The sequence below is a fragment of the Arthrobacter sp. MMS24-T111 genome (assembly GCF_054888995.1).
In genome coordinates this window covers 3,071,118-3,128,788 of record NZ_JBTZRO010000001.1, presented here as the reverse complement: position 1 = coordinate 3,128,788, position 57,671 = coordinate 3,071,118, and the positions used below count along the sequence as shown (strand labels likewise).

The 57,671-nt window shown below is 66.7% G+C and carries 48 protein-coding genes and 4 pseudogenes (2 of these 52 cut by a window edge); 12 read left to right on the top strand and 40 right to left on the bottom strand.

Annotated elements, in window-relative coordinates; translation table 11 throughout:
- A protein-coding gene (locus ACX5I6_RS14695; protein WP_461841727.1) for a GerMN domain-containing protein crosses the window boundary here: on the top strand, positions 1 to 85 show its 3' portion. 800 nt of this gene lie to the left of the window's left edge; the window shows 85 of its 885 coding nt (coding positions 801–885); the start codon falls outside the window, past its left edge; its stop codon occupies positions 83 to 85.
- Here the strand turns inward: ACX5I6_RS14695 and ACX5I6_RS14690 are convergent.
- From ACX5I6_RS14690 to hrcA, 3 genes and pseudogenes are all read right to left on the bottom strand, one after another.
- On the bottom strand, positions 72 to 848 hold the full coding sequence (locus tag ACX5I6_RS14690) for a 16S rRNA (uracil(1498)-N(3))-methyltransferase (protein WP_461840950.1): 777 nt from the start codon (positions 846 to 848) through the stop codon (positions 72 to 74). The genes ACX5I6_RS14695 and ACX5I6_RS14690 overlap by 14 nt on opposite strands.
- A gap of 2 nt (positions 849 to 850) precedes the next feature.
- A pseudogene (gene dnaJ, locus ACX5I6_RS14685) lies at positions 851 to 1,978 on the bottom strand (molecular chaperone DnaJ).
- Positions 1,979 to 2,062: 84 nt separating this feature from the next.
- On the bottom strand, positions 2,063 to 3,076 hold the full coding sequence (gene hrcA / locus ACX5I6_RS14680) for a heat-inducible transcriptional repressor HrcA (protein WP_461840949.1): 1,014 nt from the start codon (positions 3,074 to 3,076) through the stop codon (positions 2,063 to 2,065).
- A 173-nt stretch (positions 3,077 to 3,249) separates the two neighbouring features.
- On the opposite strand from hrcA, the gene ACX5I6_RS14675 reads away from it, so the two are divergent.
- Together ACX5I6_RS14675 and ACX5I6_RS14670 are read left to right on the top strand one after the other, a co-directional pair.
- A complete protein-coding gene (locus ACX5I6_RS14675) occupies positions 3,250 to 4,101 on the top strand; it encodes a DUF3097 domain-containing protein (protein WP_461840948.1) in 852 nt (283 codons plus the stop codon).
- A gap of 119 nt (positions 4,102 to 4,220) precedes the next feature.
- Positions 4,221 to 4,631: a DUF4870 domain-containing protein gene (locus tag ACX5I6_RS14670; RefSeq protein ID WP_018761396.1), complete on the top strand. Its 411-nt coding sequence runs from the start codon at positions 4,221 to 4,223 to the stop codon at positions 4,629 to 4,631.
- A gap of 164 nt (positions 4,632 to 4,795) precedes the next feature.
- Here the strand turns inward: ACX5I6_RS14670 and hemW are convergent, their stop codons facing one another.
- The gene (hemW, locus tag ACX5I6_RS14665; RefSeq protein ID WP_461840947.1) at positions 4,796 to 6,025 is read right to left on the bottom strand and encodes a radical SAM family heme chaperone HemW; all 1,230 of its coding nucleotides are present in this window, start codon (positions 6,023 to 6,025) and stop codon (positions 4,796 to 4,798) included.
- 25 nt (positions 6,026 to 6,050) lie between these two features.
- Positions 6,051 to 7,907, bottom strand: coding sequence for a translation elongation factor 4 (gene lepA, locus ACX5I6_RS14660; RefSeq protein ID WP_109044560.1), 1,857 nt, complete (start codon positions 7,905 to 7,907; stop codon positions 6,051 to 6,053).
- A 178-nt stretch (positions 7,908 to 8,085) separates the two neighbouring features.
- Between lepA and ACX5I6_RS14655 the strand changes: the two genes are divergently transcribed.
- The gene (locus tag ACX5I6_RS14655; protein WP_461840946.1) at positions 8,086 to 8,577 is read left to right on the top strand and encodes a type II toxin-antitoxin system PemK/MazF family toxin; all 492 of its coding nucleotides are present in this window, start codon (positions 8,086 to 8,088) and stop codon (positions 8,575 to 8,577) included.
- A gap of 169 nt (positions 8,578 to 8,746) precedes the next feature.
- Entirely contained in the window at positions 8,747 to 9,007 is a 261-nt protein-coding gene (gene rpsT, locus ACX5I6_RS14650; protein ID WP_018761400.1) for a 30S ribosomal protein S20, read from the top strand.
- A 165-nt stretch (positions 9,008 to 9,172) separates the two neighbouring features.
- Here rpsT and holA read toward each other — a convergent pair whose 3' ends face one another.
- From holA to ACX5I6_RS14630, 4 genes are all read right to left on the bottom strand, one after another.
- Positions 9,173 to 10,189 (bottom strand): DNA polymerase III subunit delta, encoded by a 1,017-nt coding sequence (gene holA / locus ACX5I6_RS14645; protein ID WP_461840945.1) that lies wholly within the window; start codon positions 10,187 to 10,189, stop codon positions 9,173 to 9,175.
- A 184-nt stretch (positions 10,190 to 10,373) separates the two neighbouring features.
- A complete protein-coding gene (locus tag ACX5I6_RS14640; protein WP_461840944.1) occupies positions 10,374 to 12,620 on the bottom strand; it encodes a hypothetical protein in 2,247 nt (748 codons plus the stop codon).
- A gap of 281 nt (positions 12,621 to 12,901) precedes the next feature.
- The gene (locus ACX5I6_RS14635) at positions 12,902 to 15,052 is read right to left on the bottom strand and encodes a ComEC/Rec2 family competence protein (RefSeq protein ID WP_461840943.1); all 2,151 of its coding nucleotides are present in this window, start codon (positions 15,050 to 15,052) and stop codon (positions 12,902 to 12,904) included.
- A 1-nt stretch (position 15,053) separates the two neighbouring features.
- Positions 15,054 to 15,713, bottom strand: a complete 660-nt coding sequence (locus ACX5I6_RS14630) for a ComEA family DNA-binding protein (protein ID WP_461840942.1) — start codon at positions 15,711 to 15,713, stop codon at positions 15,054 to 15,056.
- Between the two features lie 90 nt (positions 15,714 to 15,803).
- On the opposite strand from ACX5I6_RS14630, the gene ACX5I6_RS14625 reads away from it, so the two are divergent.
- Positions 15,804 to 15,995 (top strand): hypothetical protein, encoded by a 192-nt coding sequence (locus ACX5I6_RS14625; protein WP_461840941.1) that lies wholly within the window; start codon positions 15,804 to 15,806, stop codon positions 15,993 to 15,995.
- A gap of 51 nt (positions 15,996 to 16,046) precedes the next feature.
- Here ACX5I6_RS14625 and ACX5I6_RS14620 read toward each other — a convergent pair whose 3' ends face one another.
- Both ACX5I6_RS14620 and leuS read right to left on the bottom strand, forming a co-directional pair.
- Positions 16,047 to 17,036: a DegV family protein gene (locus ACX5I6_RS14620; protein ID WP_461840940.1), complete on the bottom strand. Its 990-nt coding sequence runs from the start codon at positions 17,034 to 17,036 to the stop codon at positions 16,047 to 16,049.
- A gap of 86 nt (positions 17,037 to 17,122) precedes the next feature.
- Positions 17,123 to 19,645 (bottom strand): leucine--tRNA ligase, encoded by a 2,523-nt coding sequence (gene leuS / locus ACX5I6_RS14615; RefSeq protein WP_461840939.1) that lies wholly within the window; start codon positions 19,643 to 19,645, stop codon positions 17,123 to 17,125.
- 287 nt (positions 19,646 to 19,932) lie between these two features.
- Between leuS and ACX5I6_RS14610 the strand changes: the two genes are divergently transcribed.
- Entirely contained in the window at positions 19,933 to 21,459 is a 1,527-nt protein-coding gene (locus tag ACX5I6_RS14610; RefSeq protein WP_461840938.1) for an FAD-dependent oxidoreductase, read from the top strand.
- Positions 21,460 to 21,552: 93 nt separating this feature from the next.
- Here the strand turns inward: ACX5I6_RS14610 and glpK are convergent, their stop codons facing one another.
- From glpK to ACX5I6_RS14595, 3 genes are all read right to left on the bottom strand, one after another.
- A complete protein-coding gene (gene glpK / locus ACX5I6_RS14605; protein ID WP_285246148.1) occupies positions 21,553 to 23,067 on the bottom strand; it encodes a glycerol kinase GlpK in 1,515 nt (504 codons plus the stop codon).
- A 40-nt stretch (positions 23,068 to 23,107) separates the two neighbouring features.
- Positions 23,108 to 23,857, bottom strand: a complete 750-nt coding sequence (locus ACX5I6_RS14600) for an MIP/aquaporin family protein (protein WP_285246149.1) — start codon at positions 23,855 to 23,857, stop codon at positions 23,108 to 23,110.
- Between the two features lie 89 nt (positions 23,858 to 23,946).
- Positions 23,947 to 25,734: a glycerol-3-phosphate dehydrogenase/oxidase gene (locus tag ACX5I6_RS14595; RefSeq protein ID WP_461840937.1), complete on the bottom strand. Its 1,788-nt coding sequence runs from the start codon at positions 25,732 to 25,734 to the stop codon at positions 23,947 to 23,949.
- Between the two features lie 165 nt (positions 25,735 to 25,899).
- On the opposite strand from ACX5I6_RS14595, the gene ACX5I6_RS14590 reads away from it, so the two are divergent.
- From ACX5I6_RS14590 to ACX5I6_RS14575, 4 genes and pseudogenes are all read left to right on the top strand, one after another.
- The gene (locus tag ACX5I6_RS14590) at positions 25,900 to 26,865 is read left to right on the top strand and encodes a sugar-binding transcriptional regulator (protein ID WP_026264485.1); all 966 of its coding nucleotides are present in this window, start codon (positions 25,900 to 25,902) and stop codon (positions 26,863 to 26,865) included.
- A 19-nt stretch (positions 26,866 to 26,884) separates the two neighbouring features.
- Positions 26,885 to 27,754 (top strand): aldo/keto reductase, encoded by an 870-nt coding sequence (locus tag ACX5I6_RS14585; RefSeq protein WP_461840936.1) that lies wholly within the window; start codon positions 26,885 to 26,887, stop codon positions 27,752 to 27,754.
- Positions 27,755 to 27,762: 8 nt separating this feature from the next.
- Complete coding sequence (locus ACX5I6_RS14580) at positions 27,763 to 28,692, top strand: alpha/beta fold hydrolase (RefSeq protein ID WP_461840935.1); 930 nt, start codon at positions 27,763 to 27,765, stop codon at positions 28,690 to 28,692.
- Positions 28,689 to 29,764 (top strand): annotated as a pseudogene (locus ACX5I6_RS14575) (glycosyltransferase family 4 protein). The gene ACX5I6_RS14580 and the pseudogene ACX5I6_RS14575 overlap by 4 nt, the downstream one beginning before the upstream one ends.
- A gap of 56 nt (positions 29,765 to 29,820) precedes the next feature.
- Here ACX5I6_RS14575 and ACX5I6_RS14570 read toward each other — a convergent pair.
- The 13 genes and pseudogenes from ACX5I6_RS14570 to pyrR all read right to left on the bottom strand — a co-directional run bounded on the left by ACX5I6_RS14570 (position 29,821) and on the right by pyrR (position 44,786).
- Positions 29,821 to 31,890: a primosomal protein N' gene (locus ACX5I6_RS14570; protein ID WP_461840934.1), complete on the bottom strand. Its 2,070-nt coding sequence runs from the start codon at positions 31,888 to 31,890 to the stop codon at positions 29,821 to 29,823.
- 90 nt (positions 31,891 to 31,980) lie between these two features.
- Positions 31,981 to 33,216 carry a methionine adenosyltransferase gene (metK, locus tag ACX5I6_RS14565; protein ID WP_018761414.1) on the bottom strand — a complete coding sequence of 412 codons (1,236 nt, stop codon included), beginning with the start codon at positions 33,214 to 33,216 and terminating at the stop codon, positions 31,981 to 31,983.
- Between the two features lie 76 nt (positions 33,217 to 33,292).
- Positions 33,293 to 34,531: a bifunctional phosphopantothenoylcysteine decarboxylase/phosphopantothenate--cysteine ligase CoaBC gene (coaBC, locus tag ACX5I6_RS14560; RefSeq protein WP_461840933.1), complete on the bottom strand. Its 1,239-nt coding sequence runs from the start codon at positions 34,529 to 34,531 to the stop codon at positions 33,293 to 33,295.
- 38 nt (positions 34,532 to 34,569) lie between these two features.
- Positions 34,570 to 34,830 carry a DNA-directed RNA polymerase subunit omega gene (gene rpoZ, locus ACX5I6_RS14555; RefSeq protein ID WP_026264487.1) on the bottom strand — a complete coding sequence of 87 codons (261 nt, stop codon included), beginning with the start codon at positions 34,828 to 34,830 and terminating at the stop codon, positions 34,570 to 34,572.
- Positions 34,831 to 34,846: 16 nt separating this feature from the next.
- A pseudogene (gene gmk, locus ACX5I6_RS14550) lies at positions 34,847 to 35,439 on the bottom strand (guanylate kinase).
- 46 nt (positions 35,440 to 35,485) lie between these two features.
- Positions 35,486 to 35,803, bottom strand: coding sequence for an integration host factor, actinobacterial type (mihF, locus tag ACX5I6_RS14545; protein ID WP_461840932.1), 318 nt, complete (start codon positions 35,801 to 35,803; stop codon positions 35,486 to 35,488).
- Positions 35,804 to 35,914: 111 nt separating this feature from the next.
- Positions 35,915 to 36,775 carry an orotidine-5'-phosphate decarboxylase gene (gene pyrF, locus ACX5I6_RS14540; protein ID WP_461840931.1) on the bottom strand — a complete coding sequence of 287 codons (861 nt, stop codon included), beginning with the start codon at positions 36,773 to 36,775 and terminating at the stop codon, positions 35,915 to 35,917.
- Positions 36,768 to 40,085: a carbamoyl-phosphate synthase large subunit gene (gene carB / locus ACX5I6_RS14535; protein ID WP_461840930.1), complete on the bottom strand. Its 3,318-nt coding sequence runs from the start codon at positions 40,083 to 40,085 to the stop codon at positions 36,768 to 36,770. Before carB ends, pyrF begins: the two co-directional genes overlap by 8 nt.
- Entirely contained in the window at positions 40,085 to 41,338 is a 1,254-nt protein-coding gene (gene carA / locus ACX5I6_RS14530) for a glutamine-hydrolyzing carbamoyl-phosphate synthase small subunit (RefSeq protein ID WP_461840929.1), read from the bottom strand. Before carA ends, carB begins: the two co-directional genes overlap by 1 nt.
- Positions 41,319 to 41,837, bottom strand: a complete 519-nt coding sequence (locus tag ACX5I6_RS14525) for a PH-like domain-containing protein (protein WP_285246161.1) — start codon at positions 41,835 to 41,837, stop codon at positions 41,319 to 41,321. Before ACX5I6_RS14525 ends, carA begins: the two co-directional genes overlap by 20 nt.
- Positions 41,837 to 43,177: a dihydroorotase gene (locus ACX5I6_RS14520; RefSeq protein WP_285246162.1), complete on the bottom strand. Its 1,341-nt coding sequence runs from the start codon at positions 43,175 to 43,177 to the stop codon at positions 41,837 to 41,839. The genes ACX5I6_RS14525 and ACX5I6_RS14520 overlap by 1 nt, the downstream gene beginning before the upstream one ends.
- Positions 43,177 to 44,202 carry an aspartate carbamoyltransferase catalytic subunit gene (locus tag ACX5I6_RS14515; protein WP_285246163.1) on the bottom strand — a complete coding sequence of 342 codons (1,026 nt, stop codon included), beginning with the start codon at positions 44,200 to 44,202 and terminating at the stop codon, positions 43,177 to 43,179. Before ACX5I6_RS14515 ends, ACX5I6_RS14520 begins: the two co-directional genes overlap by 1 nt.
- A complete protein-coding gene (gene pyrR / locus ACX5I6_RS14510) occupies positions 44,199 to 44,786 on the bottom strand; it encodes a bifunctional pyr operon transcriptional regulator/uracil phosphoribosyltransferase PyrR (RefSeq protein WP_461840928.1) in 588 nt (195 codons plus the stop codon). The genes ACX5I6_RS14515 and pyrR overlap by 4 nt, the downstream gene beginning before the upstream one ends.
- Positions 44,787 to 44,962: 176 nt before the next feature.
- Here pyrR and ACX5I6_RS14505 point away from each other — a divergent pair, with 176 nt between their 5' ends.
- Positions 44,963 to 46,237 carry a PrsW family intramembrane metalloprotease gene (locus tag ACX5I6_RS14505; RefSeq protein ID WP_461840927.1) on the top strand — a complete coding sequence of 425 codons (1,275 nt, stop codon included), beginning with the start codon at positions 44,963 to 44,965 and terminating at the stop codon, positions 46,235 to 46,237.
- A gap of 76 nt (positions 46,238 to 46,313) precedes the next feature.
- On the opposite strand, the gene nusB is transcribed toward ACX5I6_RS14505, so the two are convergent.
- The 13 genes and pseudogenes from nusB to rpsD form a co-directional block, all read right to left on the bottom strand.
- The gene (gene nusB / locus ACX5I6_RS14500; RefSeq protein WP_018761427.1) at positions 46,314 to 46,724 is read right to left on the bottom strand and encodes a transcription antitermination factor NusB; all 411 of its coding nucleotides are present in this window, start codon (positions 46,722 to 46,724) and stop codon (positions 46,314 to 46,316) included.
- Positions 46,724 to 47,287 (bottom strand): elongation factor P, encoded by a 564-nt coding sequence (efp, locus tag ACX5I6_RS14495; RefSeq protein WP_018761428.1) that lies wholly within the window; start codon positions 47,285 to 47,287, stop codon positions 46,724 to 46,726. The genes nusB and efp overlap by 1 nt, the downstream gene beginning before the upstream one ends.
- 174 nt (positions 47,288 to 47,461) lie before the next feature.
- Entirely contained in the window at positions 47,462 to 47,980 is a 519-nt protein-coding gene (locus tag ACX5I6_RS14490; RefSeq protein ID WP_461840926.1) for a tetratricopeptide repeat protein, read from the bottom strand.
- Entirely contained in the window at positions 47,980 to 49,071 is a 1,092-nt protein-coding gene (aroB, locus tag ACX5I6_RS14485; protein WP_285246167.1) for a 3-dehydroquinate synthase, read from the bottom strand. The genes ACX5I6_RS14490 and aroB overlap by 1 nt, the downstream gene beginning before the upstream one ends.
- Positions 49,068 to 49,576: pseudogene (locus tag ACX5I6_RS14480) on the bottom strand (shikimate kinase). Before ACX5I6_RS14480 ends, aroB begins: the two are co-directional and overlap by 4 nt.
- Positions 49,577 to 49,635: 59 nt before the next feature.
- Complete coding sequence (aroC, locus tag ACX5I6_RS14475) at positions 49,636 to 50,835, bottom strand: chorismate synthase (RefSeq protein ID WP_461841726.1); 1,200 nt, start codon at positions 50,833 to 50,835, stop codon at positions 49,636 to 49,638.
- Between the two features lie 23 nt (positions 50,836 to 50,858).
- Positions 50,859 to 51,719, bottom strand: a complete 861-nt coding sequence (locus tag ACX5I6_RS14470) for a shikimate dehydrogenase (protein ID WP_461841725.1) — start codon at positions 51,717 to 51,719, stop codon at positions 50,859 to 50,861.
- Positions 51,716 to 53,482 carry an endolytic transglycosylase MltG gene (gene mltG / locus ACX5I6_RS14465; protein WP_461840925.1) on the bottom strand — a complete coding sequence of 589 codons (1,767 nt, stop codon included), beginning with the start codon at positions 53,480 to 53,482 and terminating at the stop codon, positions 51,716 to 51,718. Before mltG ends, ACX5I6_RS14470 begins: the two co-directional genes overlap by 4 nt.
- Positions 53,479 to 54,078, bottom strand: coding sequence for a Holliday junction resolvase RuvX (gene ruvX / locus ACX5I6_RS14460; RefSeq protein WP_461840924.1), 600 nt, complete (start codon positions 54,076 to 54,078; stop codon positions 53,479 to 53,481). The genes mltG and ruvX overlap by 4 nt, the downstream gene beginning before the upstream one ends.
- Positions 54,079 to 54,085: 7 nt before the next feature.
- Positions 54,086 to 56,764: an alanine--tRNA ligase gene (gene alaS / locus ACX5I6_RS14455; protein WP_461840923.1), complete on the bottom strand. Its 2,679-nt coding sequence runs from the start codon at positions 56,762 to 56,764 to the stop codon at positions 54,086 to 54,088.
- A gap of 122 nt (positions 56,765 to 56,886) precedes the next feature.
- Positions 56,887 to 57,117 carry a DUF6167 family protein gene (locus tag ACX5I6_RS14450; protein ID WP_243835433.1) on the bottom strand — a complete coding sequence of 77 codons (231 nt, stop codon included), beginning with the start codon at positions 57,115 to 57,117 and terminating at the stop codon, positions 56,887 to 56,889.
- 17 nt (positions 57,118 to 57,134) lie between these two features.
- Positions 57,135 to 57,509 carry a DUF948 domain-containing protein gene (locus ACX5I6_RS14445; RefSeq protein WP_018761438.1) on the bottom strand — a complete coding sequence of 125 codons (375 nt, stop codon included), beginning with the start codon at positions 57,507 to 57,509 and terminating at the stop codon, positions 57,135 to 57,137.
- A 145-nt stretch (positions 57,510 to 57,654) separates the two neighbouring features.
- Positions 57,655 to 57,671, bottom strand: the final stretch of a protein-coding gene (gene rpsD / locus ACX5I6_RS14440; RefSeq protein ID WP_009357431.1) for a 30S ribosomal protein S4. 610 nt of this gene lie beyond the right edge of the window; the window shows 17 of its 627 coding nt (coding positions 611–627); the start codon falls outside the window, past its right edge; it ends in the stop codon at positions 57,655 to 57,657.

The window sequence follows — 57,671 nt, the reverse complement described above, 5'->3', positions numbered from 1 at the left end:
TGATTATGAACTCCACGTGGCGCAGGCCGGATCCGGTGGAGAGCCGGACCGGAACGAGGACACCCGGTCCTTTAAGGTGCGGTAGCCCAGCGTCCCAGGATGTCGCTGGCCAGCACGACGGCGGCCGGGCCCGCAGTGGAGGACCGCAGGACATGGTGCCCCAGCAGGGCCGTCACCGCGCCGTTGTCACAGAGCTTGGTCACCTCGCGGGGACTGATGCCGCCTTCGGGGCCAACAATCAGCAGAATCTCGCGGGGCCCGGTGCCCGCGCTCCCCCGCCATCCTTCAAGGACGGTTCGCAGGGGCCTGACGGCGTCTTCGTGCAGGATAACGGCCAGGTCCGCGGCCGCCACGGCGTTGCAGAGCCCGGACGTTTCGACGGCGTCCCGGACCTCCGGAATCCAGGCGCGGCGGGCCTGCTTGGCGGCAGCGGCAACGGCCGACTGCCACTTGGCGTGGGCCTTGGCGGCCCGGTCCCCCTTCCAGCGGACGATGGACCGTTCCGACTGCCAGGGTATGACGGCGTCGATGCCCAGTTCCGTGGCCGTCTCAATGGCCAGTTCGTCCCTGTCGCCCTTGGCCAGTGCTTGCGCCAGCACCAGCCGGACCTCGGGCCTGTGTTCGGCCACCACGGTCCCGCACTCCACTTCCAGTGCGGTGGACGATGCCGACGCCACCTTGCCGGTCATGCGGGCGCCGGCGCCGTCCACTATGTCCACGGCCTCCCCGGGCGACAAGCGCTTTACGGTGACTGCATGCCGGGCTTCGGGGCCCTCCAGGACAAAGACCTGGCCGGGCGCCAGGCCGTCCAGCGAGCCGGGGCTGGCGAAGAATACGGGGTTGCTCACCGCTACAGGTTACCGAGCCGGTCCCGGAGCTTGGCGAACATTCCGCCGCTGGCGGCGAGCTTACCCTCAGTAATCTGTTCCCCGCGGAGCTTGGCGAGCTGGCGCAGCAGGTCCTCTTGCGCGGCGTCGAGTTTGGCGGGAGTGTCCACCTGGAGGTGGACCTTCAGGTCTCCGCGCCCGTAGCCCCTCAGGTGGGTGACGCCCAGCCCGCGAAGGGTAATGACCTCGCCGGACTGCGTGCCGGGCTTGACGTCGATCTCCTGGCTGCCGTCGAAGGTTTCCAGGCTGACGTCCGTGCCGAGGGCAGCCGCTGTCATGGGGATGTGCAAGGTGGCGTGAAGGTCATCGCCTTCGCGGACATAGGTGGCGTCGTTGTTGACCCGGATCTCCACGTAGAGGTCGCCGGCGGGGCCACCGGCGGGGCCGGCTTCGCCCTGCCCGGAGAAGCTGGATGCGGGTTCCGGTGGCAACGCCGGCAGGGACCTTGATGGTCAGTGAGCGGCGGCTGCGGATGCGGCCCTGGCCGCTGCATTCGTTGCAGGGATCCTTGATGACCGTGCCGAAGCCTTCGCAGGTGCCGCAGGGGGCCGCCGTCATGACCTGGCCAAGGATGGAGCGGACTGCCCGCTGGACCTGGCCGCTGCCGCCGCAGATATCGCAGCGCTCGGGGTGCGTGCCGGGGCGGCAGCACGATCCGTCGCAGGTGGGGCAGACGACGGCGGTGTCCACTTCGAGCTTCTTGTTGACGCCAAAGACGGCGTCGCGGAGGTCGATCCGGACGCTGATGAGCGCGTCCTGGCCCCTGCGCACCCGGGAAGCCGGTCCGGACGTGCCGCCGGCACCGAAGAAGGTGTCGAAGATGTCCTGGAATGCGAATCCCTGGCCCGCGTACCCCGCGCCGCCGAAGCCGTTGTCTGTTCCGTTCTCGTTGCCGGTGGTGTCATAGATGCGGCGCTTCTGGGGGTCGGAGAGGACCTCGTAGGCGTGAGTGACTGCCTTGAAGCGTTCCGACGCGTCGTCCCCGGGGTTTACGTCGGGGTGAAGGGTACGGGCCAGTTTGCGGTAGGCCTTTTTGATCTCTTCGCCCGTAGCTTCGGGGAGACTCCAAGGACGTCATAGTGGCTGCTCAAAGTTCGTATCTCTTCCTTGTTGTACTGCGTGCAGTTGGGTCCGGTGTCCGGTCCTGATGCCGGACGTGGTCCGGTAACGAAGGATCAGGGCCCCAAAATCCTGGAAAGGTAGCGGGCCACGGCCCTGACGGTGGCCATGGTGGTGGGATAGTCCATCCGTGTGGGGCCGAGGATCCCTACCTTCGCGGCGCTGTCAGGGCCATAGCCTGTGGCCACCACGGACGCCTCTGCGAGGCCGTCGTAAGGGTTCTCGCGTCCGATACTGACGGCCACGCCGCGGTGGTCCTGCGCCATTTCGCTCAGCAGCCTCAGCATCACCACCTGCTCCTCGAGTGCTTCGAGCACCGGGCCGATGCTGAGTGGAAAGTCTACGTTGGACCGGGCCAGGTTGGCCGTTCCGGCCATGACCATCCGGTCTTCCCGGCTGCTCTGGGCCAGGACCTCCAGCCCAAGTGCCAGTGCGTGCGCGGCCTGGCGCTGAGGGTGCGGTGCGGCGGCGACGACGGCGGGCAAGGCCTGGGCGAGGCGGCTCAGCGACGTGCCGCCCAAGGCCCCGAGGAACCGGGTCCGCAACTCCGCCAGCGCCTCGTCGCCGAGGTCCTGGCCGACGTCGATCACACGCTGCTCAACTTTGCCGCTGTTGGCAATCAGCACCACCAGTACTTTGCGCGGCGCCAGCAGCACGAATTCAATGTGGCGGACCAGGGCCCTGCTCAAGTGCGGGTACTGGACCACTGCCACCTGGTTGGTCAGCTGGGACAGGAGGCGGACCGTGCGGTCCAGGACGTCGTCGAGGTCGTCCGCGCCTTCGAGGAGTGATTGGATGGCCCGCCGCTCTGCCGCCGACAAGGGCTTGACCGCCGAGATTTGGTCCACGAAAAGGCGGTAGCCCTTGTCCGTGGGTATCCGTCCTGCGCTGGTGTGCGGCGCGGTGATCAGGCCCTCGTCCTCCAGCGCCGCCATGTCATTGCGGATCGTGGCGCTGGAAACACCGAGATGATGACGCTCCACCAGAGCCTTTGAGCCGACGGGCTCGCGGGAGTGGACGTAATCCTCCACGATCGCCCGCAGCACTTCCAGTTTGCGTGGCTCGCTCACTCTCCACCTCCATCCACGGTCCGGGGCGCGTGCCCCGTCCGGTGCCGCCCAGGGGTTAGCACTCGACATGCCTCAGTGCTAACAGTCTATTATGCCTCGGCCCGTTGTTAGCATTGGTACCGCTCCGGGCGAAACTCCGGGGGTGAGGACCTAGCGCGAGGCGGATCGAATCCATGGACTACCAGAACTGGGGCCCCCGCGGGATTTCCGCCCCTAGCCGGACCGAACTGCCGGAAGTTCCCGTGGAGCGCGGCATGGTGCTCGAGGAAGTCCAGTCGGGCTGGGTTGGAGCTGTCACCCGGGTGGAGAAGTCGGGCGGAATGCACGTGGTGGCCCTCGAGGACCGGCGCGGAAAGTCGCGGTCTTTCCGGCTGGGGTTCGGGTTCCTCCTGGAGGGGCAGCCGATCCGCCTGATGCCGCCGGCGCCCGCCCGCGCGGCCGCCGGTCCCGCCGCAGGGCGGACGGCGTCCGGGTCGGTCCGGGTTGCCGGACAGCGGGCCCAGGTGGCAAAGGCCAGCCGGATCTGGGTGGAAGGCAAACACGACGCCGAACTGGTGGAGAAGGTGTGGGGAGACGACCTGCGGGTGGAAGGCATCGTCGTCGAGCCCCTGCACGGAATCGACGACCTCACGGCCGCCGTGGCGGACTTCAGGCCGGGACCTGGGCGCCGGCTTGGGGTCCTCGTGGACCACCTGGTGCCCGATTCCAAGGAGTCGCGCATCGCCGACGCCGTGATGGCCTCCCCTGGCGCCGCCGGAAATGTCCTGATCGTCGGCCACCCCTACGTGGACGTATGGCAGGCCATCCGCCCCGCCGTCCTGGGCATCCAGCAATGGCCGGCAATTCCCCGCGGGCAGGACTGGAAGACCGGCATCCTGAAGGCCTTTGGCTGGCCGCACTCCACCAAGGAAGATATTGGCCTGGGATGGCAAAAACTCATCGGCGCCGTCCGCACGTACGCCGACCTGGAACCATCGCTGCTGGGACGGGTTGAGGAAGTGATCGATTTCCTCACCGTGCCCTGAAAGCCGGTTCCGCCCCGCGACCCAGTATTCTGGATACTGCGACGCCTTGATTTTGGCAGCGTTGCACCGAGTCCTTAGTAGTCGTCAGCACCACTTGCACCCCCGAAGGAAAACAGACTGTGGCAGAAAACGCACGTGATCACAGGGATGGCCAAGGCCGTTCCGAGTACCATGGCGTCCCCGCCAACGCGCTGCCGCTCACGGCCAGCGAAGACCGCCAGTGGGCCACACTGGCCCACTTCGGCGGGATCCTGGGGTGCATTCCGTCCCTGCTGATCTACCTGATCTTCCGGGACCGCGGACCGTTCACAGCACAGGAGTCGAAGGAAGCGCTGAACTTCAGCCTGCCGCCCACCATCGCCGCGGTCCTGGCCAACATCCTGGTGTTCATTCCCTACGTAGGCAACATCTTCGCCGTCATCGCCACGCTGATCTGGGTTGCGCTGACCTGCTTCTCGGTGGCCGCAGGGATCCACGTCAACCGGGGCCAGCCGCACCGCTACCCGTACAACCTGCGCTGGATCAAATAGTCCCCAGCGTAATCCAGCCCTCGCAAGCTCAAGCCGGGGCCCTCGCCGCTGTCGGCCCACCCAGCGTAATCCAGCCTTCGCAAGCTCAAGCCGGGGCCCTCGCCGCTGTGGGCCCACCCAGCGTATTCCAGCCATCGCAAGCTCAAGCCGGGGCCGTGTTGCGGTTAGTCGGGCAGGATCCTGCGGACCACGGCGTCCGCCAGGAGCCGGCCCTTCAGGGTGAGGACCAGCCGTCCGTGGAACGCCGCGGCCGGTTCCACCAGTTCGTCCGCGATCAAGCCCGCCACCTCATGGCGGCCCAAAGTGCTGAGCGTCGAGACCTCGAGCCCTGACTGCAGCCGCGCCTCCAGCATCACCCGCTCCAGTCTCCTGGTGTCCGAATCGAGGGTTTCCCGGCCCGCAGCCGGCGACAGGCCCTGCGAGAGCCGGTTGGCGTAGGCCACAGGGTGCTTGACGTTCCACCACCGCACGCCGCCCACGTGTGAGTGGGCGCCGGGCCCTATCCCCCACCAGTCGTCGCCCCGCCAGTAGGCCAGGTTGTGCCGGCAGGCCTGCTCCGGGGTCCGGGCCCAGTTACTGACCTCGTACCAGCCCAGCCCGGCTTCGGTGAACAGCTGGTCGGCGAGCTCGTACTTGTCGGCGTGGTCGTCGTCGTCGATTCCCGGGACCTCGCCGCGCCGCATCTGTGCGGCGAGCTTGGTGCCCTCCTCGACGATCAGCGCATAGGCGCTGATGTGGTCGGGCTCGTACGACAAGGCCGTTTCAAGGGAATACCGCCAGTCGGCCAGGGATTCACCGGGCGTGCCGTAAATCAGGTCCAGGCTGACGGCAAGTCCCGCCTCCCGGGCCCACCGGACCACCTGCGGAACCCGGCTCGGGGTGTGGGTGCGGTCCAGGACCTTCAATACGTGCGGGACGGCGGATTGCATGCCGAACGACACCCGGGTGAAACCGGCTCCCTTGAGGATCGCGAGGGATTCGGGCGTGACCGAGTCGGGATTGGCCTCGGTGGTGACTTCCGCGCCCTCCTCCATTCCCCACTGGTCGATGGCGGAACGAAGGATCATGGCGAGGTCATCGGCCGGCAGGAGCGTAGGCGTGCCGCCGCCGAAGAAAACGGTGCTGAGCTTGCGTGCCGGGACGCCGGAACGCTGCAGTACCTCCGCGGCCAGCCCCACTTCCGAGACGGCCGTGCCCGCGTAAGCATCCTGGGAAGCGCCGCCGCCGAGTTCCGTTGCCGTATACGTGTTGAAGTCGCAGTACCCGCAGCGCACGGCACAGAAAGGGATGTGGACGTACAAGCCGAAGGCCCGGGCCGCCGCACCCTCTGCTGCCTGCGCAGGCAGCAGACCGTCCGACGGCGCCGGGTCGCCAAGGGGAAGAACGCTGGGCATCAGCGGGTCCCCCGGTGCGCGGTGGTCACTTCTTCTTGGCCTTGTCCTTTGAATCGTCCGTGGTGAGGGCCGCGATGAACGCTTCCTGCGGAACTTCCACCGTGCCCACCATCTTCATGCGCTTCTTGCCTTCTTTTTGCTTCTCCAGCAGCTTCCGCTTACGGGAGATGTCGCCGCCGTAGCACTTGGCCAGGACGTCCTTGCGGATGGCGCGGATGCTTTCACGGGCGATGATCCTGGAGCCGATGGCCGCCTGGATGGGCACCTCGAACTGCTGCCGCGGGATGAGTTCGCGCAGCTTGCCGGTCATCATCACGCCGTAGGCGTAGGCCTTGTCCTTGTGCGTGATGGCACTGAACGCGTCCACCTGTTCGCCCTGCAGCATGATGTCGACCTTGACCAGGTCGGCTGCCTGGTCGCCGTCGGCCTTCCAGTCCAAGGACCCGTAGCCGCGGGTCTTGGACTTCAGAATGTCAAAGAAGTCGAACACGATCTCGGCCAGCGGGAGGCGGTACCTGATCTCCACCCGGTCCTCGGACAGGTAGTCCATCCCGCCCAGGACGCCGCGGCGGGCCTGGCAGAGTTCCATGATGGCGCCGACGAATTCGTTGGGCGCCAGGATGGTGGCGGACACCATGGGTTCGCGCACCTCCGCGACCTTGCCTGTGGGGTACTCGCTGGGGTTGGTCACCTGGACCACCTTCTTGTCCTCCAGGGTGACCTCGTACTCAACGTTCGGTGCGGTGGAGATGAGTGCCAGGTTGTATTCGCGTTCCAGGCGTTCACGGGTGATCTCAAGGTGGAGCAGGCCCAGGAAACCGACACGGAAACCGAAGCCAAGGGCTGCGGAGGTTTCCGGCTCGTACACCAGGGCGGCGTCGTTGAGCATGAGTTTTTCGAGGGCGTCGCGGAGGACCGGATAGTCGGCGCCGTCAAGCGGATACAGGCCGGAGAACACCATGGGCTTGGCGTCCGCGTAGCCGGGCAGTGACGTGGCCGCCGGCTTCGCCAGGTTGGTGACAGTGTCGCCCACCTTGGACTGGCGCACGTCCTTAACGCCGGTGATGAGGTAACCCACTTCCCCGACGCCCAAGCCCTTTGACGGCGTGGGTTCCGGCGAGCTGACACCGATTTCCAGCAGCTCGTGCGATGCCCTCGTGGACATCATCTGGATGCGCTCACGGGGGTGCAGCATGCCGTCCACGACGCGGACGTAGGTGACCACGCCACGATAGGTGTCATAGACAGAGTCGAAGATCATGGCACGGGCGGGTGCATCCGGGTCGCCCGTCGGGGCGGGGAGGTCGCGGACAATCTTGTCCAGGAGTGCCTCGACACCGACGCCGGTCTTGCCGGACACGCGCAGGACGTCCTCCGGATCGCCGCCGATGAGGTTGGCCAGTTCGGCTGCGTATTTCTCCGGCTGCGCTGCCGGAAGGTCGATCTTGTTCAGCACCGGGATGATGGTGAGGTTGTTCTCCATGGCAAGGTACAGGTTTGCCAGTGTCTGCGCCTCGATACCCTGCGCTGCGTCCACCAGGAGGATCGCACCCTCACAGGCGGCCAGCGACCTGGAAACTTCGTAGGTGAAGTCGACGTGGCCGGGCGTGTCGATCATGTTCAGCGCGTAGCTGACGCCGTCCACTTCCCATGGCATCCGCACGGCCTGGGACTTGATGGTGATGCCGCGCTCACGCTCGATGTCCATGCGGTCCAGGTACTGGGCCTTCATGTCGCGCGCCTGGACAACCCCGGTGGACTGCAGCATCCGGTCAGCCAGCGTGGACTTGCCGTGGTCAATGTGCGCGATGATGCAAAAGTTCCGAATAATGGCCGGATCTGTCGCGGCGGGCACCGGTGCGGTGCGGGCCATGGGAGACACGCAGGGTCCTTACTGTTGGCATTGTTCGCAGCCAACCGGCAGGCAACCCCGAAGGTGCCGGGCGGTGTGGCCGCACATCTTGAACTCCCAGTGTCCCACGTCCCGGGCCGCGGCACCGCATCCTGCCGCGCCACGGCGGGGGCACTCCGCCGGCCGCCCATGGCGATAGGGTTTCAGCATGGCTATCGACCTCCGCTCCGTGGCTGACGCCGTCCGCCGCGGCCTGCGCATGCTGCGGCTGGGACGCCCCGCCGGGGGTGCGCCCACGTCCGTTTATCCGGGTGACTTCACCGGGCGGGCCGCCGTGCGGTACGCACCCAGTGCCGACGGCGATCCGGACCCCGGTGAGGTGGTGTGGACCTGGGTCCCATACGAGGAGGACCACAGCAGGGGTAAGGACCGGCCCGTGCTGCTGGTGGGACGGCACGGGCCATATCTCCTGGGCCTGATGATGACCAGCAGGGACAGGGTGGCGCCGGGTACGGCTTCCGACCTCTACGTGGACCTTGGCTCCGGCGCCTGGGACAAGCAGGGCAGGGCCAGCGAGGTCCGGCTGGACCGGGTCCTGCAGATCAGGCCGGACAGCGTTCGGCGGGAGGGCGCCGTCCTGGACAAGGCGCGTTTCGAGAAAGTCGCCTCCGGGCTGCGCCGGCGGCACGGTTGGACATAGGCGCCGGAAATGGCCAGCCCCGGCCCTGACCTGCTACTCTTTATAGCTGTGTGTCCGTGCAGGTCGACGGTCACTGATGGTTGGCCGCCATAGGTATCCCCACGCCGCTCAGTCAAGGCCAGCCGGAAAGCCCTCTAGACCATTTCCGCATTACAAAGAGAGTTCACACGTGGCGAATATCAAGTCCCAGAAGAAGCGCATCCTGACCAACGAGAAGGCACGCCTGCGCAACAACGCAGTCAAGTCTGAGCTGAAGACGGCCATCCGCGCCGTCAACACCGCCGTTGAGTCCGCTGACAAGGAAGCTGCTACTACTGCGCTCGTTTCTGCCAGCCGTAAGCTGGACAAGGCTGTCAGCAAGGGTGTTCTGCACAAGAACAACGCAGCGAACCGCAAGTCGGCGATCTCCAAGAAGGTCAACGCACTCTAAGGTTTCCAGTTCCCGCGAACTGATGGTGTGGCCGGTACCGCAAGGTGCCGGCCACATGCGTTTAAGCGGCGGCCTGCCAGGCAGCGGGCACAGTGGTACCCAGCCAACCCTGCACACCGGCAGCAGGATGCCCAGGCGCTACGCCGGCAGTCGCGTATGCCGGCGTTACCTGCCCTGGACCGACATGGCGATCACCGTCACGGCATGTTCGACGGCGTAGACCGGGTCCCGTGACAGGCCCTTCACTTGGGCATCAGCCTCTGCCGTGGCCTGGATGGAGCGCACCAGGCCTTCGGGCGTCCAGCGGCGGACGTCCCGCTGGGCCTGTTCCACCAGCCAGGGCTGCATTCCCAGTTCCGCCGCAATCTGCGCGGACGATCCTGATGCGCCGGCCACCCGCGCCACCGTCCGCAGCTTTGCGGCGAGGGCGGCAACCAGGGGTACCGGATCCGCGCCCGTGGCGAGGGCGTGGCGCAGGGTGGACAGCGCCAGCGGCGCGTTTCCCGCCATGGCGGCGTCCGCCACTTTGAAGGCGGTGGCTTCGATGCGCCCGCCATAGTAGCGGTCCACAGTCTCGGTCGTGACGGTAGTGGTGGCGTCAGCGATCAGCTGGCTGCAGGCGGCAGCGAGTTCGGACAGGTCTGCACCCACGGCGTTCACCAGGGCCTGGACGGCGTCCTGGTTGATCCGGCGTCCTGCCGCCTTGAATTCCGCGGCGACGAAAGAGATTTTGTCAGCGTCCTTCTTCAAGGGCTGGCAGTCAACGACGGGCCAGCCGCCCTTCTTGACGGCGTCGAGCAGCTTTTTACCGCGGGCGCCGCCGGCATGTCGAAGCACGACGACGGCATCCGGCTCGGGATGCTGGACATAGTCCAGCGCATCGGCGAGGAAGGCCTCGTTCATGGCCTCCACAGATTCGACTTCAATGAGTTTGCTCTCGCCGAACAGCGAGGGGCTGACCTGCATGGTCAGGGCCCCAGGCTCATAACCGGCGGCGTTGATGCGGCTGAGTTCGACGTCCGGCGCCGCCGTCCGGACTTGCGACCGGACCCTGTCCATGGCCCGGATGCCAAGGTATTCCTCCGGCCCGGTGACCAAGACGATCTGCGCCGGTGCCACATCCCGCCAGGAGGCAGCGTTCGACGCCGGAGAGCGGGTTTCACGCTTTTGCGCAGCGGCCATCGAAGGTCCCTTCCGGAGGTTTTAGTGCAGTATCCCAGCCTGCCATGTCCGAGCCCGGGCTCCAAGCTGCCGGTGCTGAGGCGGCGGGCGGAGACGACCAGCGGCCCTCCCCGGAACCCCGGACAGGCCGATGGTGTGACTGGCCTACACCGCTACGAACGGCTCGGCAGGTCGCGTTCTTCCCTTAATACCTGCTGTAGGTCAGCTTTACCTTGCCGTCCTCAATAGAGACGTTGGCACTCATGGAAACCGACGTTGTGTCTGTGGCAGGCTTCCACTCGGCTGTTCCGAAACCGTATGAGTTATCCCTCTCGTAGCTGACTGTCGCTTTCCCTGGAGTCTGTGTACGAATACGCCACGGGGTAGACCCATATGGGTCCTTGCTTATGGTGAACGTGGGTTTCGACGTGAGTGTCCAGTGGAAGTTCCGGGAGTAGCGCGAGGAACTGTAGTTGTCGAGCGGGCAATTGGCCGGCTGGGCCTCGGTGGACTTCACACACTCGGCAAGATAGGCGTCGATCTGTGCCATGGCTTCGGACTTCAGGACGTCAGAGGCGTCCACTTTGAGGCTGGCGGTCGCGGGTGCCTGGGCGCCCCCGATGGTGACCAGCGCCGTGGACTTCTGAGCGGCCAGAAATTTTTCCGAGGAGGGCAGTTCAACGGTGTATTCGCCCGGCAAAGCAGGGTAGCTGAGGCCGGATGAGCCCATAGAGCTGCCGGCTAGGTCGACGTCGAGCTCTTGACCGTTGATTAGGATCTTCTTCAGCGGCGTGTCCGACGTGATGCGGACGCTCTGAAGAGGTGTGGACTCCATCTTCCAGTGATCGTCCAGGAGTTCAGGATTCGACTTGCGAAGGCTGTACGTCTCCTGCTTCTTACGGCCGTCCTGGTGTACCTCAGCCACCACCGTAGCCGTGTCATCGGCGACCTTCGTGGACACAATGTCGAAGCCGTCGATGCGCTTGGCAGCCTTGGCGTAGACCTGATCGGACAGCAGGACCCGTTGGTCGTTGGCCACGCCGGGATCGGCCAGTGCCATCGCCTTGGAAGCCTCGCCGTTCTGAAGTGCCAGTAGGTAGCTGCCCACGGCCTTATCAGGACCGTTGTTGCCCTTGATGACGTTGAGTGCGATGACTCCCCCGACCACCAGTGCGACCACCAAACCGGCGGAGCCCAGCATGAGTCCAAGCTTGCGCTTCGTGCGGGCGGACATCGGCTCCCGGGGCGCCAGCGCAGGATGGGCTCCGGGGGCTGCATGGCCAACTGGGGCCCCGGCACCCGGTGCAGGGGCCGTGCCAGCCGGTGCAGCTGCTGCCGATTCGGATGGAGCAATCTTGTAGGCCAGGGCCAGGGGAACGTACCGGCTCAGCTGGGGCGCGAGATAGCGCGCTGATGCTTCTGTAGCGCCGCCCCAGAGCATCAGAAAGAACGGGGTAAACCATGCCAGCGTCATGCTGCCGGCACCGGACGCCAGTGACCCGGCGTCAAAGGTGCCGGTCACGCTGCTCAGCCACGTGACCAGCGCCCCGACAACGAGGAATGCAGCAGGGAGCGCTGCCCAGTCAGTGACCTTGTTGGTCACCACGGGCCCCCGGCGCAGGTACCAGAAGACCGAGGTCGCCACGATTGAGATCAGCGCCAGGAGAAGCAGCAACCATCCGGCCCAGCCAGGGATGCCGTACTGGTCCAAGGCGTGCCCGAAGCCGAAGCTGATGTCGGAAGCGGAGGAATTCGCCGATGAGGCCACTGAGGAGCCCAAGTTCCAGTTGCGGGTGAGAGGACCCAGGTGGCCCAGGCCGAACATGAAGAAGCCTGCCGTGGGTGCCCACAGCGGCGAGGAGAGGGTGGACTGCCACCCGGACTTGATGCCCAGGACAATCACAACCACCGGGATGGCGATGGCAAGAAAAACGACGTAATGCACCGCGACAGTCTCAAACGCCCGGCGGACCGCCGCACGGATACCGGCGCCTGTAATGGCGCGCGGGCGCACTGATGCCCGCCCTGCGAAAGTGGCGAGCGTTCCGATCACGAGCGCAAATACGAAGGACCCGGGGGTCACAGCGCCGATCGGGCTGATCTTCACGCTCGGCACCGGTATGGAAATGGCGAAGATCGCCCCGACGATATTGACCAGCAGAGCGAACACCAGGCCCGTTGTTACCGCCTCGATCCAAGTTCCGGCGGTTGTTTGGGCTGCGGCCCGCTTGGCGGCGAACCGGCCGCCGAAGTACAGCACTGCGATCGAGACGGCCGTCAGCAGCAAGGGAACCGCGAAGACGGAAGCGGATCCGTGCACGTTCCCCATGAACGGAATGGTTGCGTCGATGCTCGAACCGAGCGCGCCAAGCTGGCTCATGACGACCAGCTGCACGGCCAGCTGTCCTATCAGGGACCACGGTGACGGCATCGGGATTTCGCTGGGAAGCATGGAATTCGACGGTAATTCGGTATTGCCACCGTTGCTGGCGCTAATACCGATCAGTGCCAGAATTAGGAAAAGAAAGGCGGTGATGAGAATCACCACATACGAAATGGCGCCGACCAGGGCCCCGGGAATCAAAATTTTATAGTCGAAAGTCTTCAGGAGACTGGAGCCCGGGGCCGCGCCCGACCCGGAATGGCCGGCGTTTCCTGCATTGCCGACAGGCGGCCAGCCAGGTGCCTCAGTGGTCTGCCCGGATGACCCGGCCTGCGGATACTGCTGTTCAGTCACAAATTCCCCCAATTGTTCTTGTGCTTCTCAATCGTGCCACAGCCTGAATATTGTTGCGCGGTTAACCTCTGCGTCCTGTGGATTTCTTTGGCACCCACGCTTTCAGGCCATCGCCTGAATACTTGTTGAACTTTTTGCGAAGCCCAACTTATGAATTGCTTCCGTTGCATTTGCCGCCGCAGCCGGGGCCGCCGCGCCAGCGCTTCAAGCTCTGCACGTGGCGGAGGCGATGAATCCGGGCTTTCGAGCAGTTGGATCAACGCTTCGGCCAGCCTGTGCGCCTCCTGGATCCGACGGAGGAGGTGCCGTGGCCGGGTAGCCGCCCAGACCACGGCGAAGGTAAGGGCCGACAGCAGCACCATGGAAAGCAGGCCCGGCACTCCTTCCGGCCAGGGCATGGCTGCCCCCGGCAGGCCAGCCGTATACCGGGCCGTTGCGGCCACGCCTGAACTGAAGACCCCCGCTATGGCTATCAGTGCCGTGGCTGCCCAGGGCAGCACGGCCACCAGGGGCACGGCCGCGGTCCCCAGCAGGGTTACCGGCGCCACCAGGGGTGAAGCTGCGACGTTGGCCAGCAAGGCATAGGTGGCGAACTGAGGCTGCAGGAGGACGATGACGGGTCCGCAGAGCAGCTGGGCGGACAGCGGCACGGCGATGGACGCGGCAACCCACCGGGGTACCACTGCCGGCATCCAGGCCATGATGGGCCGGCCCAGGAGAATGATTCCCAGTGTGGCGAGGACCGATAGGAGGAACCCGAAACTGGTTCCGAGGGCGGGGTCGGCCAGCATCAGTCCCATGACGGCCAGGCAGAGGAAGCTCAGTCCCCGTCCCGATCGTCCGCCGGCCAGGGAGGCGATGCCGATCGCCCCCATCAGAGCCGCGCGCAGGACACTGGGATCCGGCCCCACCAGCACCACGAACAGTGCCAGGCCGCCCAAGGCCACGGCAGCCGCAGGAACCCTGGGCAGGCGGAACAGACGGCACACCAGCAGCAAGGCCCCGAGCACCAGGCTGCAGTTAGCCCCGCTGACCGCTGTCAGGTGGGTCATGCCCACCGCCTTCATGGCGTTGCCGAGTCCTTGGTCCAACGCGCTTGTATCGCCGGTGACCATTCCCGGCAGGAGGCCCCGGGCGTCCGGCTCCAGGAATGAGGCGGCCGAGACAAACCGTGTCCTCAATTCCTTGGCCCCGCCCTGCAGGGCTGGCCCCTCTGTGGCCGGGCGGGGAGCCGTGGCTGCCGCGAGGCTTCCGGCTTCAGTCCGTCCGGGATCGGCGGGACGGAGTTTTCCTGCGGCGCGCAGTGTCTGTCCCGGCACCACCGAACCCCACTCCCGGCCGCCCATGACCACCAGCGGGACCCGCGTGCGCAGGCGGACTCCGTTTGTTGACACCTCAAGGGTGGTGATGGGAACCGACCACCGTTCCCCCGCTCCCCCGTGTCCGCTCACCGGGCGGGGACTGCCGGTGACCTCTGCGACGGCAACAACGGAATCGCCAGCTGCGGCGGCCTCCGCAACGGGTCCGTCGAAGCGCTGCGTTGAACCAGCCGCGGAGTGTGCCGCGGCTGCGGCAGCCAGCATCAGGGAGGCGCCTGCCGCCGCCCTGAAACTCCGTCTCCGTGGTTCGGAACGTGCAGTGGAAGGGGCGTGGCCGACGGCACGCCCGCCACGGCCAAGGCCGGCGGCCCGGCTGATGACCACGGCCGCCGCGGCAGCAAGTCCGGCGCACAGCAAAGCCAGCAGCACCGGCGGCAACCAGATCCCGGCTACCGCGCCGCCCCAGACAAGGCACGCGGGGAGGACCAGCCGGAGATCAGTGCGGCGCCGGGAAACCACAGTGCCGGCTCCGGTGACCGCCGGCGCACCGGCTGCAGCCGCGGCACGCGTGCGCACGTACTCCGTACACCACCTCCAAAAGCGCTGCCGGGCAGCCCGCGGGTGCACGCCGGGAACAACGCTGGGTGAGGGGTCCCCGGTCCGCACCGGGGCCTGGCCGGCAATCCGCCCTGGCTGTTGTTCCGCCTCTCCCCTGACGGCAGATTCCACGAACCGGCTCCAGCGGCTTCGTGGCGGGTTGCCGCCCGGGGCAACCGCGCCGTGTTTCCCGGGGGCCGCGGGCAGGGTGCCGCCGTCCTGTGCTCCCATGTCAGACCGTCACCAAGGGCAGCAGGGACTCCAGCATCTTGGGCCCCACACCGTCCACGGCGTCCAGTTCCTCAACGCTCTTGAAGGGGCCGTGATCCTTGCGCCAGTCCACGATCCGCTGGGCGAGGACAGGGCCCACCTTCGGCAGGGTGTCCAGTTCAGCCACGCTGGCCGTGTTGAGGTTGATCTTCCCGCCGGCCTGTGTAGACCCGGGAGGCGTGGTGCCGGGCTCCTGGCTGTCCACAGTTCCGGTCCCGGAGGCCGCCGGCAGGGACTCTCCGGGGGTGGGGACGTAAATCTTCTGTCCGTCCTCCAGCACCAGGGCGAGGTTGAGCCGGTCCACGGCGGCGCCGGCTGCCGGACCGCCCGCAGCCGCGATGGCGTCATCGACGCGGCTGCCCTGCGGGAGGCGGACCACCCCGGGTGCGCCGACTGCTCCTGCTACATGCACCACTACCAGGCCGCCGGACGGAAATGCCCGGCCCGAGTCCTCCGGCGCCGGCCGGCCGTCCCCGGCAGCACCCGCTGCCGTGGCCTCCGACGTTCGGACGGCTTCGGTGCCGGTCCCGCCCAGCGGAAGGACATCAGGGGCCGCCGCTGCGGCCTGCCACCAGAACCAGGCTCCCGCAGCCAGCGCCGCGGCGGCCAACAGCACGGCCACGCGCAATCCGAACCGCCACCGAAGGCGCGGAGCGCTGACGTCCCGGGCCTTACTGCCGGCTTGCGAACTACCTGTTTGCGAATTGCCGGGATGCGCATTTCCGGACTGCGTGCCTCCGGATTCCATACCGGCGCCGCCCTGTTCTGCCGTGCCCCGGTACTCGAAATCTTCCTGGCCCGGCCCTTCCGCCAGGAGGCCCGGCCGTGCCGCACCCAGCGTGGACTGGAGCCGGTCCCTCGCATGCCGCGCCTGCTGACCTGCTGCTCCAGCATTCCGGCGTGACATGGCTCCAGCCTAGGAAGCCTGGCCACGTACTGGCATACAGCAAAGCTCCTATGTGGAAAGGCTGCCGCTGCCGGTTCCCCTGCCAACAATGACGGCAAGCACTCCGAGCCCGGCGTGGGCCGCAAGGACCGCGGGGAGGGAACTGATCTGGGCAGGAGGGCAGTCGGGCAAAGCCGCCGCCAGCCTGGCGGCCAGGCCGTCCGCTTCCGCCTGGTTTCCAAAGTGGTGGACGGCCAGGCGCACCGTTTCACCAGGGCGGGGTACCGCTTCGGCCGCAACGATTTCCTCCAGCCGGGCCACGGCGCGCGCGGCGGAACGTACCCGTTCCAGCGGAACGATCCGGCCGCCGTCGACCGCCAGGATGGGTTTGATGGCGAGCATGGTGCCCACCAGCGACGCTGCGGCGCCGATACGGCCGCCGCGGCGCAGCTGTTCCAGGCTGGGAACGTAGAAGTAGACCCTGGTCCGGGTTGCCTGTGCGTGGGCGGCCGCAGCGACGTCCTGGCAGCCTGCACCGGTTGCCGCTGCTGCCACTGCAGCCTGGACGGCCATGCCTTGGGCCATGCCTACAGTTTCCGTGTCCACCACCTCGACCGGGATTCCCACCCGTGCCGCAGCGAGCCTTGCCGCGTCCGCCGTACCGGAGAGTTCACCGGAGATGTGGACTGACACCACGGCCTCGAATCCGCGCTGTTGGGCTGCACGGTACGCCTGCTCGAACTGCCCGGGTGATGGCCGGGATGTTTTGACGGCGGTTCCCGAGGCGAGGGCCACGGCGATGGTTTCCAGGATGTCGTCTTCGCCTTCGCCGTAAATCTCCGCGCCCACCATGACGGGCATCGGCACCACAGTGAGGATTCCGTCGTGCGGGAGCCCTGCCAGATAGCCGGCCGGCAGTGCGGCGGCGGAGTCTGTGACGACGGCGGTGCGGACCGCGGCGCCGGACCCCGGACGCGCGGTCCCGGGACGGGCAGAGGGCCTGAGCGCCGAGAGCCGGGACCGTACCCATGGCCAGGCGGCGGCGTTACTGTCAGGCAAGGGGCCTCCTGGATACGGTGTCCGGTTCAGCCGGCACCGGCCGCCGGAAGATCTCCGACGGCCGGTGGATACTGCGGGTGCAGCGGTCAGGCCGGAACGATGTTGACCAGCTTAGGCGCACGGACAATAACAGTCCGGATGCCGCGGCCGTCGAGGGCACGCTGGACATTTTCGGAGGCCAGGGCAAGCTCACGCAACTGGTCCTCGGAAACGTCCGGGGACACCTCCAGCCGGTCGCGCACCTTACCCTGCACCTGGACAACGGCGGTGACCGTGTCCTGGACCAGGAGGGCTGGATCGTGTGCCGGCCAGCCTGCATTGGCCACCGATGCCGGGTGGCCCAGCAGGTTCCACATGTCCTCGGCCGTGTACGGTGCGAACAGGCTGAGGATTACGGCCACAGCCTCGGCGGCCTCGCGGACGGCCGGGTCCGCGGCGCCGGCCCCGGAATCAATGGTCTTGCGGGTGGCGTTGACCAGTTCCATCAGCTTGGCCACCACCACGTTGAACTTGTTGGCATCGAGCAGTTCGGCGGCGTCGGCGATGGTGCGGTGCGTTACCGAACGCAGGGCGCGGTCACCTGCTGCGGCGTCCACGCCGGGGTCGCTGGCAACATCCTGTGCGAGGCGCCAGGCGCGGGCCAGGAACTTGGCCGAACCCGACGGCGACACGTCTGCCCAGTCCACGTCGTCCTCGGGCGGGGAGGCGAACACCATGGTCAGGCGGACGGCGTCCACACCGTACTTGTCCAGCTGTTCACCGAGGTCCACGCCGTTGCCCAGGGATTTGCTCATGGCCTTGCCGCCGTTGAGCACCTGCCCCTGGTTGAGGAGGGCACTGAACGGCTCGTCGGCGTCGAGCATGCCCAGGTCGTGGATGACCTTGGTGAAGAACCGGGCGTACAGCAGGTGCAGGATGGCGTGCTCCACGCCTCCGACGTACTGGCCAACAGGCATCCAGTCGTTGATCTTCTGCGGGTCGAACGGGCCCTCGGTGAACTGAGGCGAGACGAAGCGCAGGAAGTACCAGGACGAGTCCACGAAGGTGTCCATGGTGTCCGTGTCACGCTTGGCCGGGCCGTGGCAGGACGGGCACTCGACATTGACCCACGCTTCGGCGGCCGCCAGCGGTGACGTGCCCTTCGGGGACAGGTCCTCGCCGCGGAGGTCGGACGGCAGCGTCACCGGCAGCTGCTCGTCCGGTACGGGCACTTCCCCGCAGGACGGGCAGTGGATGATGGGAATCGGCGTGCCCCAGAAGCGCTGGCGGCTCAGCAGCCAGTCGCGGAGCCGGAAATTGACGAACTTCTCGCCGGTGCCCTGCTCTTCGAGGATCTTGATCGCGGCCGGGATGGCCTCGGCCTTGGGCAGCCCGTCCAGGGCCCCGGAATTGATCAGGGTGCCCTCGCCGGCAGTCGCCGTGCCGGACACGGCCGGATCCTCCTCGCCGGTGTCCAGCACCGCCCGGACAGGCAGGTCAAAGGTCTTGGCGAAGTCCAGGTCGCGCTGGTCGTGTGCGGGCACGGCCATGATCGCGCCGGTGCCGTAGTCGGCCAGCACGTAGTCGGCGGCCCACACCGGGAGTTTCTCCCCGTTCAGCGGGTTGATGGCGTACCGTCCGGTGAAGACACCGGTTTTTTCCCGTTCCGTTGACTGCCGTTCGATTTCCGAGAGGGCCTTGACCTTCTCCCGGTAGTCGTCCAGGGCGGCGGCGTGTTCGTCCGTGACGAGTTCGACGGCGAGCGGCGCGTCAGCGGCCACCACGAAGAAGGTTGCCCCGTACAGGGTGTCCGGGCGGGTGGTGAAGACGGTGACGTCCTTGGCGGGCTTGCCGCCGTCGGCCTCTACCACGAAGGTGACGTGGGCGCCCTCGGACCGGCCGATCCAGTTCTTCTGCATGGCCAGCACGCGCTCGGGCCAGTGCCCGCGGAGCTCGTCCATGTCGTCCAGCAGCCGGTCGGCGTAATCGGTGATCTTGAAGTACCACTGGTTCAAGGACTTCTTGGTGACCGTGGTGCCGCAGCGCTCACAGGCACCGTTGACCACCTGTTCGTTGGCCAGCACGGTCTGGTCCTTCGGGCACCAGTTTACCGGCGAGTTTTTACGGTAGGCCAGGCCGCGCTCGTAGAAGCGCTTGAACAGCCACTGCGTCCAGCGGTAATACTCGGGGTCGGACGTGTGCAGGCGGCGCGACCAGTCGGCGGAGATCGCGTACCGCTTGAACGAGGCTGCCTGGGTGTCGATGTTGGCGTACGTCCACTCACTGGGGTGGGCGTTGCGCTTGATGGCGGCGTTTTCCGCGGGCAGGCCGAAGGAGTCCCACCCGATCGGATGCAGGACGTCATAGCCTTTTTGGCGGAGGTAGCGGGCCACGACATCGCCCATGGCAAACGCTTCGGCGTGTCCCATGTGCAGGTCGCCCGAGGGGTACGGGAACATGTCAAGCACGTAGCGGCGTTTCCTGGACCCGTCGTCCACCGGGGTGAAGACCTTGAGGTCCTCCCACACCTGGGGCCATTTGGCCTCCATGGCGGTGAAACTGTAGGTGCCCTCTTCAGGCTCTGCCGATACTGTTGTTGTTCCGGTCTCTGTCTCCGGCTGAACGCCCACTGCTGCCCTTTTCTGTTCTGTTACGGCATCGGTGCTGCCATAACGGCCTGATCCTCCTGCTGACGGCCCGCATGCCCCGGACACACAAAAGCCCCTCACCATTGGAGGGGCTGCCGCTCAGCTGTCACGTCTGGGACAGCCGGCGGCTAACTAAGCAGAAGGATCGCACGCATGGATCTACTTTAGCGCACAGGTTCGCCGCCTGCCGCAGCCCCGGAGCCAGGACTCGTTGCATTGCCCGGGCCAAGCGCGCATGATCATCCCAAAACGTTGGGAGGTGGTACGCGGTGGCTGATGCAACCACCACCGGCTCCGCCCAAGGGGCGCCGCTCTCGCTGTGGCTGGCAAGCGCCGGAACAACCCGTTTCCCTGACCTGCGCGGCACAGTTGAGGTGGACGTGGCAGTAATCGGGGGCGGGGTCGCCGGACTGACGGCAGCGCTGGCCCTCAAACGCTCGGGCCGCTCGGTAGCAGTTCTTGAAGCCGCCAGGATCGGCACAGGGGTCACCGGGCATACCACCGGCAAGGTGACGTCCCTTCACCGCTTGGCGTATACGGCATTGGAACACAGTCACGGCGCCTTCGCAGCAGGGGTCTACGGCACGGCAAACCAGGCTGCCGTGGAACACATCGCCCATCTGGTGGCGCCGGAGGACATCTCCTGCGGCTTCCGGAGGGTTGCCAACTTCACCTTCGCCGGGAGTAAGGACACCCTCCCACAGGTGCGCGCCGAAGCCGAACTGGCCGCCAGGCTTGGACTTCCCGCCTCATTCACGGCCGAGGTACCCCTGCCTTTTCCCGTGGCGGGCGCTGTCCGTTTTGACGGCCAGGCCCAAATCCACGCGGTGGAGTACCTTCAGGGGCTGGCCGCACGAGTGGACGGAGAGGGCAGCTTCGTTTTCGAGGGAACCCGGGCCGTTGCCCTGCAAGACGGCCCACAGGTGAAAGTCACCGCCAACTACGGCACCGTGCTGGCCGCTGACGCGATTGTGGCCACGAACGTCCCTTTCGGAGACCATGGCAGGTTGGAGGCACTGTGCCCGCCGCACCGCTCCTACATCGTTGCCGCGGTGATGGACGGTCCTCCCCTGGACGCTACGTTCATCAGCGCCGATGAACCCATGCGGTCGTTGCTCACTGTCCGGCTGAACGGCGTGACGTACCTGCTGGCCGGCGGCGAGGGCCACCCTGCCGCCGAACACGTGGATCCGGGGCAGCGGTACGCGAGCCTCACCGGCTATGCCCAAAGCCGCTTCGGAGCCGGGCCCGTTGCCTACCGCTGGTCCACCCAAGACGCCGTACCCCGGGACGGGTTGCCCTACGTCGGGCCGCTGACTCCGGACAGCCGGCATGCCTTCGTCATCACAGGCCTGCGCAAGTGGGGGCTGACCAACGGTACCGCCGCCGCGCTGATGCTCACGGACCTGCTCAATGGCACCCCCAACGATTGGGCTGCGCTGTTTGACAGCAACCGTGCACCGTTGCACCCCGGGACCAGGGCGGCAGGGGACGGCCAAGCAAAGGCCGGTGGAAGCCCGGACGGGCAGGAGGCCGGCCCGGACGACGTTGCACGGCAGGTGGCGGACCTTGGCCCCGGGGCCGGCAAGGTGATTGACACGGCCGGGACCAGCACGGCCTACTACCGCGGCCAGGCCGGTGAGCTTCACGCGGTGTCCGCAACCTGCACCCATCTGGGCTGCACCGTCGGCTTCAACCGGGAAGATTGCCCTTGCCACGGTTCCCGCTTCACCGTGGACGGCGCGGTCATCCAGGGACCGGCCACCGAGGACTTGCCGCTGCGCCCCACGCCCTGAAAGCGCTTCCCCTCGCCCACCCCTGGCTGGGGCCGGACATGGAAGGGCCGCCCCGCCGGATATCGGCAGGGCGGCCCAAAAAACCGAAGGACGCTACCGCACGTCCTCGTCGACCCAGTCCATGGACTTGGTCACGGCCTTCTTCCAGAGGCGCAGCTGGCGCTCCTGCTCCGCCTTGTCCATCTGCGGCTCCCACCGCTTGTCCTCTGACCAGTTCGCGGACAGCTCGCCCAGGTCCTTCCAGAAGCCGACGGCAAGGCCGGCCGCGTAGGCGGCGCCCAGCGCCGTGGTTTCCACGACCTTGGGCCGGATCACCGGAACGCCCAGGATGTCCGCCTGGAACTGCATGAGGGCATCGTTGGCGACCATGCCGCCGTCGACCTTCAGCTCGCTCAGCGGAACTCCGGAGTCCGCGTTGACGGCGTCCAGCACCTCGCGGGTCTGGAACGCGGTGGCTTCCAGGGCTGCCCGGGCGATGTGGTTCTTGTTGACGAAGCGGGTCAGGCCGACGATCGCACCACGGGCGTCCGAGCGCCAGTAGGGAGCGAAGAGGCCGGAAAACGCGGGGACGATGTACACGCCGCCGTTGTCCTTGACGGCCGCTGCCAGGGTCTCCACCTCCGGTGCGCTGCTGATCATGCCCAGGTTGTCCCGCAGCCACTGGATCAGGGAGCCCGTGACGGCGATGGATCCTTCAAGGGCGTAGTGCGGCTTGGCGTCGCCGAGCTTATAGCCAACGGTGGTCAGGAGCCCGTTCTTCGAGTGGACGATCTCCTCGCCGGTGTTGAAGATCAGGAAGCAGCCGGTGCCGTAGGTGTTCTTGGCTTCGCCGGTGTCGAAGGCTGCCTGTCCGAAGGTGGCCGCCTGCTGGTCGCCCAGGATACCTGCCACGGGTGTCTCGCGGAGCAGTTGGGATCCGTGGACCTCGCCGTAGACCTCAGAGGAGGACTTGATTTCCGGCATCATGCTGCGCGGCACACCGAAGATGCCCAGGATCTCGTCATCCCACTGGAGGGTCTCCAGGTCCATGAACAGCGTGCGCGATGCGTTGGTGACATCGGTGACGTGGACGCCGCCGTCAACGCCGCCGGTCAGGTTCCAGAGGACCCAGGCATCGGTGTTGCCGAACACCAGGTCGCCGGCCTCTGCCTTTTCGCGGGCGCCGTCGACGTTGTCCAGGATCCATTTGATCTTGGTCCCGGAGAAGTAGGTTGCCAGCGGCAGCCCGACTTTCTGCTTGAAGCGGTCCCCGCCGCCGTCCTTGGACAGTTCATCGACGATGTCCTGGGTCCGGGTGTCCTGCCACACGATGGCGTTGTAGACCGGCTTGCCGGTGGTCTTGTCCCACACCACGGCGGTTTCGCGCTGGTTGGTGATGCCGACGGCGGCGATATCGTGCCGCGTCAGGTTCGCCTTGGACAGCGCGGAGCCGATGACCTCACGGGTGTTGTTCCAGATTTCCGTGGCGTCGTGCTCCACCCAGCCGGCTTGCGGGAAGATCTGTTCGTGTTCCATCTGGCCGGAGGAGACAATGGCGCCGCTGTGGTCGAAGATGATGGCGCGGGTGCTGGTGGTGCCCTGGTCGATGGCGATTACGTACTGGTTCATGATGACGTCCTTGTCCGGTTTGTTGATTTGTCGTGTGGGTTCAGGATGCTGCGGTGACGATGATGGGGACAACGCGGGCCACGAGGCCACCGAGTGCGCCGCCGATCAACGGTCCGACGACGGGCACCCACGAGTAGGCCCAGTCGCTGGAGCCCTTGCCCTTGATGGGAAGAACTGCGTGGGCGATGCGGGGTCCGAGGTCGCGGGCGGGGTTGATGGCGTAGCCGGTGGGGCCGCCGAGGGACACGCCGATGCCTACGACCAGCAGGGCAACGGCGAGCGGACCGAGCCCGGAGGGGGTCCCGCCGAGGGTGAGGATGACCAGCACCAGCACGAAGGTGCCGATGACTTCGGTGATGACGTTCCAGGGCGTGGACCGGATGGCCGGTCCGGTGGAGAAAACGCCGAGCTTGCCGGCGGGCTCGGGTTCGTCGTCGAAGTGCTGCTTGTATGCCAGCCAGCAGACCACGGCGCCGAGGAACGCGCCCACCATTTCGCCGGCGAAGTAGGTCAGGGTGGACGCGATATCCACGGTGACTCCCGGGGCGTACTCGGCCTTGCCGTTGAGCAGCAGGCCGAGTGTGACGGCGGGGTTCAGGTGCGCGCCTGACTTGGCGGCAACGAAGACACCCGCGAAGACGGCGATTCCCCACCCCCATGTGACCATGAGGAACCCGCCGTTGTTGCCTTTTGTCCCCCGCAAAGCCACGTTGGCAACGACACCACAACCCAAGAGGGTCAGCATGCCGGTACCAAAGACTTCGGAGAGGAAGACTATTCCTAGAGACATCTTTGACTCCTTCTGTTTTTAGTTGTCGGCCCTCCGCGGGTGGAGGGCCGTCGGGCCGGGGTGACTCACGCCCCCGGCCCCGCCCGGCCTCAGGAGACCAGGCTGTGCGTTTCCACCCGGTGGAAACGCTGCAGCACGTCCTGGGCGTGCTTGATTTCTGCGGTGCGCGTTGCAGCGTCCCATTTGAGCGGTCCGGAGAGCACCTCGGCGACCTCGTTGAGCAGCTCACCGGTGACGAGTCCCCGGAAAGCCAGGGAGGTGCGCCGGATCAGGACATCCACCAGATGGCCCACCTGTTCGTGTGCCGCCATGAATTCCAGTTCCCGGACGCTGAGCTCACGGGTGGAACGCAGCGCCTGGTCAGGGGCGGCGTCGAGGTACCCGATCACTTCTTCGGCCCGGGTTCCGTAGCGGGTCAGCAGGCCCGCCGTGCGGTCCGCGTCCCGGCCGGCGGACATGTGTGCCTTGATCCACTGCTGGACGCCGTTCTCGTCAGCGGGGAACCCGGCGCCGCCGCCGATGGGCAGCTGCGCGGTGGAAACCTTGCGCTGCATGCCGAGTTCGGCGAGGACGTCGTTGGCGAGGTGCTCCGCGAGGGCGCGGAACGTTGTCCACTTGCCGCCCACCAGGCTCAGGACGACGGCGGAGTCCGCGTCGTGTCCGGAGGTGCGGCGTTCGATGCGGTAGTCGCGGGAGACGAAGCCGGGCTGGGTGGCGTCATGGCTTGGCAGTGGGCGGACGCCGGAGAACGTGTACACGATGTGCTCAGGTGTCACGTCGACCGAGGGGAATACGTGCCCGATCAGGTCGAAGAAGTACGCGATCTCCTCGTCGGTGCAGATGGCGTCCTCGGACATGTCGGCGTCGACGTCGGTGGTGCCCACCAGGACCCGGTCACCCATCGGGTAGATCAGGACGATCCGGCCGTCGGTGTGCTCAAAGAAGATTTCGCGGCCGCGGCACGCGGCAAGGAGGCCCGGGTGGTCAAGCACGATGTGCGAGCCCTTGGTGCCGCCCATGAAGGATGACGCGGCACCCATGGCGCCGTTGGTAAGGTCCACCCACGCGCCGGTGGTGTTCACGATGACGTCTGCCGTGAAATCGAATTCCTCGCCGGTGAGTTCGTCACGGAGCCGGACGGTGCTGCCCCGCCCGGTTCCGGGGTTGGGGGCCGGAGACATGGACTGCAGGGACAGGTAGTTGCTGGCACGCGCCGTGTTGCCCTGTGCGTTGTGGGCCTGCTCCGTCCCCGCGGGGCGGCCGGCCTTCTCACCGTCCTGCAGGACGTCGAGGGTGAGTCGCTCCGGGTTGTGCACGGAGGCATCGAAGTACGTGGCAGTGTATTTGACGTCCGGGCGGAGGGCAGGCAGTTCCTTGAGGGCGGCCTTGTGCGTCCGGAACTGGTGCCGCGGCACGGTCCCGCCGTCTCGGGAGAACGAGTCGTAAAGGCTCAGCCCGGCCTTGATAAGGAACGCACCGCGCTCCTTCGGCTTGCCCTGCTGCTTGTGGGTCAGGAAGCGTAAAGGCGCCGAGAGGATACCGGAGAACGTGCTGAAGATGGGAATGGTGGTCTGCAGCGGCTTGACGTAGTGCGGCGCGATCTTGAGCAGCCGGTTGCGTTCCACCACGGATTCACGCACCAGGCGGAACTCGCCGTTTTCGAGGTAGCGAATGCCGCCGTGGATCATGTGCGATGATGCGCCGCTGGCCCCCTGGCAGTAATCTCCGCGCTCCACGAGTGCGACGTCGACGCCCTGCAAAGCCAAGTCACGGAACGTGCCTACCCCATTGATGCCGCCGCCCACCACGAGCACTTTGGCGTGTGGCCTGCGCCGGAGGCTGTGTACCGATGAGCGTTCGGCTCCGGACCGGGGCACGCCGGCAGACAGTTGGACAGTTGGTTCCTTGGGTCCCAAAACAAACTCCCTTGGGGCTTTGAGTGATGCGGCTGCCACCGTAGCGTGCCGCCGTTCTGCTCTATTCTTTGGAGATATGGAAAATGGAGTCAAGCACTATGCACAAACGTGCAGATGGGAAATGAGATGACTCTCTCCAGGGACGCAGATGCCCTCCGAGCTGCACAAATGTACTATCTGCAGGACCTCACCATGGATGCGATCGCACGCGAACTGCGTACCTCCCGGTCCACCGTTTCACGCCTCCTGTCCGCCGCCAGGGAATCGGGGCTGGTGCAGATCCAGATCCGCAATCCGCTCGATACCGGCCCGGAGTTGGAAGGCATGATCCGGCGCAGGTACAACCTTGACGTGCACGTTGTACCGGTCCTGGGGACGCTCAACGAAGCCGAAACCCTGGACCGCGTGGCCATGCAGGCCGCACGCACCATCGGTCCCCTGGTGGACTCCAATGCCATCATCGGCGTTGCCTGGGGATCCACCCTCAGCGCGGTCAGCCGGCACCTCACCCGGAAGATCACCCACGACAGCGTTATCGTCCAGCTCAACGGCGCAGGAAACATGCACACCACGGGCATTACCTACGCCAGTGACATCATGCGAAGGTTTGGCAGCGCCTACGGCGCACGGGTGGAGCAGTTTCCCGTCCCGGCATTCTTCGACCACGCCGCCACCAAGACGGCCATGTGGAATGAACGCAGCGTGCAGCGCGTACTGGAACTCCAGGCCAAGATGAGCATTGCCATCTTCGGTGTCGGTTCGGTGCACGCCGACTACCCCAGCCACGTCTACGCGGGCGGATACCTCGACGAGGAGGACCTGAACGCGCTGGCCAACTCGGACGTGGTGGGCGACGTAGCCACCGTGTTCTTCCGGGCCGACGGTTCCTCCAACGGGATCGTCCTGAACGAACGCTCCACCGGGCCGGCACTTGCCCAGTTGCGCCAGGTGCGCCGGAGGATCTGCGTGGTCTCAGGTGTCTCCAAGATCAACGGCCTCCGCGGGGCCTTGGCCGCGAGGCTGGCCACGGACCTGATCCTGGACGAAGCCACCGCCCGCCGGCTGGTCGATTACGAGGGCCTGACAAGCTGAAGTGGGTAGAGTCGTTTCCATGAGAACCTCACCCCGGCTCAGCCTGAACAACGGCGTGCTGATCGACCAGCTTGGCTTTGGGCTGTATAAGGTGCCGGCGGCGGACGCAGAAGGCCTGGTGGCCACGGCGCTCGCGGCAGGCTACCGCCACTTCGACACCGCGGCCATGTACGGAAACGAGACCGGCGTCGCGCGTGGCATCAGTTCCCAGCTTGGCGACGGAACCGGAAGCGGCGGGTCCGGGGAGCTGTCCCCTTCCCTGACCCGGGAGGACGTTTTCATCACCACCAAGGTATGGAACGACCATCACGGCTACGACTCCACGCTGCGTGCTTTCGACGACTCCATGGTCAACCTGGGGCTGGACTACGTTGACATGTACCTGATCCATTGGCCATGCCCGCGGCGCGGGCTGTTCCCGGAAACGTACCGCGCACTGGAGACCCTCTACCGCGAAGGCCGCGTCCGCGCCATTGGCGTCAGCAACTTCCAGCCCGCCCACCTTGACCGGCTCCTGCAAAGCGCCGAAGTGGTTCCTGCCGTGAACCAGATCGAACTGCACCCCTGGCTGCAGCAGGAAGAACTGCGCAGCAAGCACGCTGACCTGGGTATCCGGACCGAAGCATGGAGCCCGCTGGGCCGCGGCCAGGTGCTTGCGGATCCGGTCATCGAAGCCTGCGCCGCCGAGCACGGAAGGACCCCGGCGCAGGTAATCCTGCGCTGGCACATGCAGCTGGGCAACGTCGCCATCCCCAAGGCAAGTTCGGAGGCCCGCATCCGGGAGAACCTGGACGTCTTCGGGTTCGAGCTTTCCGAACGGGACCTGGCCGCGATTACTGCGTTGGACCGCGGGCAGCGCACCGGTTCGCATCCGGACAACGTCAACTAGGCGCGGGCATGGATACCGTGAACCCGGGGACCTCCCCTGCGCCGGCATACGTGAGTGCCGCACTGGCAGCGCGGACTTCGGCCGGCACCGTAACCCTCGACGGCGGCAGCGTGGCGTTCTGGACCTACGAGCCGCTGGAGGAAACACCGGAAACCCGCACCATCCTGGTGATCCACGGTTTCCGGGGCGACCATCACGGGCTCCTGCGCGTCGCGGACCAACTGCCGGACATGCGCATCATCATGCCCGACCTGCCGGGCTTTGGCAGGTCCGACGCCTTCGGGCAGGACGAGCATTCGGTGGAACGCTACGGACAGTTCGTCAGCGACTTCATGGCGGCCCGCGGGCTGGGACCGGACACCGTCCTGCTGGGCCACTCTTTCGGTTCGATCGTGGCAGCGCACTTTGTGGCCGGCCACCCCGGCGCAGTCCGTCCCCTGATCCTCATCAACCCCATTGCTGCCCCGGCGCTGGAGGGGCCCAAAGGCGTGATGACGCGGCTGGCAGTCCTGTACTACCGGCTGGCGGCAAGGCTCCCCCGCAAACCGGGGCTGGCCCTGTTGCGCAACCGGCTGATTGTGCGCGTCATGAGCGAGACCATGGCCAAGACACGCGACAAGGAACTGCGGGCATTCATCCACGGCCAGCACCACGCGTACTTCAGTTCCTTCGCCGACCGCGACAGCCTGCTGGAGTCCTTCACGGCGTCGGTCAGCAACCACGTGGCCCAGGTGGCCGGCCGGCTGGAGCTCCCCGTGCTGCTGGTGGCCGGCGAAAGGGACGAAATAGCCACGCTTCCCAGCCAGCAGCGCCTCCTGGCACTGCTGCCGGACGGGGAGCTGAAGGTGATTCCCGGCGTCGGACACCTGATCCACTACGAAACGCCGGAGCCCGCCGCCCGCCACATCCGCAGCTTCCTGAAGGATCATCCCGCGTGAAGATAGTTATCGACGCCCGCTTTACCCGCACCGGCCACCATGACGGCATCAGCCGCTACGGGGCCAGCCTGATCGCCGCCACGGCGAAAATCGCAGACGTCTCCATGCTGGTCTCCGACGTCCGCCAGCTCGCCCTCCTGCCGGATGTTCCGTACACGCTGATCAACAGTCCGCTCTCACCGCTGGAGCTGTTCGTGGCCCGCAAGGTCAACGGCCTCGGCGCCGATGTGGTGGTGTGCCCCATGCAGACCATGGGCACCTGGGGCAGGAAGTACGGCCTGATCCTGACGCTGCACGACCTCATCTACTACGAGCACCCCGCTCCCCGGGATTCCTGCCGGCCCCGGTCAGGCTGCTCTGGCGCCTCTACCACAAGGCGTTCTGGCCCCAGCGGCTGCTGCTGAACCGGGCCGACACGGTGGCCACCATCAGCCGGACCACGGAGGCGCTCATCGCCAAGTACCGCCTCACCCGCCGGCCGGTGCGCATCATCGCCAACGCCCCCCAGCCGGCCCAGGTCCACCGCACCCCGGGTGATGGCGCGGACAAGACGCTCATCTACATGGGCTCGTTCATGCCCTACAAGAACGTGGAAACCATGGTGGCCGGCATGTCCGGGCTGCCCGGCTACACCCTGCACCTGCTGAGCCGGATCAGTCCACAACGGCGGGCGGAACTCGAAGGCCTGGTGCCGCCGGGCGCCGCCGTGATGTTCCACAACGGCGTCACCGACGAGGAATATGACGGGCTGCTGCGGCGGGCCACCGCACTGGTAAGCCTGTCCAGGGCCGAGGGCTACGGGCTCCCCTTGGTGGAAGCCATGGCCGTGGGGACGCCGGTGATCGCCAGCGACATCCCGATCTTCCGCGAGGTGGGCGCGGACGCAGCCCTGTACGTGGACCCGGGCTCCCCCGAACAGTTCGCGCACGCGGTGGCGCAGCTGCAGGATGACGGGCATTGGCAGGACATGTCCCGGCGTTCCGTGGCGCGGGCCGCCGAATTCAGCTGGGACGAATCGGCGAGGCAACTGGTGGATGCGGCACACGAAGTGGTGGCGAACAGGCGGCGCTGAGCGCGTCTCCAGTCCGGTGACGCAGGCGCGGCAACAAGCACCGTGCTGCCAACCCGTTACAGGACGTCCACGCCGTCCAGGCGCAACTGTACCGGCTCCACGGTCCGCTTGGCGGCCGCGGCCGCCCGGGTGGCCCGCAGGACACGGACGACGGCGGCCGCCTGGCCATACGGGAAGAACAGCAGGGTCCGGACGTCCTCGGCCGAGCGCCTCCCGGACGGCGGAGCGGTCAGCACCAGCGGCGCCGGGCCTGCGGTGCGCACCGTTATTCCGGCGCTGCCGAGCCCGGCCTCCACGGCGGCCGTGAAGTGTTCGACGGCGGGTCGCGGCCCGGTGACAGATGCGATCCGGACCGCCGGGGGCAACTGGAGTTCCATCCTCAGGGCCAGCTCCCGCTGGGCATAGCCGGCAGGATCCCAACGGAGCAGGGCGCCTGTGGCAGCGGTGTCCGTGGCCGTCACCACCACCAGTCCGCCGTCCGGGGCAGGGCGCACCAGTGCCGCGGCGTTCAGCCACCGCCTGACCGTGTCCTCGCCGGCGCGGAGGGTTTCCCGCCGCAGCAGGGAGTCGCCGTCCAGGAGCAGGGCCGCTGCATAGCCGCCGGCCGCGACCGGCTCCGCCCCCACCGTGGCCACCACCAGGGCCTTTGCCTCCCCCACCCTGGCCTTTACCTGGTCACCGGAGGAGGTAACGACGGTTTTGCCGGGAAAAGCCCTCCCCAGCTCCTCCGCAGTACGCAGGACCCCGGTGGCCCCTTTCCGGAGCCGCCGGCCGCCGCAGTGGGTGCAGCTCCAGTCCGGTGCCGGCGTCGAACACCAGCGGCACTGGGGAAGCGCCGACGTGCCTGCCAGCGCCAACGGCCCCTGGCAGGTTCCGCAGCGTGCCGGCTCGCGGCACGTTTCGCAGACCAGTGACGGCGCGTAGCCGGACCTGGCCACCTGCACCAGGACAGGTCCGCGCTCCAGGCCTTCCTTGGCGGCCTGCCAGGCCGCGTGCGGAAGCCGGGCGACCGTCGCGAGCGGGTCGCGGGCCTGCTCGAAGGTGTCGGCGGTGCTGACGACCCGCGGAACGGTGGCCCGCAGGGTGTTACGCGGGGTGCTCACGGGGATGGCCCACCCGGACTCCACCAGCCGCTGGACCTCCGTGCTGCGCGAGTGCCCGGCCAGGAGGCAGGCGGCGCCTTCCTGTTCCGCCCGCAGGAGCAGGACTTCCCGGGCGTGCGGGTAGGGTGCGCGTTGCTCGATGTGGAGGTCGTCCCCGTCGTCCCAGCAGGCGACCAGGCCGAGGTCCGGTACCGGTGCGAAGGCGGCAGACCGGGTGCCGATGGCCACTTTGGCGGTGCCGGCCAGCAGGCGAAGGTAGTTGCGGTACCGGGGCGTGGGGCCGTCGTCTGCGGTGAGCCGTGCCACGGCGTCATCCGGCAGCACATCCTTGAGTGCTGCCTCGAGGCGGTCAAGGTCGCGGTAGTCCGGCACCACCAGCAGGGCGCCGCGGCCCGACGTGTAGGCGGCGGCAGCGGCTTCGGCGAGGAGGTGCGGCCACCCGGCGTGTCCGTAGCCCTGGAGCGGGTTGACCACCGCGCGCGGCGCTCCACCGGCGGCCAGGTGCCGCAGGAAGGCCGCACCGGTGCGGTAGTCCGCCCAGGCTGAGGGGCCGGCGGCGGGAGTGGTTCCGGCTTCCGCTTTCGCGTAGGCGCCCGGGTAATCCTTCTCCAGCCTGGCGACGCGGGGTGGAACGGCGAGTCGGAGGACATCGCTGACAGTACCGGCGTACCGGGCGGCGACTGCGGTGGCCAGGTCCCGGACGGCGGGCGTGAGGACCGGAACCGGTGAAACGACCTTGGCCAGGGGCACCAGGGCATGTCCGGCGTCGGACTCCGCCACCCGTTCGAGGAGGAAGCCGTTGAGGTCCTGGCCGTTGAACTTGACCTTGACCCGCACCCCGGGCCGGGCCTCCCGGTCAAGGGAGGCCGGGACGGCGTAGTCGAAAGGCCGGTCCAGGTGCGGGAGGGAGGACTCCACGAGGACCCGCGCCACCGGCAGCTGTGCTGCCATGGCTCCGGCGGACGGAGTCCGAACCGGAAATCCCTGCAGCAACGATGGCTGGACGGAACTGTCAGCAACCATGGCGGTTACCTCCGTTCAGGTACCGGGTTGGACAAGGACAGCCAAGCACCGGGCACTGACATTGGTCTTCCGGACGCCTCACGGGGACTGTCAGGCGTTGAAGAATGCCTTCAGGTCATCAACCCGGTCCAGGCGTTCCCAGGTGAAGTCAGGATCGTCGCGGCCGAAGTGCCCGTGCGCGGCGGTCTTTGCGTAGATGGGCCGCTTCAGGTCAAGGGCGTCAATGATGGCGCGCGGGCGCAGGTCGAAGATCTCGGCGATGGCGGCGCTGATCCTGGCCGGGTCCACGGTCTCGGTGCCGAACGTCTCCACGTACGTTCCCACGGGCCGGGCCTGGCCAATCGCATACGCGATCTGGATCTCGGCGCGCTTGGCCAGTCCTGCGGCCACCACGTTCTTGGCCACCCAGCGCATGGCGTAGGCAGCAGAGCGGTCCACCTTGGACGGGTCCTTGCCGGAGAAGGCGCCACCGCCGTGGCGGGCCATGCCGCCGTAGGTGTCCACAATGATTTTGCGGCCGGTGAGTCCGGCGTCCCCAACCGGTCCGCCGATAACGAACTCACCGGCAGGGTTGAGGATGTTCGCGGTGCGCGAGAGGTCCAGGTTGGCGCCGGCAAGCACAGGTTCGATCACGATGGCGGCGAGGTCCGCGCGGAGCTGCTCGAGGCTTGCGCCGTCGGCGTGCTGGCTGGAGATCACTACTGTCTCCACGGAGACGGGGACGTCTTTGTCGTAGCCGACGGTCACCTGGGTCTTGCCGTCCGGGCGGAGGTAGGCCAGCTGGCCCGTCTTGCGGACCTCGGTGAGTCGTTCGGACAGCCGGTGGGCGAGCCAGATCGGCGTCGGCATGTAGGAAGGGGTCTCGTCGCTGGCGTAGCCGAACATCAGGCCCTGGTCCCCTGCGCCCTGGAGGTCGTAATCGTCCTCCTGGCGGCCCTCGCGCGCCTCGAGTGAGTTGAACACACCGCCGGCAATGTCGTTGGACTGCTGTCCGATGGAGACGGAGACGCCGCACCGGGCGCCGTCGAAGCCGTTGGCCGAGGAATCGTAGCCGATTCCCAGGATGGTCTCACGGACGATCTGCGGGATCTCGACGTAGGCGTCGGTGGTGACTTCGCCTGCCACGTGCACCAGGCCCGTGGTGGCCATGGTTTCCACGGCCACGCGCGACTCGGGGTCCGCTGCCAGCAGCGCGTCCAGGATGGCGTCGCTGATCTGGTCGCAGATCTTGTCCGGATGGCCCTCTGTGACCGACTCGGACGTGAAGAGCCGGAGCGCGGCGGGCGTGGCCCCGTGGGCCTGGGGAAGGTGCAGCGGTAAAGTCACTCAACTACCTTACTGGTTGGTGTTGGTTGCCAGGCGGGAGATGTCCCCGTGCTAAGCAAACGTGGCCTGAAACACTTCAGGCGCGGGGTGAAACGTGGTTCAGTTCAAAGCTGATGCGCCTGATGATGGCTTCCGAAACCTCGGTTTTGGTCCCGGACGCCTCCTGTGGTTCGGAGCCGGCCCGGGAGAGGATGACCACCGCGTTGGAGTCCTGTCCGAACACCTTGTCCATGCCCACATGGTTGACCACCAGCAGGTCGCAGCCCTTGCGCTGCAGTTTGGCTTGCGCGTAGGCCAGGACGTCGCCCTGGCTGTCTCCTGTTTCGGCAGCGAAACCGATGACGAGCTGCCCGCTTCCGGCACGGGATGCGTTGCGTTGCTCCACCAGTTCCTGCAGGATGTCCGGGTTGCGGACCAGGGTGATGACGGGGTCGGCGGTGTCGTCACGCTTCTTGATTTTGGTGTCCGAGACCTCTGCGGGCCGGAAATCGGCCACGGCAGCGGACATGATGATGACGTCTGAATCGGCTGCTGCGGCGAGTGCGGCCTCACGGAGCTCCATGGCCGTCTCCACACGTTGCACGTCAACCCCTGCCGGCGCCGGGACCTCCATGTGGGCTGCCAGCAAGCGCACGGTGGCCCCCGCATTCCGCGCGGCAACGGCCAGCGCGACGCCCTGTTTGCCGGAGGACCGGTTGCCGAGGAACCTGACCGGGTCCAGGGGTTCCCGGGTTCCGCCGGCGCTGATGGTGACGGTGCGTCCTGCCAGCGGAAGCTGGTAATCGGACCGGCCCTGCACCAGCGCCATGGCGGCGTCGAAAATGGCCTGGGGTTCCGGGAGCCTACCCGGTCCCGAGTCTGCCCCTGTCAGCCTTCCGGAGGCGGGCTCAAGGACTGCAGCGCCACGCCCGCGGAGAGTCTCCACATTGGCGCGGGTGGCGGCATGTTGCCACATCTCCGTGTGCATGGCCGGGGCGAAGAGCACCGGGCCGTGCGCCATGAGCAGCGTGTTGGTCAGGAGGTCGCCGGCCTGGCCGGTGGCTGCCTTGGCCAGGAGGTCGGCCGTGGCGGGTGCGACGACCACAAGGTCGGCCTCGTGGCCCAGCCGTACGTGGTTGACCAGGTGCACGTCATCGAAAACGCTGTTGCTGACCGGGTTGCCGGACAGCGCCTCCCAGGTGGCGGTACCGACGAACCGGGTGGACGCCTCGGTGGGAATCACCGTGACGTCATGGCCGGCTTCAATAAAAAGCCGGAGGAGCGACGCCACCTTGTAGGCGGCAATCCCTCCCCCGACTCCGAGGACTATGCGCACGTGACCTCCGTCAACAGCAAGTCAGTTCGGCTGCAGGACTACTCTGCGGCTTCGATCGGCGTGGAAACCAGCTTGCCTTCGTTGATCTCGCGCAGGGCGATCGAGAGCGACTTCTCGTTCAGCTTGGTATCGACCAGGGGGCCGACGTACTCGAACAGGCCCTCGTGCAGCTGGGCGTAGTAGGCGTTGATCTGACGAGCACGCTTGGCACCGAAGATCACCAGGCCGTACTTGGAATCCGCTACCTTCAGCAGATCGTCGATCGGCGGGTTGATGATGCCTTCAAGGTTCGTAGACACGAATTTCTCCAAATTCCTAGCGGGCTGACGGTTCCGGCAGATGTGGATGCGGGGTCAGCCCCATGAGTGAAACAAGCTCGTCCGCTGCCCGGCGGACGTCATCATTGATGACGGTGTGGTCGAACTCCGGTTCAGCAGCAAGTTCCAGTTTAGCGGTTTCCAGCCGGCGCTGCTGTTCCTCGGGGGTTTCGGTCCCCCGGCCCACCAGCCGCCGGACCATCTCGTCCCACGTCGGCGGGGCCAGGAAGACGAACTGAGCGTCCGGGACCGCTGCCTTGACCTGGCGGGCGCCCTGCAGGTCGATCTCCAGCAGGACTGAGCGGCCCTCAGCGATCGCCCGGTTCACGGTGCTCTTCAACGTGCCGTAGGTGTTCTGGCCGTGGACCACTGCCCATTCCAGAAGTTCACCGTCGGCGATGAGCTGCTCGAACTCTTCCTTGGACTTGAAGAAGTAGTGGACGCCATCCTCTTCCCGGGCCGGGGGGCGCGGGTGGTGGCCGAGACGGAAAGCCAGACTTCGGGGTAGTTGTCCCGGATGTAGGTGGACACGGTGCCTTTGCCAACAGCCGTCGGACCTGCGAGGACTGTCAGTCCGGGTTTCTTGCTCACGTATTCCTTTTGCTGGAGGTGGGGAAGCGCGGGCGGCCGGCCTGCGCTAATGCTCGTCTATAAAATCTACCAGCGCCCGCCGCTGGTGGACGCCCAGCCCGCGGACCCGCCGGGATGCCGCAATGCCCAACTGCTGCATGATGGCCGCGGCCCGGACCTTCCCGATGCCGGGAAGGGCTTCGAGGAGTTCGGACACCTTCATCCGGGCCAGGGCGTCGTCCTCAATGGCTGAGCCAATGATGTCCGCCGCAGACCTGTGCCCGTTTCGAAGGCTTTCCTTGGCCGCCGCCCGGGTGGCCCTTGCCGCCGCCGCCTTGCCCAGGGCCTCGGCTCGTTCAGTCGCAGATAAAGGTCGCAGGACCATCACGGACACCCCCGGAGTCGGCGGATTTCATCCAAGGGCGGCCGCCCTTGGACCTGTCCTGAAAATACCCTTTGGTGCAGCCTGAAGCAATGCATCCGGGGAATTGGCGGCCTATTGTCCCCGCAGCCCGTCCAAGGTGCGCTGCGCAGCTTCCCGCAATCCGCCCGGCCGGGGCCCTGCGGAGAGGATGTCCCGGCTGGAGGTTCCCAGGACCAGCGGGTACGCGGCGCCGAACGTGGCCCGGAGATCGGCAGGGGTAGCTCCCTGGGCGCCGAGGCCTGGCGCCAGGATGGGGCCGCGGACTGCTGCGAGGTCCAGGTCGAGGTCCGTCAGGGCCGTGCCAACGGTGGCGCCCACCACCAGGCCTACGGACCCAAGGCTTCCTGCGTAGCGGGCGTTCTCCGTGGCTGCAGCGGTGGTGATCCGGCGGGCTACCGAATCGCTGCCGCCAACGTGCTGGACGGAGGCGCCTTCCGGGTTGGACGTCAGGGCAAGGACGAACACGCCCCGGCCTGTGTCCGCGGCAAGGTCCAGTGCCGGCCGCAAGGACTCGAACCCGAGGTAGGGGCTAAGGGTGACCGAGTCCGCCGCGAGCGGGGAGCCGTCACGGAGCCAGGCATCGGCGTAGGCAGCCATGGTGGAACCGATGTCCCCGCGCTTGGCATCGGCGATGCTGAGCACCGACTGCTCGCGGGCCCCGGCCAGGACCTCTTCCAGCACGGCAATGCCGGCTGATCCGTGCCGTTCGTACAGCGCCACCTGGGGCTTCACCGCGGCAGCGAGCGGAGCCACGGCCTCAAGGACCGTCAGCGAAAACCGCCTCAGCCCCGCGGCGTCGTCGTCCAGGCCCCAGCTTTCCAGCAGCGCCGGGTGCGGGTCGATGCCCACGCAAAGCGGACCGCGGGATGCCATAGCGGCGCCCAGCCGGGAGCCAAAGGACTCCCGGCCGGCGCCCGGTACCTGCTCAGGCATGCTGCAGGGCCGCCTTCTGCTGCGACTCGGCAAGGGCGGCTGCGTGCTCCTGCAAGCTGGTGACGGACCACTCGTAGGTGCGCATGGCTTCGATGGCCTGGACGGCGGCGTTGAACTCCGCCACCGTGGTGATGCACGGAATGCCGATGGACGTGGCCGCGGCGCGCAGTTCGTAGCCGTCGCTGCGGGCTTCGCCGCCGGACGGGGTGTTGAAGACCATGTCGATTTCTCCCGCGACGATGAGGTCGGCAATGGTGCCTTCCCCTTCAGCGCTGCTGCCCTCGGCCACCTTGCGTACCGGGGTGGCCTGGATGCCGTTGCGGCGCAGGACATCGGCGGTGCCGCCGGTGGAGACAATCTCGAAACCGAGGTCCGAAAGGCGCTTGACGCCCATGATCACCGAGCGCTTGTCCCGGTTGGCCACGGACACGAAGACCTTGCCTTCGGTGGGCAGCGCGTTGTTGGCGCCCGCCTGGCTCTTGGCGAACGCGGTGTCGAAGTGCTTGTCGATGCCCATGACTTCACCGGTGGAGCGCATCTCGGGACCGAGCAGGGAGTCCACCACCTTGCCCTCGAGCGTCCGGAACCGGCTGAACGGCAGCACGGCTTCCTTGACGGCGACGGGCGCGTCCAGCGGGAGGGTGGATCCGTCGCCGGTTTCGGGCAGCATCTTGTAGGCACTGCGCAGCTGGTTGATGGTCACGCCGGTGCCGATCAGCGCTGCGGCCTTGGCCATCTGGACGCCGGTGGCCTTGGACACGAACGGCACGGTCCGGGAGGCGCGCGGGTTGGCTTCCAGGACGTACAGGACGTCCGAGGCCAGCGCGAACTGGATGTTGATCAGGCCCCGGACGCCCACGCCCTCGGCGATGGCGCGGGTGGCCACGCGGACCCGTTCGATGACGTTGCTGCCCAGGGTGATGGGCGGCAGGACGCAGGCGGAGTCACCGGAGTGGATGCCGGCTTCCTCGATGTGTTCCATAATGCCGCCCAGGTACATGTCGGTGCCGTCGAAGAGGGCATCGACGTCGATCTCGACGGCGTCCTCCAGGAATCGGTCGATCAGAACCGGGTGGTCCGGGGTGATCTCGGTGGCGTTGGCGATGTAGCGGGAGAGGTTCGGCTCGTCGTAGACGATTTCCATGCCCCGGCCGCCCAGCACGTAGGACGGGCGGACCAGGACGGGGTAGCCAATCTCGTCGGCAATCTTCTTGGCGTCCTCGAAGGAGACGGCCGTACCGTTCTTCGGCGCCACCAGGCCGGCCTTGTCCAGCACGCGGGAGAAGGCGCCACGGTGCTCGGCGAGGTCGATGGCCTCCGGTGAGGTACCCAGGATGGGCACGCCGGCGTCGGCGAGCTGCTGCGCCAGCTTCAGCGGGGTCTGGCCGCCGAGCTGGACGAACACGCCCATGACGCCGCCCGTGCGCTCCTCGGCAGCGATGACCTCGAGGACGTCCTCGAGCGTCAGGGGCTCGAAGTACAGCCGGGTGGAGACGTCGTAGTCGGTGGAGACGGTTTCCGGGTTGCAGTTGACCATGACGGTCTCATAGCCGGCCTTGCGGAGCGCCATGGACGCGTGGACGCAGGAGTAGTCGAACTCGATCCCCTGGCCGATGCGGTTCGGGCCTGAGCCAAGGATCAGGATGGACGGCTTGGAGTGCAGCGCGACCTCGTCCTCCTCGTCATAGGCAGAGTAATGGTAGGGCGTGTAAGCGGCGAACTCGGCGGCGCAGGTGTCCACGGTCTTGTAGACGGGGCGGATGCCGAGGGCCTGGCGGACGCCCCGGACCACTGCCTCAGGGTTGTGCGTGAGGGCGCCGATCTGCTCGTCCGAGAACCCGTGGCGCTTGGCACGCTTGAGCATGTCCGCTGTAAGTGCACCGGCCTGGCGGATTTCGTGGGAGATCTCGTTGAGCAGCTGGAGCTGGTCAAGGAACCAGGGATCGATCTTGGTGGCCTCGAACAGCTGCTCCACGGTGGCGCCGCCCAGGAGGGCGCGCTGAACCTGGTGCAGGCGCTCGGTGGTGGGGCGTTTGGCCTTTTCGATAAGTTCGGCCACTTCCCATTCCGGGACGCTGCTGAAGTCCAGCTGCGAGCCCTTCTGTTCCAGGGAGCGCAGTGCCTTCTGCAGTGCTTCGGTGAAGTTGCGGCCCATGGCCATGGCCTCGCCCACCGACTTCATGGTGGTGGTGAGGGTGTTGTCCGCCGCCGGGAACTTCTCGAAGGCGAAGCGCGGGACCTTGACCACTACGTAGTCCAAGGTGGGCTCGAAGGACGCCGGGGTCTTCTGGGTGATGTCGTTGGGGATCTCATCCAGGGTGTAGCCGAGCGAGAGCTTGGTGGCGATCTTGGCAATCGCAAACCCGGTGGCCTTGGACGCCAGTGCTGACGAGCGGGATACGCGGGGGTTCATTTCAATGACCACTACCCGGCCGGTGGCGGGGTCGATGGCGAACTGGATGTTGCAGCCGCCGGTATCGACGCCCACCTCACGGATGACGGCGATGGCGACGTCGCGCAGTTTCTGGTACTCGCGGTCGGTGAGGGTCAGCGCCGGAGCCACGGTGATGGAGTCGCCGGTGTGCACGCCCACGGGGTCGAAGTTCTCGATGGAGCAGACGACAACCACGTTGTCGTTCTTGTCCCGCATCATTTCGAGCTCGTATTCCTTCCAGCCCAGGATGCTCTCCTCGAGCAGCACCTCGCTGGTGGGGCTGTACTGCAGGCCCTGGCCGACAATCCGGCGCAGGTCGTCCTCGTTGTAGGCGAGGCCGGAGCCCAGGCCGCCCATGGTGAAGGACGGGCGGACCACCATGGGGTACCCGAGGTCGACGGCGGCCGTGAGGGCCTCGTCCATGGTGTGGATGATGTGGCTGCGGGCGGACTCGGCGCCGCAACGCTCCACGACACCCTTGAACTTTTCGCGGTCCTCGCCGAGTTCGATCGCGGCGATGTTCGCGCCGATCAATTCCACGTTGTACTTCTCGAGCACGCCGTTCTTGTCCAGGGCGATCGCGGTGTTCAGCGCGGTCTGGCCGCCCAGGGTGGGCAGCACGGCGTCGGGCCGTTCCTTGGCGATGATTTTCTCCACCACCTCGGGGGTGATGGGTTCGACGTAGGTGGCGTCGGCGAACTCGGGGTCGGTCATGATGGTGGCCGGGTTGGAGTTCACGAGGATGACGCGCAGGCCCTCCTCTTTGAGGACGCGCAGGGCCTGCGTGCCGGAGTAGTCGAATTCCGCGGCCTGGCCGATGACGATCGGGCCGGAACCAATGACGAGGACGCTTTTGAGGTCTGTACGTTTTGGCATTACTTCTTGTCCTCGGTCTTGTTGTCGTTGGCAGTCTTGGTGTCAGCGTTCCTGGTGTCCGCCATCAGGTCGATGAAGCGGTCGAACAGGTAGGCGGCGTCGTGCGGGCCGGCGGCAGCTTCGGGGTGGTACTGCACGGAGAACGCCGGGATGTCCAGGCAGGCGAGGCCTTCCACGACGTCGTCGTTCAGGCTGATGTGGCTGACTTCCACCCGGCCGTACCGTGATTCCGGCGCCTGGGTGGCCCCGTCGAGCGGGGCGTCCACGGCGAAGCCATGGTTCTGGGAGGTGATTTCGACCTTCCCGGTGCGGCGGTCCATCACGGGCTGGTTGATGCCGCGGTGTCCGTAGCGGAGCTTGTAGGTGCCAAAGCCCAGGGCCCGGCCGAGGATCTGGTTGCCGAAGCAGATGCCGAAGTACGGCAGCTTTTCGTCCAGGACTGAGCGGAGCAGCTTGACCTGGGCGTCTGCGGTCGCTGGGTCGCCGGGGCCGTTGGACATGAAGAAGCCGTCCGGGTTGACTGCCTTGACGTCCTCGAGGGTGGCGGTAGCCGGGAGCACGTGGACGCGGACGCCCCGCTCGGCGAACCGGACCGGGGTCATGGCCTTGATGCCGAGGTCAATCGCCGCGATGGTGAAGCGGGGTTCCCCCTCCCAGCCGTGGTCCTTGGGCTCCACCACGTAGGCTTCGTCGACGCTGACTTCCTCGGCCAGGCGGGAACCTTCCATGGGCTCGCCGGCCAGGACGGCGTCGAGCAGTTCCTTGTCCGTGGCCTCTGCCGCCTCGCCGGAGAAGATGCCGGCGCGCATGGTCTTGTGTTCGCGCAGGTGCCGGGTGATGGCGCGGGTGTCCACGCCCTGGATGCCGACGATGCCCTGGGCCACCAGTTCCTCGTCAAGGGAGCGCTCGGAGCGCCAGTTGGAGGGCCGGCGGGCGGCGTCCCGGACAATGTAGCCGGCCACCCAGATCCGCCGGGACTCGGCGTCTTCGCTGTTCACACCGGTGTTGCCGATGTGGGGTGCGGTCTGCACCACGAGCTGGCGGGCGTAGGACGGGTCCGTAATGGTTTCCTGGTAGCCAGTCATGCCGGTGGCGAAGACGGCTTCGCCCAGGGCGGTGCCGGTGGCGCCGTAGCTGGTGCCTCGGAAAATGCGGCCGTCTTCGAGAACCAGCGCAGCGGGGGCTGACACAGGAGCGGAGGTGGTTGCTGTCAATGTATTCGCTTTCACTGTCTTACTTTCCACTGGTGGCACCAGCCGCTGGGGCTGACGAAATCAATTCCTGCAGGGCCTGGTAGAGCACGTCTTTGTCGGCAGCGCGGCGGGTCCGGAAGCCGGTGTCGAGTTCGTGCGCGCCGTGCGTCCATGCCAGCACGAGCAGGCCGTCTTTCTCGACGAACTTCCCGGCCATGCCGCTGTCCTGCCGGACACCGGTCAGGGAAGCAGCTGGAATGTAGAGCGCCGGCGCTCCGGCCCGTTCGTAGAGGACGCCGTGCGGGTAGACCGCGAGGGTTGCGTTGGTGCGGATCCCCAGGCCATGGACGGCGATCCGGTCAAGCCAGTCACCGGCGGTGGTGGTGGCAACGTACTGCCCTTCGGCGACGGCGGCGGGTTCACCGGGTGCCGCAGGCACCTCGGGCAGCTGTTCGACGTCGGCCTGGCGCCTGAGCCGATTCCGCCAGCCGATGCCCAGGAGGACAAAGACGACGGCGACGACCGCCAGCATGGCAAGTCCGGGGAGGATTTTGTCCATCAGGCGACGCCTGCCGTGGTGGCTGCGGCGTCGGGGTGGGGCGTGTTCAGTGCACCCTCGAGCACCGTGGGGTGTCCCTTGTAGAAGGTGGCCACCACCTTGCCCGGCAGTTCCCGGCCCTTGAACGGCGAGTTGCGGCCCATGGTGGCCATCGTGGACGGATCGACGGTCCAGCGGGCTGCCGGGTCCACCAGGATGAGGTTGGCGGGTTCGCCCGCTTCGATGGGCCGTCCCTGGTCGGTGAGGCGCCCGATCTTCGCCGCGGCCGTGGAGGTGACGCGGGCGAAGTCCGCCCACGTCATCAGCCCGGTTTCGATCATGGCGTGCTGCACGACTGAGAGGGCCGTTTCAAGCCCGGTCATTCCCATGGCGGCCTGCGCCCATTCGCATTCCTTGTGTTCGCTGGGATGCGGTGCATGGTCGGTACCCACAACGTCGATCGTGCCGTCTGCGAGCCCGGCACGCAATGCCTGGACGTCGGCATCGGTGCGCAGCGGCGGGTTGACCTTGAAGACGGGGTCGTAGCTGCGCACGAGGTCATCGGTCAGCAGCAGGTGGTGCGGGGTCACCTCGGCGGTGACGTCGATGCCCCGTTCCTTGGCCCAGCGGATGATTTCCACGGAGCCTGCCGTGGAGACGTGGCAGACGTGCAGCCGCGAGCCGACGTGCTGGGCCAGCAGGACGTCGCGGGCGATGATGCTTTCCTCGGCGACCGCAGGCCAGCCGGTCAGGCCGAGGACCGCCGAGACGTCGCCCTCGTTCATCTGTGCCCCTGCGGTAAGGCGGGGTTCCTGCGCGTGCTGGGCCACGACGCCGTCGAACGCCTTGACGTATTCCAGCGCCCGGCGCATCAGGACGGGATCGTGGACGCAGATGCCGTCGTCGGAGAACATCCGGACCCGGGCGCGGGAGTCGGCCATGGCGCCGAGTTCTGCCAGCTGCTCCCCCGCCAGTCCGACCGTGACGGCCCCGACCGGGCGTACGTCCACCCAGCCTGCAGCGCGGCCCAGGGTGTAGACCTGCTCGACGACGCCGGCGGTGTCGGCGACGGGGGTGCTGTTGGCCATGGCATGGACGGCCGTGTAGCCACCCAGGGCCGCTGCGCGGGTTCCGGTTTCGACGGTCTCGGCGTCCTCGCGGCCGGGTTCGCGCAGGTGGGTATGGACATCCACCATGCCGGGCAACGCCACGAAGCCGGCGGCGTCGATCACCGCGGCTCCGTCGGCATCCAGACCGTGGCCGATCTCGGCAATGATGCCGTCACGGATCAGCACGTCCGAGGCTTCGCCGCCCAGGATCGAGGCGCCCTTGATGAGGTAGGTTCCAGTGGTGGTCGTCATCAGATGCTCTCCTTGATGGGCGCGGCGGTGGTGTAGGCCGGGGCCCGGGTTGCGGCTGGTTCGCGGGAATCCCCGGAGAGCAGCAGGTACAGTGCGGCCATCCGGACGGACACGCCGTTGCGGACCTGTGCCAGGACGGTGGACCGGGATGAGTCGGCGGCGGCGGCGCTGATTTCCAGGCCGCGGTTCATGGGACCGGGGTGCATGATGATGGTGTCCGTCATGCCGAGGTCGTCCAGGGCGCGGAGCCGGTTGTCGTCGAAGCCCCAGCGGCGGGAGTATTCCCTGGTGCTGGGGAAGAACGACGCGTTCATGCGTTCGCCTTGGACGCGGAGCATCATGACGGCGTCCACGCCGTTTGCCAGGGTTTGGTCGAGATCGTAGCTGACGCTGCAGGGCCATTGTTCGACGCCGACCGGCAGCAGGGTGGGCGGTGCCACCAAGGTGACCTCCGCACCCAGGGTACGGAGCAGCCAGACGTTGGACCGTGCCACGCGTGAGTGCAGGACATCCCCGACGATCGCGACGCGCAGGCCCTTAAGGTCGGTTCCCTCCGACGCCGTTCCGGCCAGCCGCGCCCAGTGCCGGCGCATGGTGAAAGCGTCCAGGAGGGCCTGGGTGGGGTGTTCATGGGTGCCGTCACCGGCGTTGATGACACCGGCGTCGATCCAGTCCGTTGCGGCGAGCCGGTGCGGCGCGCCCGACGCCCAGTGGCGGATGACGACGGCGTCTGCCCCCATGGCGGACAGCGTCTGGGCGGTGTCCTTGAGGGATTCGCCCTTGGATACCGAGGACCCCTTTGCGGCGAAGTTGATCACATCGGCCGACAGCCGTTTGGCTGCGGCTTCAAAGGAGATGCGGGTCCGGGTGGAGTCCTCGAAGAAAAGGTTGACTACCGTGCGTCCGCGCAGCGCCGGGAGTTTCTTGACCTCCCGCTCGCCGACGGCAGACATTTCCTCGGCAGTGTCCAGGATGCGGATGGCATTCTCAAGGCTGAGGTCCTGGGTGGACAGGAGGTGTTTCATGCGCCGGCCTCAATCACGACTTCGTTGACCGGTGATCCGCCGTGGGGCGTGTCGGTCTCCTCGAGCCGGACCCGGACCTTTTCGGCGGAGGACGTGGGCAGGTTCTTGCCCACATGGTCAGCACGGATGGGAAGTTCGCGGTGGCCCCGGTCGATCAGGACGGCAAGCCGGACGATGCGGGGCCGGCCGAGGTCAACGAGGGCGTCCAGGGCGGCGCGGATGGTGCGTCCCGAGTACAGGACGTCGTCGATCAGCACCACTACCTTGTTGTCGATCCCCGTACGGGGCAGTTTGGTGGGGTACGGCGGCCGGGTCCCCTGGTGGGAAAGATCGTCACGGAACATGGTGACGTCAAGCTGGCCCACGATCGCGGCAGCGTCCACGGTGGCGTCGGCAGCGGCGATTTTTTCGGCCAGCCTGACAGCCAGCGGGTATCCGCGGCGGGGAATGCCCAGCAGGACCAAGTCGCGGGATCCCTTGTTGGCTTCGAGGATCTCATGGGCGATACGAGTGAGTGCCCGGTCAATATCCGCCTGGCTGAGGACAACCCTGGCTGGAACCGGTGCGCTGGTGACAGAAGTCAACGCTCGTCTCCCCTTTCCCCGCCTCACAGGACGGAATTAAAAAGGAACATTTGCGATTCAAAATTACCACATCGCCTCCCGTCCCCTGCCCCCGGGAAACGCGTTGCTGGTCACACCGGATGGCGCGGATTGGCGGTTCCTTGGCGCTCCGGCAGCCCCCGCCTAGGCTTTCCGGTATGCCGACGTATCCGCAGCAACCAACACCCGGGCTTCCCGAGGACCCCTACCGCGAAGCGCCCGGGCCGGTCCCCCGGCAGGCCAACCCCAGCTGGATGGGCCAGGTCCATCCAGGACATTACCGCCCGGCACCGGGGCACGGCGGCCAGCCCCTGGCCACCGTCGGCCCGTATGTCCCGGAGCCTGCGCTGCGGGTATCCCGGGCACGGACCGGGCTGGCGGGACTCTCCATCGCAGGCAGTGTGCTGGCGTTCCTGAGCCTGTTCCTGGTGGTCCCGTTCCTGCTGTCCAATACCGGCGCCGGCGGATTCCTGATCGGGTTCCTCGCGTCCCTGGTTCCCTTGTCCGTGGTCCTGGCGGCGGTCCACATTATCGACAGGTGGGAACCAGAGCCCAAGCGGCTGCTGTTATTCGCCTTCGTGTGGGGCGCCGCGGTATCCGTTGCCGTGACCCTGCTCATCCAGCCGTTTTTCGTCATCGCGTTCCAGTTCACGGACCAAGTGGACCTGCAAACGTATATGGCCACAGTCCAGGCGCCCGTGGTCGAGGAGTTCGCCAAGTCCTTGGGCCTGCTGATCATCCTGCTGGCAGCGCGACGGCAATTCGACGGGCCCGTGGACGGTGTCGTCTTTGCCTTTACCATCGCCGGCGGGTTCGCCTTCACCGAGAACATCCTCTATTTCGGCAGGGCCGTGGCCGAATCGGCTTCCCCTGCCAGCGACCTCGCCCAGATCTTCGTCCTCCGCGGCGTGATGTCGCCCTTCGCGCACGCGATCTTCACCGGAACCACAGGCCTGGTGATGGGGTTCGCCGCGCGGAAGTGGCATACCGGAGCATCGGTCGGAGCGTTCCTTGTGGGGCTGCTGCCGGCCATGTTCCTGCACAACAGGTGGAACAGCATGGGCAGGGGCTTCCTGCTGGACTACATCATGGTCCAGGTTCCGATCTTCCTGCTGGCGGTGGCAGGCATCATCTTCCTTCGGATTGCCGAGAAACGCCTGACCCGGCAAAGGCTGCTGGAGTATTCGGCCGCGGGCTGGTTCACGCCGGACGAGGTCCAGCTCCTGGCGACCCCTACCGGAAGGCGCACGGCGTTGTCGTGGGCCGCCGCCTCGGGCAGGAAACCGCAGATGAAGCAGTTCCTGAAGGCGGCCACACAGCTCGCGAATATCCGCCAGCGGATCCTGAGCGGGCGGGACGTGCCCCTTCACCAGGCCGAGGAGCGGCAACAGCTCCAGAGGATCCTGGAAGCTCGCGCAGCCATCGCCCGTTGAGGACGCAGAAGGGACCCGCCGGATGTCCGGCGGGTCCCTTCTGCGTCGAGCTGACGCCGCAAACCTGGCCTCTTGGCTAGGCGAGCAGCGAGGGCTTCAGCTGCTGCAACCGGCCGAGCAGGCCGTTGATGAACTGCGGAGACTCATCCGTGGAGAGCGTCTTGGCCAGTGCAACGGCTTCGCTGACCGCCACTCCGTCGGGGACGTCGTCGTTGTACAGGAGCTCCCAGGTACCAATGCGAAGGATGATGCGGTCCACTGACGGCATCCGTTCCAGGCTCCAGCCCTGCGAGTAGGTCTCCAGGAACTCATCGATGGCAGCCTGCTGGGACACTACGCCCTCAACGATTTCCAGGGTGTAGGGGTTGACCACCTGGTCGGTCTTTTCCCGGCGTGCGCGGAGCACGTCGAACGCCGAAACAGAGCGTTGCTCCGCCTCGAAAAGAACATCCAGTGCCCTGTTGCGGGCTTTACCGCGGGCGCTCACTACTCGGTGACCCGGCCCAGGTAGCTGCCGTCGCGGGTGTCCACCTTGACCTTGGTGTTGTTTTCGATGAACAGCGGCACCTGGATCTCGTAACCCGTTTCCAGGGTGGCAGGCTTGGTGCCGGCGGACGAGCGGTCGCCCTGCAGGCCCGGCTCGGTGTAGGTGATTTCGAGGACGACGCTCGGCGGCAGTTCGATGTAGAGAGGGTTGCCGTCGTGGATGGCGATGTTCACCATCTGGTTCTCAAGCATGAAATTGGTGGCGTCCCCCACCGTGGCACCGGAAACGGTGATCTGGTCGTAGTCGGAGGTGTCCATGAACACGAAGTCTGCGCCGTCCTGGTACAGGTACTGGTAGTCGCGGCGGTCCACGGTGGCCGTCTCAATCTTGAGGCCGGCGTTGAAGGTCTTGTCGACAACCTTGCCGGACATCACGTTGCGCATCTTGGTGCGGACGAACGCGCCGCCCTTGCCGGGCTTGACGTGCTGGAACTCGATGATGTTCCACAACTGGCCCTCAAGCTTCAGGACCGTTCCGTTCTTAATGTCGTTAGTGGTTGCCACTGGTTTCCTCTGGTTTCTTTATCCGGCCGTGTGGGCCAGGTGCTGTATGCCGGGCGGGCAAACCAAAGCGGCCCGCCTGCACGTGTTTGTCAAAAATCGCGTGGATGCAAAAATTCCACAACCATTCTACCCGGTAAATACCGGGCAGCTTGTCCGCTGTCGCCGCCTGCCGCCTCAGCAGGCCAATTCCAGGATGTCCCGCGCACGCTGGAGCGCCACGGTGGAGGAATAGATTTGGGCAGCATCCGCGGACTGCGCCACCCGCAGGTCCAGCGCCTTGGAGAACGACTCCACGGCGGCGGAGGTCTGGCCCGCTGCGTACTGGGCCTTGCCCAGGAACTGCAGTGCCCACGCTTCACGGGGCGTGCCGTGTACCTCTGCCAGGAGCTGCCGGAACAGTTCAATGGCGCGGTCCATCCGGTGGGTGACGCTCAGTACCTCGGCTTCGAAGACGCGCAGCCGGAACGATTCCGGGTCCTTGAAACGTGCTTCGGCCAGGAGTTCAGCCGCGTCGGAGGCATGACCCTCGACCAACAGGACGAATATGTGGTCCGCGGGGTCAGTGGAGGCTGACAGTGCTTCCCGGACGGCGTCCTCATTGACGACCTGGGCCATCAAGGTTTCCGGGTTGATGCGGATACCGGGAAATCCGGCCTGGGGCCAGTCGGCGGTGCCGTTCATGTCGCCCTGCATCAGGATGCAATTTCCTGGTACGCGGCGAACAGCAGCGAGGTGTCCGGCACATCAAGGATGCCCGGCTTGGCGATTCCGTCCAGCACCACGAAGCGCAGCAGGTCGCCGCGGGACTTCTTGTCGCGGCGCATCCCATCCAGCAGCCCCTGCCAGCGGTCCCTGCGGTAGGTGACCGGCAGCCCGAGGCCGTCCAGGATGCTCCGGTGCCGGTCGGCATCGGCATCGCTGAGCCTGCCCACGCTGCGGGCAAGTTCGGCCGCGAACATCATGCCCACGGACACCGCGGCGCCGTGCCGCCACGAGTAGCGTTCCACCAGCTCGATGGCGTGGCCCAGGGTGTGTCCGTAGTTCAGGATTTCCCGGAGCCCGGATTCTTTGAGGTCCTCGGAAACCACCTTCGCCTTGACGGCGATGGCGCGTTCAATCAGCTCGCGCAGTGCCTCGGAGCGGGGATCCACCACCGCGGCCGGGTCTTTCTCCACGAGATCGAGGATGGCGGGGTCGGCAATGAAGCCGCACTTGATGACCTCGGCGAGGCCGGAAATGATCTCGTTCTTCGGCAGCGTGTCCAGCGTGTCCAGGTCGGCCAGGACGGCCGCAGGCGGGTGGAACGCTCCCACGAGGTTCTTGCCTTCCGCGGTGTTGATGCCGGTTTTGCCGCCCACGGACGCGTCAACCATGCCCAGCAGGCTGGTGGGCATGTGGATGACCTTGACGCCGCGCAGCCAGGTCGCGGCGACGAAGCCGGCGAGGTCGGTGACTGCTCCCCCGCCCACGGCCACGATGGCGTCCGAACGGGTGAAGTCGTTCTGGCCCAGGACCTGCCAGCAGAATGCCGCGACCTGGATGTGTTTGCCTTCCTCGGCGTCCGGGATTTCCGCCGTAAGCGAGGTGAAGCCGGCCTCGGCCAGCTCGTCGCGGACGGTGTCGCCGGTGAGGCGCAGCGCGCGGGGGTGGATCACCAGGACGCGTCGGACGCGTTCACCCAGCAGCGCGGGAAGTTCACCAAGCAGGCCGCGCCCGACGACGACGCCGTAGTTGTTTCCGGCACCCTCGCCGGTGACGTTGATGACTGTTGATTGAGTGTTCACTTCTCAACTTCCTGTTTGGCAGCTGCGTGGTGCCGCAGTGCTGCTTCCAGCCGTGCGCCGAGCTCGGGTATGGAGCCGTGGCGGACGTCCAGGGTGATGTCGGCCAGCCTCTCGTAGACCGGCCTGCGGGTGGCGAACATTGCTGTCCAGCGGCCCATGGCGTCGCCGGCGAGGAGTGGCCGGCCCGAGTTCCGGGCAATCCTGTCCGCCACGGTATCAGCGTCGCATTCGAGGTAGACAACGGTGCAGCGGCCCATGAGCTGCTGCGTCCCTGAGTCGAGCACGGCCCCTCCCCCAGCGAAATCACCGTGGTGGTCCCTGCCGCTTCCTCAACGGCGCCGGCGACGGTCCGGGCTTCGATTTCGCGGAACGCGTGCTCTCCGCGGCCTGCGAAGATATCGGCGATGGAGCCGTGCCCGGCAACGATGACTGCGTCGGTGTCAATGAAACGGGCGCCCAATTGTTGCGCCAGTTGCTGGCCGATGGCCGATTTGCCGACGGCCATGGGGCCAATGAGCACGATCGGCCGGCCGCCTGCGGGGCCGGTACTGCTGTGATGGAGCACTACTGGCCGATCGAGTCCAGGGAAGCCGGGATGTTGTCCAGGTAACCCTTGATGTTGCGGGCGGTTTCCGGCACGGAGTCACCACCGAACTTCTCCATGACCGCTTCGGCCAGGACCAGTGCCACCATGGCCTCGGCCACGACGCCTGCGGCCGGGACGGCACAGACATCGGAGCGCTGGTGGTGGGCCTTGGCCGGTTCACCGGTGCTGACGTCGATGGTGCGCAGGGCGCGCGGCACGGTGGCGATCGGTTTCATGGCGGCACGGACCCGGAGGACGTCGCCAATGCTCATGCCGCCTTCGATACCGCCGGCTCGGTTGCTGGCACGGCTGATCCTGCCCTTGCCGTCACGGACAATTTCGTCGTGGGCGGCTGAACCGCGGCGTGCAGCGGTCAGGAAGCCGTCGCCCACTTCCACGCCTTTGATGGCCTGGATTCCCATGAGCGCCGCGGCCAGGCGGGCATCGAGCCGGCGGTCCCAGTGCACGTAGCTGCCCAGTCCCGGCGGAAGCCCGTAGGCGAGGACTTCGACCACGCCGCCCAGTGTTTCGCCTTCTTTGTGTGCGGCGTCCACCTCGGCAACCATGGCGTCGGAGGTTTCGCGGTCGTAGCAGCGCAGCGGATCCGTGTCCAGGGCGATGACATCGCCGGGCAGCGGCAGGGGCCGGCCTTCGGGCACGGTGACGCTGGCGATCGAGACTGTGTGGCTCACCAGTTCGATTCCGAGGTGCCGGAGGAAGCGGGCTGCCACGGTGCCGAGGGCAACCCGGGTCGCTGTTTCGCGGGCGCTGGCGCGTTCCAGGACCGGACGTGCCTCGTCGAACCCGTATTTCTGCATCCCGGTGAAGTCGGCGTGGCCCGGGCGGGGCCGCGTCAGCGGTGCGTTGCGGGCCTGGTCGGCGAGGAGTTCAGCATCCACGGGGTCGGCAGACATAATCTGCTCCCATTTGGGCCATTCGGTGTTGCCCACCTGGATGGCGACGGGACCGCCCTGGGTGCGGCCGTGCCGGACACCGCCGAGGATGGTGACCACGTCCTGCTCGAATTTCATCCGTGCGCCGCGGCCGTAGCCGAGCCGGCGGCGGGCCAGGGAGTCTGCGATGTCCCCGCTGGTGATTTCCACACCAGCAGGGACGCCCTCAATAATTCCCATCAAAGCCGGGCCATGGGATTCACCGGCAGTCAACCAACGCATAATTTCCATCCTGCCACGTAGGGCGGTCAGAACGCCCGTCGGGCAAGGCCGACTGCGTCACACATCACATCTATGACAGCTGCGTTAACGTCTTCCCCACGCCGGGTGAAAAGCCGCACCTGCTCCACCGCCTGGTACAGCAGCATCTCCAGGCCTGGCACCACGCGGCCGCCCCCGGACTGCCACACCGAGGCCACCAGGCTGGGCCACGGATCATAGGCCACATCCAGGAGGACACCCGGCGTCGTTGTCTTCAAGGCCGCGATTTCGGCGGCGAGGCCGTCGGCCGCGCGTGGCGGCAGGGTGGAGATGACGACGTCGGCTTCCGACGTCGGGCGCGCGGCGTCAGCGAGCGGTCGGACCTCCAGCGCTACCCCCAGGCTGCCGGCCGCGGCGCGGACGTCGGCAGCCCGCGAGGAATCACGGACGTACACCTGAACCGTAGAGGTGCCGAGTTCTTTCAGGGCCGCAACAGCCGACGCCGCCGTGCCGCCGCCGCCGAGTATTACGGCGGACGGCGCCGCAGCCGTCCCGGCGTGGCGCAAGGCGTTCACGATCCCCGGGACGTCGGTGTTGGACCCGACCGTCTTCACCGCGCCGCCGGATTCCTCGAAAGTGACCGTGTTGACGACCCCCAGGGTCTGCGCCACTCCACGGACTTCGTCCACTTCATCAAGCATGGCGGTCTTCAGCGGCATGGTCACGGAGAGCCCGCGCCAGCCGGGCTGGTTCCGGATCTGGCGCATAAAGGACGGCAGCAACTGCTCGGTGACGTCGATGGCCGTGTAGCTGATCGCCGCGCCCAGCCGCTCATACGCCGAAAGGTGCAGCGCGGGAGACTTTGAGTGGCTGATCGGGTGGCCAAGGACGGCAGCCCGCAGGCTCATGTGCAGCGGCCCGCGTTGGCCTTGCACCACGCGTTGTATTGCTCAACGTTGGCGTTGTGTTCGGCCAGCGTCTTCGCGAACTTCGTTTCGTTGGTGTCGAGGTTGACGGTGACCCAGTACAGGTAGTCATTGGATTTGGGCCGTGCGGCCGCGTCGATGGCAGTCTTGCCCGGCGAACCAATGGGACCTGGCGGGAGTCCGGGGTTGGCGTACGTGTTGTACGGGTTGGACTTGTCCTTGCGCTGGTCATCCGTGAAGTTCAGGCTCTTGGTGCCCAGGCCGTAGGTCACCGCCGAATCCACCTGGAGGAAACCGCCGGTCTGGTCGTTCGGCTTGAGCCGGTTATAAATCGCTCCGGCCACGTCGCCGTAATCGGCCTGGCCGCCCTCGGCCTGGACAATGCTGGCCACAATGACGGCCTGGTACTGCTTGGCGGGGTCGGTGATTCCCTGCGACACCAGCTCATCGGTGGTGGCTTTCACGAGGGACTGCAGGATGTCTTTGGCCGGGGTTCCGAGCGGGAAGCGGTATTCACCCGGGGCGAGGTAACCTTCCAGGTTCTTCGCGTTCGCCGGCAGGCCAAACTGGGCGGGCTGGTTGCTCAGCGCCTGCAACTGCTGTATGGAAACTCCAGAACCCTCGGAAATTGCCTGCAGCGACTCCCCGATCCGCAGGCCGGCGCTGAGGGCGAAGTAGATGACCTTGGACTTGTCTTTGCCGGCCAGGACATCAACGGCGTCGGCGTTCTTCATTTCGGTCTTGAAGACGTAGTCGCCCGGCGACAGCGTTGCCCCGGATGCATGGAACGCTTGCATGAAGGTGTCGGCATTGGCCACGACCCGCTGGTTCTCAAGGTCGACAGCCACCGACCGGGTGCCTTCGCCGCTTGCCACGGTCACGTGGACCTCGCCGGTCCCCGGTCCGGGGAAATCCGATGGCTTGCCGCTGCCGAGGAGGGGCTTGAGGAACTGGGCGCCCACAGCCACCGCCGTCACGAACACAGCGAGCGTCAGGAACAGGGCCAGCAACCTGCGCCGGCGCCGGACCTTCTTCGAGGGCCGGGACACTACCTGGGCTGCCGAGGACACGGGAAGCAGCTCGTGGGCGGCGTCCGGGTGGGCAGCGTCCGGATGGGCGTCGTCGTGGTATCCGGCGTCGTATGCATGGTGGTCGGGGATTTCCCCGTAGTGGTGCCCGTCGTCGGCGTCATGGTGGACGTCGGCGAAGGGGGCGTGGTCCGGGTGGTGGGCCACGTCGTCGTGGTGCTGTCCGTCCTCGTGCTGCAGGTCCTGGTGGTGCGCAACGTCCGCGTAGGCGTACACGTCCGCAGGGTGCTCTTCGTCCGGGACGTTCGCCAGGTCCTCCTGCTGGTGTACGTCGTCGCCAACCTGCACGTGGTCATGCGGCGGCGCCACGGTGTCGTGGTGGGTGCCGGCGGAAGCCTCGTTACTCCAAAGGCCGGCAGGGTGGGAGTGACCGGACGGCGGTCCGTCCTGGATGGATGGCGGCGCTTCGGGGGCAGCCGGCACGTCCTCGGCGTCGGGAAGCGGAGCAAAGGTTGGTTCTGCGGCCGCGGGAGCGGCTGCCGGCGGCGTGACGGGAGGCGGCGGGACCTCGCCCGTCTCATAGGCCTGCTCGGGGACGGCGTCGTGGCCGCCGGTATTGAGGCTCTTTTCGCGTGCGCGCAGTTCCTTGCGGGTCAACGGCCTCGCGGCCCCGGCGTCCTGCGGGCCGGAAGTGTCGTCAATGTTGGCAGGGCTCACTGTTGCCTTCCATTATCTGAAGATCGGGCCGTGTCTGCGGAGATGGCGCGGACTGGTTCGTCCACCCCACCGGCCCCCAGGTCCACGGTCGGGGATGGCGCTGTCACGCGTGAGCCGACATCCGCTCCCCTGGCTTTCTGCATGTCGATGGCGTGCTGAAGGATACCCGCCGCCGCGACCTGATCAACCACTTTACGGTGGTTCCTGCTGCTCATGCCAGCTTCGTGCAGGTTCCGGTGCGCCGTAACGCTGCTCAGCCGCTCGTCCACGAGGTTCACCGGGACCGCCAAACCGCGTCCGGAAAGCTCTTCAACCAGCAGCAGGGCGTAGTCCGTGGCCATCCTGGCGGACGCGTGTTCTTCGCCCTTCATGGTGCGGGGCAGGCCCACGAAAACCTGGACGGCTCCATGTTCTTCCGCCAGTTTGGCGATGACCCGAACGTCCGAGTTCTTCTTGGCGTTCCGGTCAAGGGTCTTGTAGGGCGTGGCCAGGATCCCGTCGCGGTCACACAGTGCCACGCCGACCCGGACGGTGCCCACGTCCACCCCCAGTTTGACGCCCTGGGGGTAGCCGCCGGCAGCTGCAGGATTGGTCATGGCAGGATTAGCGCGCCGAAATGGCGTCGACGACGGCGGCCAGCGCGGCGCCAACCTTTCCGGCGTCGGTCCCTCCACCCTGGGCCACATCGTCCTTGCCGCCACCGCCACCGCCGAGCACGCCGGCGGCGATACGGACCAGCGCACCGGCTTTGACGCCGGCTTCCCTGGCTGCCTCGTTGGTGGCCACCAGGATCAACGGACGGTCGTTGGCGACACCGGCGACGGCAACCGCGGAGGCCGCCGAGCCGAGCCGGTTGCGCAGGTCCAGGGCCAGGCCCCGAAGGTCGTCGGCTCCACTGACGGTGCCGGCGTCGTGGGCCAGCACCTTCACTCCCCCGGCGTCCTTGGCGGTGTCCACCAGCCGCGCGGCAGAGGCAGCCAGCTGTTCCTTGCGGAGCCGGTCCAGTTCCTTCTCGGTGGCTTTCAGTTTGGCCAGCGTGGCGGAAATCCTGTCGGCGAGCTGGCCGGACGGGACTTTCAGCAGGTCGGTCAGTTCGGTCACCAGGGCCCGCTCGGCGGCAAGGTGGCGGAAAGCCTCCATGCCCACGAAGGCTTCCACGCGCCGGTTGCCCGAACCGACGGACTGTTCGCCCAGGAGGGAAAGGCTGCCGATCAGCGAGGTGTTGGCAACGTGGGTGCCGCCGCAAAGCTCCCGCGACCACGCGCCGTCGATTTCCACCACGCGTACTTCGCTGCCGTAGTTCTCGCCGAAGAGGGCCATGGCACCCATGGCCTTAGCCTCGGCCAGGCCCATGATCTTCGTTTCCACCGCGTAGTTGTTGCGGATGGCGAGGTTGGACACCTCCTCGATTTCCGAACGCGTCGCCTTGCTCAGGCCTTCGCCCCACGCAAAGTCGAAGCGCAGGTAACCGGCCTTGTTGAAGGAGCCGCGCTGGGTGGCCTCCGGCCCGAGGATCTGGTGCAGGGCCGCGTGCACAATGTGCGTGCCCGTGTGGGCCTGCTCGGCGGCGTGCCGGCGTTCACGGTCGACGGCGGCGCGCACCAGCGAGTCTGCGCCGATCTCGCCTTCGCGGACAACCGCTTTGTGCACGCTCAGGCCCTTGATGGGGCGCTGGACGTCCAGGACCTCGACGACGAACCCGTCACCGGTGATGAGGCCGGTATCGGCGGCCTGGCCGCCGGCCTCGGCGTAGAACGGGGTTTCGGCGAGCACGAGTTCGATTTCGTCGCCGGTGGCAGCCTGCTGGACCTTGCGGCCTGCGCTCAGGAGGCCGCGGACACGCGACTCGCCCTCGAGTTCGGTGTAGCCGGTGAAGACCGTCTCGCCCTGGCCCAGGAGCTCCTGGAAGACGGTGACGTCGGCGTGGCCGCCCTTCTTGCCCTTGGCATCTGCCTGGGCGCGCTGGCGCTGTTCCTGCATCAGGCTGCGGAAGGCTGCCTCGTCAACCTTCAACCCTGCCTCTTCGGCCATCTCGAGCGTGAGGTCGATGGGGAAGCCGTAGGTGTCATGGAGGGTAAAGGCGTCCTCGCCGGACAGCGGCTTGTTGGCGGCCTTGGATTCCTTCACCGCGTCCTCCAGCCGCGCCGTGCCGGACGCAATGGTGCGCAGGAACGCCTTCTCCTCGGCGTAGGCGATGCGGCTGATCCGTGCGAAGTCGGTGTCCACGACGGGGTAGACGCCCTTCATGGCATCCCGCGACGCCGGCAGCAGCTCCGGCAGGCAGGCCTGTTCGACGCCCAGCAGGCGCATGGAGCGCACTGCACGCCGGATCAGGCGGCGCAGGACGTAGCCGCGGCCTTCGTTGGAGGGGGTGACTCCGTCGGAGATCAGCATGAGGGCCGAGCGGATGTGGTCGGCCACAACGCGCATCCGGACGTCGTCCGTGTGGTGGGGGTCCTCGGGAGTCTCGGCGGAGGTGTATTCCTTGCCGGAGAGTTCCGCGGCCTTGTCGATGACCGGACGGACCTGGTCGGTCTCGTACATGTTCTCGACGCCCTGCAGGATCATGGCGAGGCGTTCCATGCCCAGGCCCGTGTCGATGTTCTTCTTGGGCAGTTCGCCCACGATGTCGAAGTCCACCTTGGAGCGCACGTTCTCGATCTGGTACTGCATGAACACAAGGTTCCAGATCTCGATGTAGCGGGTCTCGTCAGCCAGCGGGCCGCCTTCGATGCCGTAGGCCGGTCCGCGGTCGTAGTAGATCTCCGAGCAGGGCCCGGCCGGACCCGGCTGGCCGGTGGACCAGTAGTTGTCCGACTTGCCCATCCGCTGGATGCGTTCAGCGGGGACGCCGGTGTTCTTGAGCCACAGTTCCTCGGCTTCGTCGTCCTCTTCGTAGACGGTCACCCACAGCCGCTCGGGCGGAAGGCCGTAGCCGCCGTCGTCAACGCTCGTAGTGAGCAGCTCCCAGGCGAACTTGATGGCGTCTTCCTTGAAGTAGTCGCCGAACGAGAAGTTGCCGCACATCTGGAAGAAGGTGCCGTGCCGGGCAGTCTTGCCCACTTCTTCGATGTCACCGGTGCGGATGCACTTCTGCACGCTGGTGGCACGGGAGTAGGGCGGTTCCTCGCGGGCGGTGAGGTAGGGGATGAACGGGACCATGCCGGCCACCGTGAACAGCAGCGAGGGGTCGCTGGAGACCAGCGATGCGGAGGGAACCGCCGTGTGGCCCTTGCTGACAAAAAAGTCCACCCAGCGCTTAGTGATCTCCTGCGACTTCATGAGCTGTTTTCTTACCCTTCGTGGTCCGCGGCTCCTGCCGGGCGCGGAAAGTTAATTCAGGTGGCGGGATCCGGGATCGGTTCCCGCCGGTTTTCGTTGGCTGCCGTTGCGTGCCCTGGGGCTCAGCGGCGCACCAGTTCCGCGGAGTCGACGCCCAGTGCGGCGCGGAGGTCGGTCTCACGCTCGCGCATCCCGGCCCGGACGGCATCGGCGAAGTCGTACACGCCGTCTGCCAGGCGCCCAACAGCACGGTTGAGGCCTTCGGGTCCGAGGTTGGCCTGTGCCTCGGTGACTTTACGGAACGCGATGACGCCGATGGCCACGCCAATTCCCATCCAAACAATTCGTTTCATGTTCGTTCTTTTCGAATCTAGCGGCTGCGGCGGCCGGCTGCGGGCTTCCTGCGGTTCGCGAAGGCGCTGCGCACGCCGTAGCTGAACGCGGCCACCTTGATCAGCGGCGAACCCACCGTGGCGGCGACCAGGGAGGACAGGGCGGAAATGTTGGCGGACGCATCCGAGACGTTGGACGAGATGCCGTCGACCTTCTTCAACTGCTGGTTGGTGGTCGAAACGGTGGCGGTGACCTCGTCCATCAGGGGCGTGGCGCCGTCACTGATGGATTTGATGGCGGTGCGCACCTCGTCGAAGACACTTCCCAGCTTCAGGATGGGTACCGCGAGCAGCAGCACCAGGAGCGCGAACACCCCAGCAGCGATCAGGCCGGCAATATCGCCACCAGACATAGACGTTCATCTCCTCGAAATTCCGTGGTCGGGTTCCATCCTGGCCGGGCCCGGAAGGCCCGATGCGCAGATGTCCCCCAAGTACCTTACATACAAAGAAGCCCGTGGCGCTTGCCACGGGCTTCTTTGGATACGCTGCTGGGATTTAGCGTGCGTAGAATT

Coding starts and splice junctions, on each gene's coding strand:
- ACX5I6_RS14675 (WP_461840948.1), top strand. CDS start 3,250: ATGGACTACCAGAACTGGGGCCCCCGCGGGATTTCCGCCCCTAGCCGG.
- hemW (WP_461840947.1), bottom strand. CDS start 6,025: ATGCCCAGCGTTCTTCCCCTTGGCGACCCGGCGCCGTCGGACGGTCTG.
- ACX5I6_RS14655 (WP_461840946.1), top strand. CDS start 8,086: ATGGCTATCGACCTCCGCTCCGTGGCTGACGCCGTCCGCCGCGGCCTG.
- holA (WP_461840945.1), bottom strand. CDS start 10,189: ATGGCCGCTGCGCAAAAGCGTGAAACCCGCTCTCCGGCGTCGAACGCT.
- ACX5I6_RS14640 (WP_461840944.1), bottom strand. CDS start 12,620: ATGCTTCCCAGCGAAATCCCGATGCCGTCACCGTGGTCCCTGATAGGA.
- ACX5I6_RS14635 (WP_461840943.1), bottom strand. CDS start 15,052: ATGGGAGCACAGGACGGCGGCACCCTGCCCGCGGCCCCCGGGAAACAC.
- ACX5I6_RS14625 (WP_461840941.1), top strand. CDS start 15,804: ATGCGCATTTCCGGACTGCGTGCCTCCGGATTCCATACCGGCGCCGCC.
- glpK (WP_285246148.1), bottom strand. CDS start 23,067: ATGAACCAGTACGTAATCGCCATCGACCAGGGCACCACCAGCACCCGC.
- ACX5I6_RS14600 (WP_285246149.1), bottom strand. CDS start 23,857: ATGTCTCTAGGAATAGTCTTCCTCTCCGAAGTCTTTGGTACCGGCATG.
- ACX5I6_RS14590 (WP_026264485.1), top strand. CDS start 25,900: ATGACTCTCTCCAGGGACGCAGATGCCCTCCGAGCTGCACAAATGTAC.
- ACX5I6_RS14585 (WP_461840936.1), top strand. CDS start 26,885: ATGAGAACCTCACCCCGGCTCAGCCTGAACAACGGCGTGCTGATCGAC.
- ACX5I6_RS14580 (WP_461840935.1), top strand. CDS start 27,763: ATGGATACCGTGAACCCGGGGACCTCCCCTGCGCCGGCATACGTGAGT.
- ACX5I6_RS14570 (WP_461840934.1), bottom strand. CDS start 31,890: ATGGTTGCTGACAGTTCCGTCCAGCCATCGTTGCTGCAGGGATTTCCG.
- mihF (WP_461840932.1), bottom strand. CDS start 35,803: ATGGTCCTGCGACCTTTATCTGCGACTGAACGAGCCGAGGCCCTGGGC.
- pyrF (WP_461840931.1), bottom strand. CDS start 36,775: ATGCCTGAGCAGGTACCGGGCGCCGGCCGGGAGTCCTTTGGCTCCCGG.
- carB (WP_461840930.1), bottom strand. CDS start 40,085: ATGCCAAAACGTACAGACCTCAAAAGCGTCCTCGTCATTGGTTCCGGC.
- ACX5I6_RS14525 (WP_285246161.1), bottom strand. CDS start 41,837: ATGGACAAAATCCTCCCCGGACTTGCCATGCTGGCGGTCGTCGCCGTC.
- ACX5I6_RS14520 (WP_285246162.1), bottom strand. CDS start 43,177: ATGACGACCACCACTGGAACCTACCTCATCAAGGGCGCCTCGATCCTG.
- ACX5I6_RS14515 (WP_285246163.1), bottom strand. CDS start 44,202: ATGAAACACCTCCTGTCCACCCAGGACCTCAGCCTTGAGAATGCCATC.
- ACX5I6_RS14505 (WP_461840927.1), top strand. CDS start 44,963: ATGCCGACGTATCCGCAGCAACCAACACCCGGGCTTCCCGAGGACCCC.
- ACX5I6_RS14490 (WP_461840926.1), bottom strand. CDS start 47,980: ATGCAGGGCGACATGAACGGCACCGCCGACTGGCCCCAGGCCGGATTT.
- ACX5I6_RS14470 (WP_461841725.1), bottom strand. CDS start 51,719: ATGAGCCTGCGGGCTGCCGTCCTTGGCCACCCGATCAGCCACTCAAAG.
- ruvX (WP_461840924.1), bottom strand. CDS start 54,078: ATGACCAATCCTGCAGCTGCCGGCGGCTACCCCCAGGGCGTCAAACTG.
- alaS (WP_461840923.1), bottom strand. CDS start 56,764: ATGAAGTCGCAGGAGATCACTAAGCGCTGGGTGGACTTTTTTGTCAGC.
- ACX5I6_RS14450 (WP_243835433.1), bottom strand. CDS start 57,117: ATGAAACGAATTGTTTGGATGGGAATTGGCGTGGCCATCGGCGTCATC.
- ACX5I6_RS14445 (WP_018761438.1), bottom strand. CDS start 57,509: ATGTCTGGTGGCGATATTGCCGGCCTGATCGCTGCTGGGGTGTTCGCG.